The sequence below is a fragment of the Streptomyces sp. NPDC058459 genome, from assembly GCF_042721685.1.
In the GTDB taxonomy this organism is placed as follows: Bacteria; Actinomycetota; Actinomycetes; order Streptomycetales; family Streptomycetaceae; genus Streptomyces.
This window is the reverse complement of the sequence record NZ_JBHXLV010000014.1, coordinates 1-56,243: the sequence shown is the minus strand read 5'-3', so window position 1 is coordinate 56,243 and position 56,243 is coordinate 1. Positions and strand designations below refer to the sequence as shown.

Below are 56,243 nucleotides of genomic sequence, written 5' to 3'. Positions count from 1 at the left end.
CCCCCACCCCGTCGCCGTCTCCGCCGACTGTCACCGGATGTCACCGGCTGTCACCGGTTACGCGGCCTCGGTGCCCAGCTCGAACCACACCGACTTGCCGACCTCGTGCGCCCTGACCCCCCAGGCGTCCGCGAGCGACTGGACCAGTACCAGGCCGCGGCCGTTGGTGTCCTCGTCCGGGTCCGCGGCGCGCATCCGCGGGGCTCGGGCCACGAAGTCCCGTACCTCCACGCGGAGTCCGCTGGGGGAGACGACGGCGGTGAGGACCGCGTCGTCGTCGGTGTGCACCAGGGCGTTGGTGACGAGTTCGCTGGTGAGCAGTTCCGCCACGCCGGTCCGGTCGGGCCGGTCCCAGTGCCGCAGCAGGGCCCGTAGTTCGCGGCGCGCCGCGGGCACCGCCGCGAGGTCGGCGCGGGTCAGCTCTCGTGTGAGCCGGTGCGCCTCACGCGTCCCGCCCGTGTCGCCGGACCCCGTGTGTCCCGTGTCTCCCGTGTCCGCCGGGGAAGTTCCCACTGGCATGGGACCGCCCCTTCGCGCCTTCCTCGTCATGACCCCCGCCCACACGTCGCCGGCCCTCCGTCTCCTGGTCGACCGCGTCCACGACGGATGGTTGCCCAGCGGGCCGGGGGCCAGTCATGGGCGCCGTCCGACCCCCGGGTGTTCGGCCACGCCCGGTGGGCGTACGGGCCGCCGGCCGGGCGTCGGGGCACCCGTACCGAAAGCGCCGTGACGGCCGGAAGGCGCCGCAGGAGCCGTCTGAACGCTCCCGCGGACCCGATAGGCCACCCAATGCCCCCAATCGGTCACATGCGGTGAGACTGACCGGAAATCACCGTCGCCGGGGGCGGCTTCAGGGCCGGGGCACGTTGCGGATGTTGGAGCGGGCCATCTGGAGCATCCGGCCGACACCGCCGTCCAGCACGATCTTCGACGCGGAGAGCGCGAACCCGGTGACCATGTCGGCCTTGATCTTCGGCGGGATGGAGAGGGCGTTGGGGTCGGTGACGACGTCGACCAGGGCCGGACCCTTGTGCCTGAACGCGTCCTTGAGCGCCCCGGCCAGCTGCTTGGGCTTCTCCACCCGCACCCCGAAGGCACCGCAGGCACGGGCGACCTCGGCGAAGTCGGGGTTGACGTCGGTGGTGCCGTACGAGGGCAGGCCCGCCACCAGCATCTCCAACTCCACCATGCCGAGTGCCGAGTTGTTGAACAGCACGATCTTGACCGGCAGATCCTGCTGCACCAGGGTCAGGAAGTCACCCATCAGCATGGTGAAGCCACCGTCACCGCACATGGCCACGACCTGCCGGTCCCGGTCCACGAACTGGGCGCCGATGGCCATGGGCATCGCGTTCGCCATCGAGCCGTGCGAGAACGAACCGATGATCCGGCGGCGGCCGTTGGGCGAGATGTAGCGCGCGGCCCAGACGTTGTTCATGCCGGTGTCGACGGTGAACACCGCGTCGTCGTCGGCCAGTTCGTCCAGCACGGACGCCACGTACTCGGGGTGGATCGGGACGTGCTTGTCCACCTTGCGGGTGTACGCCTTGACCACGCCCTCCAGCGCGTCGGCGTGTTTCTTCAGCATCTTGTCCAGGAAGCGGCGGTCCGTCTTCTCCCGCACCCGGGGAATCAGACAGCGCAGCGTCTCGCGCACATCACCCCACACCGCGAGGTCCAGCCGGGAGCGCCGGCCGATGACCTCGGGCCGTACGTCGATCTGCGCGATCTTCACGTCGTCGGGCAGGAAGGCGTTGTACGGGAAGTCGGTGCCGAGCAGGATCAGCAGCTCGCACTCGTGGGTGGCCTCGTAGGCGGCGCCGTACCCGAGCAGCCCGCTCATGCCGACGTCGTACGGGTTGTCGTACTGGATCCACTCCTTGCCGCGCAGGGCGTGGCCCACCGGGGACTTGACGCGGCCGGCGAACTCCATCACCTCGGCGTGGGCGCCCGCCGTGCCGGCGCCGCAGAACAGGGTGACCTTGCCGGCCTCGTCGATCAGCCGCACCAGGCGGTCGATCTCGGCGTCGCCGGGGCGGATCGTGGGCCGGGAGGTGACCAGGGCGCTCTCGAAGGACCGGTCCGGCGCGGTCTGGTCCGCCACGTCGCCGGGCAGGGTGACGACGCTGACGCCGCGCTGCCCGATGGCGTGCTGGATGGCGGTCTGGAGCAGCCGGGGCATCTGTCGCGGGCTGGAGATCATCTCGCTGTAGTGGCTGCACTCCTCGAACAGCCGCTCCGGGTGCGTCGCCTGGAAGTAGGAGAGGCCGATCTCGCTGGACGGGATGTGGGAGGCGAGTGCCAGCACCGGCGCCATGGAACGGTGGGCGTCGTAGAGGCCGTTGATGAGGTGCAGGTTGCCGGGACGGCAGGAGCCCGCGCAGGCGGTCAGCTTGCCGGTGATCTGCGCCTCGGCACCGGCCGCGAAGGCGGCGACCTCCTCGTGGCGCACATGCACCCAGTCGATCGCGGCGTTGCGGCGCACGGCGTCCACGACCGGGTTGAGGCTGTCCCCGACGACGCCGTACATACGGCGTACCCCGGCGCGGGCGAGGATGTCGACGAACTGCTCGGCGACGTTCTGTTTGGCCATGACGGTCGTCCGCCCCTTCGCGGTCCCGGGAATACGCCCCTGCCGTCCCATCAAGTCACAGCAGGCCCGGTTACGCCTCCCAAACGGCGGCGGCCGTGCGGTCGTCGGCGTACCCCTTCACCCGCGTCCGGGTGTCCCCGAGGAACGCGGTGAGACCGGGCGCGGCGGCGCGCGACCAGCGGCGGCCGAGGAACGCGCGCAGGGCCGCCTCCCCGCGCAGCGGGTCCGCGAGCCCGGAGGTGCACATCATCAGCACATCACCCGGCCGGGCTACCACGGCCCGGAACCGGAACGGCACCTGCGGCGCCCGCCCGGGATCGGCGAGAGGCTCGTACGGGCTCGGCGGGACCGGGATGCCGAGGTCCAGGGTGAGGCGGTCGCCGTCCGGGGTCTCGGCGGGCAGGGCGCCGGACGGGGCGGTGCCGTCACCCGGTCCGCCTGGTCCGGCCGGTCCGCCCGGTTCGATGTCCAGCCACTCCCCGTCGCGCAGCCGGAACAGCCCGCCCTCCCCCGCGCCGAAGAACACCCGGGTGCGGCAGTCGGGGTCGGCGGGCAGCAGCAGACAGCGCAGGCTCGCGGTGGGCTGCCCGGAGTCCTCGCGGGCGGCGCGGAGCCGGCCGAGCGTGCGGTCGGTGAGGCGGTTGAGGCCGGACTTGAGATCGCCGCGTCTGCCGGCCCGCAGATCCTCGACCAGCCGTTCCTGGCTGCGGCCCACCGCCCGGCCGATGGACCGGCACGCCTCGGCGGCGGCCCGGTGCGCGCCGGGCGCGGCCCGCGCGCCGGTGGCCGCGGCCACGAGGACGAGGGCCTGTCCGCCCGCGCCGAACCGTGCGATGAGCAGGGCGTCCCGCCGGTCCTCGCCCCGGTAACGCGCGGAGTCCCCGCGCAGCGAGACGGCCCGCAGGGTGCACGCTCCGTACCGGGCGCCCTCCAGCACGGTGTCGGACACCAGCTCGTCGAGCCGATCGGGGTCGGCGGCGGGCAGCGCGGTCGGTTCGGGGGCGTAGGTGGGGGGCCGGGAGCCGACCCAGTGGGGGGTGGGCGGCAGGGCGGGGGTGAAGCGGGCGACGCCGGTGACGACGGGGCCGGGGGGGGGGCCGGGGGGGGGGCTCGGCGCCGGTCCGGGTCCGGGCGTGAGTCCGGGTTCGGGTTCGGGCGTGGGCCAGCCCGGCATGGGCGGGACGGCGGGCGGGCGCGGGGCCGGGGTGCCGGGGACGTTCGGTGTGCCGGGGACGTTCGGGGTGCCGGGGACGTTCGGGGTGCCGGGGACGTTCGGGGTGCCGGGGACGTTCGGTGTGCCGGTGGGCGGCCGCTGGCCGGACCGCTGGGCCGGGAGGGGCGTCGGACCCGTTTGGGCCGCCGGAGGCGGGGGTTCGGATGTCGCGTGCGGCCCGGCGGGACTTTCCTCCGCGTGACCCGCCTGCCCACTCCCGTGCCCACTCCCGTCCCCACTCCCCTGCTCACTGGAGTGCCCCGGCACCGTCGCCCGCTTCGCCGAGGCGTAGCGGTCGTCCAGGGAATCCGGGGCCGGTGCCGGGCCCGTGTCGTCGGCCGTCTCGTCGTAGAGCTGCCCCCACCAGTCGTCGTCCCGGCGAGTGGGCCCGCCCCCCTGCTGACTCATGCCGGTAATTGTCACCACGCGGACCGCGCGGAAACGGGGCATCGGGAAAATCGGGCGTCCACGCCTGCCTCGCACAGCGCGTCGGGCGACAGGACGAACGGTCGTACGAGAGCTGCGGTTCCGTCCGGGCTCGGGCACGCTGGGCAGATGGGAGCGTGGGAACTCCTGCTGGTCGGCCTGGTGATCGCGCTCGGCCTGTGCGGAGTGCTGGTGCCCGGGGTGCCGGGGTCGTGGCTGGTGTGGGCCGGGGTCCTGTGGTGGGCGCTCACCAACCCGGCCGGCCTCACCTGGGCGGTCCTGGTCGGCGCGACCGTGATTCTGCTGCTGGCGCAGGTCGTGCGCTGGACACTGCCCGCGCGCCGGCTGCGGGCGAGCGGTGCGACACCCCGGATGGCGGTGTACGCGGGTGCCGGCGCGGTCGTAGGGTTCGTGCTGTTGCCGGTGGTGGGCGCGCTGCCCGGTTTCATGGGCGGGATCTACCTGGGCGAGCGGCTGCGGCTCGGGCGGCACGGCGAGGCGATGGCGGCGCTGCGTACCGCGATGCACTCGGGCGGCTCCAGCGTGTTCACGGAGCTGTTCGCCTGTCTGCTGATCGCGGCCGGGTGGCTGGGCGCGGTGGTGTGGGGCTGACTCCGCGCGGGTTCACCGCAGGACGCGGCTCACACAGTCGGCGACCGCCCGCATCCCGTCGTCGTCGAAGTGCAGATGGTCGCCGGGGTCGTAGCGCGGCAGCAGCCGTACCGGGTCCTCCGGATCGCGCAGCGCCGCGTCCGCGTCGCAGACCGCGTCGAAGGCGCCGCCGGTGCGGATGAACTCGTTGACCCCCTGCCGTACCGTCTCGCGGGCCGCCGTGTGTGCCGGGTGGCCGGCGTACGGGGTGAGGGTGACGCCCACGACCCGCAGGTGCCGGGCGTGGGCGCGGGCGACGACGGTGCGGTAGGCGTCGGCGTAGGCGCTGACGTCGTCGGCGGTGGGCTTGCCGTTGATGTCGTTGACGCCCTCGAAGACCACGAGGAAACGGGCCCCCGCCCGGTCCAGCGCGTCCACGTCGAGCCGGGCGAGGGCGCTCGGGCCGGTGCCGTCGCGCAGGAGACGGTTGCCGCCGATGCCCGCGTTGAGGACGCCGAGGCGCCGGTGGTGTTCGGCGAGCAGGTCGGGCCAGCGGCGGTCGGCGTCGTGGGTGGAGCCGTGGCCGTCGGTGAGCGAGTCGCCGAGGGCGACGACACTGCCGGTGGCGGTGCCGCGTACGTCGACACCGGCGAGGTAGTACCAGTTGCTGATGGGAGTGCGGTAAGCGGAGCCGTCCTCGTCGGCCGCGTGCCCGGTGCCGACCGGGGCGACCCAGCTGGTCTGGAGGGCGGTGCCGTGCTGGGTGGCGGGGCCGGAGTCGTCCGGGGTGAGGACGGTGACCAGGAGGTCGGCGCCGGCCGGGACGGTGAGCCGGACCGGGTCGGTGAGCAGGTCCCGGCCGGGTGGGACGGTGGCGGTGGCCGCGCGGTGGAAGGTGGCGGTGCGCAGGGTGCCGGGGGCGGCGTCCGGGCCCTGTCCCTGCCGGCGGGCGACGGTGACCGCGCCCAGGTGGAGCGGGGTGGTGCCGAACCGGTTGGTGACGCGTACGCGCAGCTCATGGCCGCCGACACTGAGGTGGACGACATTGCGGATGGCGGCGCCGGGCAACGCGGGAGCGGTGCCGGAGGGGGCGGCCTCCCAGGTGCCGGTCCAGGGCTGGTTCCCGGCGGCGGCCCAGGCCGGTGCCGGGGTCAGCAGGAGCAGCAGGACCGCCAGGAACCGTACGGCACCGCCCATGTCCGCCCCATTTCGCACCGGGCCCGTCCGGTTGTCCGGGCCGCCGCAGGCGACGGTGTCACACGGGCCGGCCGGGGGCGGGGCACCCGCACCGCGGGCACACCCGCTCGGCCCAGCCGGTCGGAGCGGTCCGGTCCGCGCGACCCTCGCCCTGACCGGCTCGCGCTGTGCCCACTCAGGGGCACGGGACTCGCGCCGCCCCGCCCGGCGCGCCCTCCAGACGCAGCAGCCACACCTTGCGTTCGAGTCCGCCCGCGTACCCCGTCATCGTGCCGTCGGCCCCGATGACCCGGTGGCAGGCGCGGACGACCAGCAGGGGGTTGGCGCCGAGCGCGCCGCCGACCGCGCGGATCGCGGCGCGCGGGGCGCCGACCTCGGCGGCGATGGCGCCGTAGGTGGTGGTGGCCCCGTAGGGGACGGCGTCCAGCGCGGCCCAGACCCGCTCGCGGAATTCGGTGCCCCGCACACGGACCGGCAGGTCGAACTCCTTGAGGTCTCCGGCGAAGTAGGCGGTGAGCTGCTCGGTGGCTTCCCGGAAGGGTCCGGCGTCGTGCCGCCAGCCCTCCTCGACGGTCCGGCCGCCCTTCTGGCCGGGCACGGAGACCGAGGTCAGCGCGCCGTCGGCGTCGGCGGTGAGCAGCAGGGGGCCGACCGGGGAGGCCAGTTCGGTCCAGTAGGGGTTGTCCATGATCGCCATCACGCGGTCAGCTCCTCGGCGATGTACAGGTGTTGGACGGCGTAGGACCGCCAGGGCCGCCAGGCCTCGGGCAGGTCCGTACCGGGTGGGGTGACGTCCGGGTCGCCGAGCACGCGCGCCCGCAGGGCGGCGACGGCGGCCGGGGTGATACCGGGCAGCTCGCTCAGCACGCGCCTGGCCTCGTCCCGGTCGGCGCCGGGGTCGAGGTGCAGCCGGCCGTCGGCGAGGGCGGCGGCGAGCGTGCCGAGCGGGGTCCCGGCCGCCGCCTCGGCGAGGACGCCGGGCTCGGGGAAGAGATGGGTGAGGCTGCCGCTGGGCGCGTCGAGCGCCTTGCCGTACCGCTGTACGAGCCGCTCCACCTCGGGCGCGCCGGTCAGGACGCGGGCGGCGGTCTCCAGCGGGTCGACGGCGCCGGGTGAGCGCAGTCCGGGCCGGGCGGCGACCAGCGGGGCGAGCCGGGGGTCGGTGGCGAGGCGGGCGTCAACGGCGTAGGGGTCGGCGTCCAGGTCGTACAGCCGGCGCAGCCGGTGCACTGCGGTGGTGAGGTCGCGGGGGTCGGTGAGCAGCAGCCGGGCGTCGAGCCAGCCGCCGGGCCGGGTGCCGCCGCGCGGCTCGGGGGTGTGGGCGCGCTCGTGGACGACGGCGACGCCGGTGCCGTACGGCAGCCGCAGGGTGCGCCGGTGGACGCGGACGCCGGGGGTGCCGGTCACCTCCTCGACGCCGGGTACGGCCTCCCTGGCGAGCAGGTCGAAGACGGCGCCGGCCTGGTAGGGGCCCCGGTGGGCCAGGCGCAGCGGGATGCCGGTGCCGGGGGCGCTCCGGCGGGAGCGGGGGGCGGCGTCGCGCACCTCGGTGGGGGTGTGCGCGTACACCTCGCGGATGGTGTCGTTGAACTGCCGGACGCTGCGGAAGCCGGATGCGAACGCGATCTCGGTGACCGGGAGTCCGGTGGTCCGCAGCAGGGTCCGCGCGGTGTGGGCCCGCTGGGCGCGGGCGAGCGCGACGGGGCCGGCGCCGACCTCGCCGGCGAGCTGGCGCTGCACCTGCCGGGGGCTGTAGCCGAGCCGGGCGGCGAGGCCGGTGACGCCCTCACGGTCGACGACGCCGTCCGCGATCAGCCGCATGGCCCGGCCGACGACGTCCGCGCGGACGTTCCACTCGGCGGACCCCGGCACGGCGTCCGGCCGGCAGCGGCGGCAGGCCCGGAACCCGGCGCCCTGGGCGGCGGCGGCCGTGCGGAAGAACCGTACGTTGCACCGTTTCGGCGTCACCGCCGGGCAGCTGGGGCGGCAGTAGATGCCGGTGGTCCGGACGGCGAAGAAGAAGACGCCGTCGAACCGCCCGTCACGGCTGCGCACCGCCTCGTACCTGCTGTCGTCGTCCGTCATGCGTCCAGTGTCGGACGTGGGGAGGGGGCCGGGCCAGCGGAAAACGGACATGCAGCCCGGCCCCCCTCGCGGGTCAGGTTCCCTTTGCGGGTCAGGTTCCCTTTGCGAGTCAGGTCCAGGGACCCCGCTTGGCCCGCATCGCCGCGCGGCCCTCGGCTCCCTTGCGCTTCCAGTCCTTGCGGATCTCGGCGCGCAGGCGGGCGTCGGTCTTGGCGACGATCCACTGGTTCTCGCGGACCAGTTTGTGGTAGCTCTCCAGCCGTCGGACCGGCAGCTCGCCGGAGTCGACGGCGGCGGCGACCGCGCAGCCGGGTTCGGCGGCGTGGGAGCAGTCGGGGAACCGGCAGCGTGCCGCCAGCTCCTCGATCTCGGAGAACACCTGCCCGACCCCGGTCTCCGCGTCGTACAGGCCGACACCGCGCAGTCCGGGGGTGTCGATGAGCACACCCCCGCCGGACAGCGGCAGCAGGTTGCGGGTGGTCGTGGTGTGCCGGCCCTTGCCGTCCACGTCCCGCGCGGCCCGGACGTCCATCACGTCCGCGCCGACGAGCGCGTTGGCCAGCGTGGACTTGCCGGCGCCGGACTGCCCGAGCAGCACGGCGGTACCGGTGCCGATCAGCGCCCGGAGCACGTCCAGCCCGTCGCCGTGCAGCGCGCTGACGGTGAGCACGGGCACGCCGGGCGCGGTGGTCCCGACATCCTGCACGAGGTGCGCGAGTGTCGCCGGATCGGGGACCAGGTCTGCCTTGGACAGCACGACCACCGGCTGCGCCCCGGACTCCCAGGCCAGCGCGAGGAACCTTTCGACCCGCCCGAGATCCAGCTCCATGGCGAGCGACACGGCGACGACGGCGTGATCGACATTGGCGGCGAGAATCTGCCCGTCGGACCGCTTGGACGAGGTGGACCGCACGAACGCCGTCCGGCGCGGCAGGTAGGCGCGGACGTACCGGGGGTCGCCGCCCTCGGGGTCGACGGCTACCCAGTCCCCGGTGCACACGACCTTCATCGGGTCACGGGGGACGACGAACTCGGTGTCGGCGCGGACGGTGCCGACGGGGGTGACGATGTCGCACTGCCCCCGGTCGACCCGGAGGACCCGGCCGGGCAGCAGACCCCGCTCGGCGTACGGAGCGAACTCGGTTTCCCAGCCCTCGTCCCAGCCGTAGGGGACGAGCGGGTGCGACGGGGCCGAACTGGAAGGAGAAGAGGAGGACAAGGGGGACCCTTCACATGGGCGGCCCCGGCATCGCGTACTCGGACGCGGAGAGAACAGCTCAGGTCAGCCGGTGGCCACAGAGGTGGACTTGACAAGCTTCCGGATGCGGGCGACGCCCGCCGCGACGACAGTCATCGGTCGACACCTCCAAGGTCACGCACGGCTTACCGGCGGCAGCAGCGGCCGGTGGAACGGACCTGACCCTAACCGCCCGCGACCACGGCACACCAGCGAATTTCCGGTGCGGCGGCGGGCACGGTCGACGCCCTCCGGCTACCGGTCCAGCAGGTGGTGCGTGACGGTCTCCGGGGGTCGTCCGGCACCGCGAGCGTGGGCTGCGTGCTCGCCGCGATCACGGGCGCCAGGCAGCTCACGCGGGCAGCGCGCAGGAGACCGGGCCCGCCTTCTCCGGACCCGCGCGGCGGAGCAGTTCATGCGGTTCGCCATGGGCACCCGTCATGACGGCCGTCCTCCCCCGGGGCCGACGAGCGGCATCGGTCAGTTGTTCGCGCAGGGCTCCCCGTTGAGCCGGAACCCTGTCGGCGCCCCGTTCCCGCCGTCCAGGCTGCCCACGAAGCCGAACGCGGTCGTCCCGTGCTCGGCCACCTCGCCGTTGTAGCTCTGTGCCTCCGCGATGACCTGGGCGCCGTCCTGGTGCGAGACGGCGTCCCAGGTCGCGCCGATGTGCTGGCCGTCGGGGAAGGTCCAGGTGAGCTGCCAGCCGGAGAGGGGCTCGTCGGTGGTGAAGCGGACGTTGGCCTGGAAGCCGCTGCTCCACTCGCTCTCCAGTTGGTAGGAGACCTGGCAGGTGACGGGGGTGCTCCGTGCGGGGGCGGGGGCGGGCGCGGGGGCCCGGGAGGGGGTCGCGGAGGGCTTGCGGGAGGGGGGCTGGGACTTGCGCCGGGTGGGGGTCGGCGTCGGTGAGGGGCTGACCGGCTCGGTGCGGGCGGTGGCCGGGGCCGCCGAACGCGAGGGGGCCGAGGTCGGGGTGGGGGTGGGGGTGGGGTGGGGGGTGTCGGGGGCGGCGATCGGCTTCTGGTCGTCGCGGGCGGACATCTTGCGCTCGTCCGAGGGGCCGAAGGGCATCAGGGAGACGCCCAGGGCCACCACCGACAGCACGCCGGCCGCCGCCAGGAGGCTGCCGCGTAGTACGCGGCCGCGGCTCGCCTCGTCGGCCGCGGGCGTCCCGGGTGCCGGGGGCGCGCCCATGCCGAGCCGGACCTCGGCGGCGCGGCGGCGGCGTTCCAGGTAGGCGAGGGCGCCCCAGCCGATGACGCCTCCGGCGAGCGCGGCGGGGAGCGTGCCGCCGTGCAGCCGGAGGCAGGCCGCGGCCTCGGCGCAGGGGACGCAGGTGGCGAGGTGGCGGGAGAGGTCCTCGGGGGTCTCCGCGCCGGGTGAGCGGGTGACGGCGTCCAGCAGCCGGGCGTAGCTGCGGCACTCGGCGTCCAGCGGGGAATCACGGTGGGCGCGGTGGCAGCGGTCGTGGAACAGGACGCGGACCTGCTCGAGTTCGACGGCCGTGGTCAGCGGGTCCAGGCCCAGGCGGCGGGCGACGGTGGGCAGCGGGAGCGCCTCCACCTCGGCGAGCCAGAGCAGCGTGGCGTCCGCCTCCGGCATGTCCCGTAGACCGCGCAGCGCGACGGGACGGCCCAGCGGCGGCCCCGTGTAGCGGTCGGCGGCACCGGAGTTGAGCCAGAGGCGGAGGTCGGGGTCGAGCCTGTGGCCCTTGCCCGCGTTCTCCCAGCCGACCACGGTGTCCCGTACGGCGCCGAGGAGTTGGGGGATGACCGGCAGCCGGGGGGCGCGCCCGCGCACGGCGCTGCGCGCGGCCCTCAGCTCACGCATCCCCGACGTGAAGGCCTCGTCGGCGAGTTGGTGCGCCGTGCCCGCTCCCGCCGTGCAGAGGTCGGCATAGGAGAGGACCGCGTCCCAGCACTCGGCGAACAGCGCGGCCTCGGCGGCGTCCTGAGGGGGCGACAGATCGGGCATCGGTCTCCAGCGTTCACGAGCGAGGGGCCAACTCATCGAAAGGGTGATGGAGCTGACGGCCTCGCGGAGGCAGGAGCCTTTCACGCCGCCGCCGGGCTGACAAGCGGGAGATCAGATGGATCGGGAGAGTCGCTCGTCGCTCGGGGTGACCATGCCCCGGACCACCGCGCGCCCGCCACTCCGTGCGGAGATACGGAGGCGGGCGCGTGACGGTTCAATCCTGCGGGTTCAGACCTCCACCGGCTCCTCGGCGGAGAGGCTGTCCATGAAGGAGCTGACGGAGAAGACGGCGTTGCCCGGGCCGGGCGGGCCGTAGCCGGGCGGGTAGGAGAGGCCGAAGTCGTCCATGGTGTTGCGGTACGCATCCAGCAGCCGGATGTGGTACTCCAGCGGCGCGCCCTGCGGGTTGGCCTTGCCGAGCGGGGTGGTGGGCTCGGGGCACCAGGTGGTGAAGCGGGGCGTGATGCCGTGGGACATGAAGAAGCGCAGGCCCTCGGTGGTGGAGGCGATGGCCTCGTCGACGCTGGTGAAGCCGAAGGGCTCGGCCATCTCCACGCCCGCCACGAAGTTGGGGATCACATTGCGCGCGCCGAACACGTCGGCGGAGTCCAGGATGCGCTTGTGCCATTCGTCACGGCCGACGTACCGCTCCTTGCCGGGGCAGAACATCTTGAACAGGTACTCGTCCCACACCTCGAAGTTGGGGTGGTAGATCTGCACGCCGTAGTCCTTGAAGCGCTGGACGTCCGGCTTGGGCAGCGCCTGCGCGACGACCTTGCCGATCCAGCGGCCCGGGAAGTGCTCCTCGATGGCCTTGGCGTACCGCCCGTAGAAGTCGGCCTCGTCCAGCCCCTGGACCTTCGTCGTGATCGCGCCGCCCGTGAGGGTGTACGCGGTGGAGATCCTGGCGGTGTCGTACTTGTCGATGATCTCCAGGGCCTCAAGGACCTCGTCGACGTCCTTCACGCCCGTGTACGGCCGGCCCGCCGCCTTGTGCTGGCGCCAGTTGTGGTTGATGTCGCAGTACTGGCACTCCTCCTTGGCGCCGAAGTACTGGCAGACGCGGAACGCGGTCAGATAGATCAGGTAGCCCCACTGGATGGTGGGGGCCACCTCCATGACCGACTTCCCGTTGGAGAGCTTGTGGCGGTAGTACTCCGGCATCGGCGGTACGCCGACGTCGGAGATCCGCTTGCCGTCGAGGTAGAGGCCGAGCCGGCCGTGCTCGTCGGAGGCGACCCGGTAGGGGGAGGCGGGGTTCACTCGGACCGAGACGACCGTGCGGCGCAGGTCGTAGGGGCCGCCGGTGAGGATGATCTCCTCCGGGGGCCTGCGCAGCGCGGCCTCGCCCAGCTCGGGGAGGGTGCCGTGGTCGAAGGAGAAGATGAAGTACGACTTCGGTTTGACCTCGCCGCCCTCGTTGTCGCTGAGCGCCGAGGGGTCGAAGGCGACTCCGCCCCGGAGCAGATCCTCCTTGAAGACCGCTTCCCGCGGCACATGCGGGAACCGCTCCATCAGATCCTCGACCAGCGCGGTGCGGCTGCCCATCCCTGTCTCCTCCCGGCTCACACGTACATCTCACACCGTATGCCCCCACTTCCCGGCAAGCCCTCCCGGGGGGCTGTGAGGCACGCGACGCGTTGGCGCGCGGTCCGGGTCTTCGCAGGTGGCGGTGGTGATGAGAGGGTCTGGGCACAGGCACTCTCGGGGAGGGACGGCAGGGATGACCAGGTCGGCGCGGGCAATCACCAACTGGGCGCGGAACATCACGTACACGGCAGAGGAGTTCCATCGGCCCACTTCTCCGGACGCGCTGCGGGCCCTGGTGGCGGGGAGCACGCGGTTGCGGGTGCTGGGCAGCGGGCACTCCTTCAACCGGATCGCGGACCCCGGTGCCGGGGGCGTGCTGCTGTCGGTGGCGGGGCTGCCCCCGGTGATCGACGTGGACACGACGGCCCGGACGGTACGGGTCGGGGGCGGGGTGCGGTACGCGGAGCTGGCCCGCACGGTGCACGCGCACGGGCTGGCGCTCGCCAACATGGCGTCCCTGCCGCACATCTCGGTCGCCGGGTCGGTGGCGACGGGCACCCACGGTTCCGGCGTGGGCAACGGCCCGCTGGCTTCGGCGGTGCGGGAGGTGGAGCTGATCACGGCGGACGGCGGCACGCTGAAGATCGGCCGCGGGGACGCCCGTTTCGACGGCGCCGTGACCTCGCTGGGCGCGCTCGGCGTGGTCACCGCGCTCACCCTCGACCTGGAGCCTTCGTACGAGGTCGAGCAGCACGTGTTCGTCGAACTCCCCCTGGACGGGCTGGAGTACGAGACGGTCGCGGCCTCGGCGTACAGCGTGAGCCTGTTCACCGACTGGCGGGCACCGGGGTTCCGGCAGGTGTGGCTGAAGCGGCGTACCGATCAGGCTCCGGTCGGCTTCCCGTGGGCGGAGCCGGCGGCCGGGCCGATGCATCCGGTACCGGGGATGCCGGCCGTCAACTGCACCGGGCAGGGCGGTGTACCCGGCCCCTGGCACGAGCGACTGCCGCACTTCCGAGCCGAGTTCACGCCGAGCAGCGGCTCGGAACTCCAATCGGAGTACCTGCTGCCGAGGTCGGACGCCCTGCCCGCGCTGCACGCCCTGGACGCCATCCGGGCGACGCTCGCCGAGGTGGTGCTGACCTGCGAGGTACGGACGGTCGCGGCCGACACGCAGTGGCTCAGCCCGGCGTACGGGCGGGACTCGGTGGCGCTGCACTTCACCTGGACCGAGGACGCGGGACGGGTGCTGCCCGTCGTGCGCGCGGTGGAGGCGGCGCTCGGCACGCTGGACGCCCGGCCGCACTGGGGGAAGGTGTTCGCGATGCCGCCGGCGGCCATCAGGGGGCGGCTTCCCAGGCTGGCCGAGTTCCGGGCGCTGGCCGCCGAGCTGGACCCGCGGGGGAAGTTCACCAACGAATTCGTCCGGGAGATTCTTTCCTAGATCCTCTAGGATGCGGGCTAAGCATCCAAGGAGGTGGGTCCATGGCGCGTGCGGGGATCACGGCGGACCGGCTGGTGGCGGCTGCCGCCGAGCTGGCGGACGAGGCGGGCTTCGAGCAGGTCACCCTCTCCGCGCTGGCCCGGCGCTTCGGGGTGAAGGACGCGAGTCTGTACTCGCATGTCCGGAACCTGGGCGACCTGCGCACCCGGCTGGCGCTCTACGCGGGCGGCGAGCTGATCGACCGCGTCGCGGCTGCGGTCGCCGGACGCGCGGGCCGGGACGCGCTGACCGCCTTCGCGGACGCGTACCGCGCCTACGCCCTGGAGCACCCCGGCAGGTACGCGGCCACCCAGATCCGTATCGACCAGTCACTGATCGCGGACTCCCCCGCCCTGCGCCGCACCGCCGAGATCACCTACGGGATGCTGCGCGCCTACGGCCTGGCCGAGCCCGACCTCACGGACGCCGTACGCCTGCTGCGCAGCACCTTCCACGGCTACTGCGTCCTGGAGTCGGCGGGCGGCTTCGGCGCCGGCCGCGCGGTGGACGCCTCCTGGGAGAAGGGCGTCGAGGCGCTGCACCGAGCGCTCGAACACTGGCCGAGGGAGGCCCGGGGATGACGCCCGACGGCGCCCCGCTGGAACTTCCCGGCGGCCACCTCGGCACCCTGGAGCACCCGCAGGAGTCCGCGGACCGCCATGCCGAGGCCCTCATCTCGATTAGCGTCGAGGGATGAGCACCGACCTGGCCACCGCCCTCACCGAGGGCCCGCCGCTCGTCCTGGACGGCGGGCTGTCCAACCAGCTGGCGTCGGCCGGGCACGACCTGAGCGACGAGCTGTGGTCGGCACGGCTGCTCGCATCGGCCCCGGAGGCGATCACCGAGGCCCACCTCGCCTACTACACGGCGGGCGCGGACGTGGCCATCACCGCCAGCTACCAGGCCACCTTCGAGGGCTTCGCCAGGCGCGGCACCGACCGGGCGGAGACCGCGCGCCTGCTGGCGTCCAGCGTGGAACTCGCCCGCGAGGCCGCCCGGCGCGCCGGGGCCACCCGCCCCCTGTGGGTGGCCGCCTCGGCGGGCCCGTACGGCGCGATGCTCGCGGACGGCTCCGAGTACCGGGGCCGCTACGGCCTGACCCGCGCCGAGCTGGAACGCTTCCACCGCCCCCGCCTGGAGGTGCTGGCCGAGGCGGCCCCCGACGTCCTGGCCCTGGAGACGATCCCGGACGCCGACGAGGCACGGGCCCTGCTGGACGCGGTACGCGGCCTGGGCGTCCCCGCCTGGCTCTCCTACAGCGTCGACGGCGACCGCACCCGCGCGGGACAGCCCCTGGAGGAGGCGTTCGCCCTGGCCGCCGACGCCGACGAGATCATCGCGGTGGGCGTCAACTGCTGCGCCCCCGAGGACGTACCACGAGCCGTGGCGACAGCGGCCCGTGTGACGGGCAAGCCGGTGATCGCCTACCCGAACAGCGGCGAGACCTGGAACGCGGCCACCCGCACCTGGGACAGCACCTCGACCCTGACCCCGGCCGGTCCCCCCGCCTGGGCGGCGGCGGGCGCCCGCCTGGTGGGCGGCTGCTGCCGCGTGGGCCCGGAGACGATCACCGCGATAGCGCGGGCGCTGAGCCGTACCTGATCACTCGCCGCAGGCGGCTTCCTGAGCCGCCATGACCTCGTCACCGTGGCCGAAGGCCCAGGCACCCACGGCGCCGGTGGGGCCGAGGCGGGTCCCCTCGCGCGGGCCGCGCTGCTGGAGGCGACCGCCGCCCTGTCCATCGGGCTGTGGGGCGGCGAGGGAGCGGATGCCCAGGCGGTGGCCCCGCCGCCGGCCCCGGGCTTCCGGTCCGAGACGGTAGCGGCCCGGACCCCGCGGTTCAGCGCCGCCGCAGCACCGGCGACCTCCGCAGTCGCCGCACCGCCGCGAGCCGGTCCGGCGACGGGGTCTGGCGGGGTAGGAGGGGGCGGGTCCAGAGGGCGAACTCCGCGTCCCGGGGGCCATGGGTGAGGTGGGGGCCGGTGGCGTCGAAGACGCGGGTCGGATGGGACGCGTCCCAGGAGGGCCAGCCCGGGTCCCCGTTCGTGGCGAAGCCGACCCAGGAGGCGTGCATGGTGTCCGCCAGGGCCTGGGGGGCGCCCTCGCCGGCCAGCATCACCGCCTCCTCGGTCTCCCCCGTGTCGAAGACGAAGCCCAGTTCCAGGGAGTGGCAGGCGCCGAGGCCGGGGCGCAGGGACGGCCAGGCGAACTCGTACACGTGGGAACGCGACGGGCGGGCGTCGGCCAGGCGGTGCAGGGGGAGGCGGAGCATGTGGTCGGTGACCAGCTGGCCGACCAGTTCGGCGGCGCCCGCCGACGGATGCAGGGCGCGGTAGCCGCGGGGGACCTCGGAGCCGACCCGGCAGCGGGCCATCGCCCCGGCCAGCGCGACCGCGCCGAGCCGGTCGACGTGCTCGACCAGGCCGCCCGGCACCAGCCACAGCCGGTACTCGTCCCGGGTCCAGCCCATCAGCAGGTCGACGCCGGGCGCGGCGTCCCCGTCGGCGAGCGCGCGCAGCGGGTCGGTGGGTACGAGGTCGCCGTCGACGACGATGCCGAAGCCGGGCCCGCCCAGGACGGGGCTGCCGCGCCGGCTGACCTCGGCCTGGGTGCGCAGCAGCAGGTCGCGGTCGACGGCCGCGAAGGCGGCGGCGGTCGCCGGGACCTTGAGGCGGGTGGCCATCCGGCGGACCACGCGCCGTACCTTCGCGCGGTCCGAGACCTCCGGCGCCCCGCTTTGCAGCGCGGCCCGGCGGACCAGCCCGCGCGCCTGCGGGGCCGCGACCAGGACGCCGGTGCTGATCGCGCCGGCCGACTGCCCGGCCAGGGTGACGTTGCCGGGGTCGCCGCCGAAGGCCGCGATGGACTCGTGGACCCAGCGCAGCGCGGCGAGCTGGTCGTGCAGGCCCAGATTGGCGGGGGCGTCCGGGAACAGCCCGTAGCCCTCGACGCCGAGGCGGTAGTTGACCGAGACGAGGATGACGCCGTCGCGGGCGAAGGCGCGCCCGTCGTACACCGGAACCGCCGAGGAACCCCTGGTCAGCGCGCCGCCGTGCAGCCAGACCAGGACGGGCAGCCGGGCACCGTGGCCCGGCTCGGGGGTCCAGACGTTGAGGTTGAGGCAGTCGTCGCCGGGCACCGAGGGGTCGGCGAGGTACCGGGCGAACGCCTCGGAGTACGGCGGTTTCGGCGGGGTGGGCCCGAAGGCGCCGGCGTCCCGTACGCCGCCCCAGGGCTCGGGCGGTGCGGGCGGGCGGAAGCGTCGGGGGCCGAAGGGGGGTGCCGCGTACGGGATGCCCCGGAACACCGCGATCCCGTGCTCGTACCGGCCGCGCACCGCGCCGTACGGAGTGCGGGCCACCGGGCCCGTCCGGTCAGCCGTCATCGCTCACCAGCCCTTCGTCGCCGGTGTGCGTCACCTCGGCGGCGCACACCACATCTGTCCTCCGGAGCACCGGGCGCGGCCGATGTATTCCGGCGCACCGACCGTCCGTACGGTCAGCCGTCCTGGGGGCCCTTGGGCGGCTGGTGGCCGTTCCTGGTGTGGCCGCGCAGCCGGCCGGTGATGTCTTCAGGCGGCAGGAAGCGGGACCAGCGCTCGGGGAACTCGGACGGCATGTCCGGGTCGTCCGGGTCATCGGGATCTGCCTCGCGCAGCCCGGCCGCCCAGGCGACGTAGTCCGCGACCTGGGCCTCCCGCTGGCGTTCGTTGGCCTCGCGGGCGGCGGCCGTGGCGGCGGCGGGCCAGACCCGGTCGATGGCGGCGTTGACGGCGGCGCCGACCAGCACGGCGAACGCGGACACACCGATCCACAGCAGCACGGCGACGGCGGCGGCGAGGGAGCCGTAGATCGTGGCGCCCTCGATGGTCTGGGTGAGGTAGACGCGCAGCAGGAGGCTGCCGACGACCCACATGGCGAGGGCGACCAGGGCGCCGGGCACGTCCTCGATCCACGGGGAGCGCACGGGCACGGAGACGTGGTAGAGCGTCGTCAGGAAGACGATGGACAGCACGATGACGACCGGCCAGTACAGCACCTGGACGAGCGTCGCCGACCAGGGCAGCACGCCGACCACCGCGTCCGGTCCGGCCACCATCAGGGGCAGCGCCACCGAGCCGATCAGCAGGGCGACCACGAACAGCAGGAACGCCATGATCCGGGTCTTGACGATGCCCCGGACGCCGTCCAGGCCGTACATGACGGTGATGGTGTCGATGAAGACGTTCACCGCGCGCGAGCCCGACCAGAGGGCGAACAGGAAGCCGATGGAGATGACGTCGGGCCGGCCGCCCCTCATCACGTCGTTCAGGATCGGTTCGGCGATCTCCTTGACGCCCTTGTCGGACAGGACGGTGCGGGAGGCTTCGAGGAGGTTGGTCTCCAGGCTGTGGATGGTGTCGGCGCCGGTCCAGTCGTCGACGTAGCCGAGCAGGCCGATGAGGCTGAGCAGCAGCGGGGGCACGGACAGCAGCGTGAAGAACGCGGCCTCGGCGGCGAGGCCCAGGATGCGGTACTCCATGCAGGAATTGACGGTGTCCGTCAGCAGCAGCCAGGCCGTCCTCCGTTTGGAGACGTTCCGGTAGAGAGCCTTGGCCCGGTGGAGACGGCCGTGGGACCGCTGGGGGGATTCGCTTGCTGACTGCACGTCCTTACGGTATCCGCCGCACCGCGCGCCCCTCACCTCGCGGGGCGCGTATTTCCGAGGCGGACGGCTCGGCGGCGCGGGGCGGGCGGCTGGGTGCCGCGGGGCGTCCGGCGCGGTGCCGCGGGGGTGGCGCCGCGCCGACTCGGCACCGCCCCCGCGACACGGGCCCGCGACCGGGCGCGAACGCCGCCCGGAGGCGGCGCGGGGCTCAAGTCTCCCGCCGCGATTCCGGGTTCACCAGGGTTGCAGAGGGTTGCAACTTGTCGCCGGCGGTGCGCGGAGGGTGTTCCCGGACCCCGGACCGGCGGCAGTATGGGGGCGTCGGCCGACCGGAAACCACCGTCCGGACGGCTTGACAGAGCTGTGCGCGCTGTCCGGACAGGGAAGGACTCCCGTGGTGAACCCGCCGATGGACGTGGCGCGTCTGGCCGCCGTCGACGCGCCCCGCACGGCACGGATGCTCCGGCAGGTGCGCGAGGCGACGCTCGCGGGACGACGTGCGCCGATGGCGCCCCGGCCGGTGATCGGCCAGTCCTGGGAGCGGGTGCTGCGCGGCGGTGTCGACCCCGACCGCGAGGTCAGACCGCGGCTGTTGACCGCCGAGGAGGTCTGCCGGCGCCGGGAGGAGTCACCGCTCGGGCAGGTGCTGCCGGTGCTGCGCGAGGGGCTGCTTTCGGTCGCGGACGCCGCCCGGCACATCATGGTCGTCGCGGACGCCGAGAGCCGGGTGCTGTGGCGGGAGGGGTCGCCCTCGGTGCTGCGTCTCGCGGACCGGATCGGCTTCGAGGTCGGCGCGGACTGGCGCGAGGAGGTCGTGGGCACCAACGGGGTGGGCACCCCGGCGGTGGTGCGGCGGCCCGTGCAGGTGTTCGCCGCCGAGCACTTCGCCCGCGCGCACGCCTCCTGGACCTGCGCGGGCGCCCCGGTCACCGATCCCCGGGACGGGCGGCTCATCGGGGTGGTGGACATCAGCGGCCGGCTGGAGACCATGCATCCGGCGACCCTCGCCTGGGTGGAGTCGGTCGCCCGGCTCGCCGAGGCCCGGCTGCGCGAGGCGCATCTCGACTCCCTGGAGCGGCTGCGCTCGGTGGCCGCGCCGGTGCTGGCCCGGCTGGACGGGCGGGCGCTCGCGGTGGACCGGGACGGCTGGTCGGCGGCGGTGACGGGGATGCCGTACGTGCGCCGGATCGCGTTGCCCAAGCCTCTCTCCCCGGGCTTGCGTTGGCTGCCGGTCCTGGGGACGTGCGCCGTGGAGCCGCTGGCCGGGGGGTGGTTGCTGCGGGCGTCCGCCGAGCCGGCGGGCGGGGACGGCAGCGGGCGCCTGGTGCTCGACCTGTCCCGGCCGGAGCGCCGGCTGCTCACGGTGTCCGACGCGGGCGGCAGCTGGACACGTGAACTGAGCGGGCGGCACGCGGAGTTGCTGTACCTGCTGACGGCGCAGCGCGCGGGGCGCAGTGCGGCGGCGCTGGCCGAGGACATGTTCGGCGACCCGTCCCGCACGGTCACCGTACGGGCGGAGATGTCCCGGGTACGCCGATATCTCGGGGCGCTCCTCCTGCATCGGCCGTACCGGCTGCGGGAGGACGCCGAGGCCGAGGTGCTGCTTCCGCCGAACCCTCTTGACCTGCTGCCGCGTTCGACGGCACCGGGGGTGGCGCTGCGCCGTACGGCACACGGGACGCGCTGAGCGCCCCCTTTCACGCCGGGCGCCTCCTGCCGCACGGCGGGCACCTTCCGCGTATTTGCGGGCTCTTGGCCCCGGTGCGGGGTGTGCTGCCGTAGCATCCGAGGCGGGTCCGCACCGTGCCGGGTGATCAACGCGACGATCGCCGGGCGCAGTTGGCCCGCCTCGGGAGGAGACATGAAGCAACGCGGGAGGCACCGCAGGCGCCGACGGGGCATGGCCCTGCGCGCGGCCCTCACCGGGACCGGGCTGGCGCTCACCGCGGCGGCCACGCTGATCAGCACCTCGCAGGCCGAGGTCGCCGGGAATCCCGGCGCGCTCAGGCCGCTCACCTCCGCCGCCGACACCGCCCCGCTGCGCCTGCAGGAGCGCCTGGAACCCGCCTCTGTCCTGAACCGGCTCTCCGCGTCCATGGGCCGCCCGGTCGGCGTGGACGCCGTGCTCGGCGACGCCGATCGCCGGATGCGCGCGGGCGACGGGTGCGCGGACGACGACCGCTCCTCCCTCCCCCTGACCCCGGGGGCCACCCGTTCCTACTGCTGGGACCCGGCCGACACCGCCGACGCCGCCTGGCGTCCCGCCGCCGTGACCACCTCGGGCGGCGCCGGTGAGGACGGGGTCTGGGGCCGGCACCGGGTGGTGCTGAGCGGCTGGACGCACGCCACCGACACCGGGAGCGCGGCCGAGCGCGGTCTGACGCGGGTCGCGTTCACCAGCCTCGACGACCCCGCCCGGCCGGTCTACCGCTGGGTCCTGCTGGTGGTGCCCACCGACGGCGGCCGGGACTACCGCGCCCTGACCTCGGGCATCTCGGGCATGGTCTGGAACCACGGCAAGCTGCTGGTCACCGCCTCCGACGGCGGCGCCGAGGCGCTCTACGTCTACGACCTCGACCGTATCCAGCGCACCACCACCAGCGAGCCCGCCGTCGGCCGGGTGCCGCACGGCTGGTCGGCCGCCGGCTACCGGTACGTGCTGCCCGCCGTGGGCTCCTACCGCTATGCGCAGGGCCGCTGCGCGGGCGGCCGGGCGCCCTGTCCCGGCCCGCTCGCGCTGGACCGGAGCACCGCCCCGGACAGCCTGGTCGCGGCCGAGCGCACCGCCCCGGACGGCGCGCGCAGGGCCCGGCTGTGGCGGTACGCGTTCAGCGCCGACCCGGCGCGCGGCGGGCTGCTGGCCACCGACACCGCGGGGCACACCGACGCCGTCGAGGTGTTCCGGACCAAGGCACGGGGTGTGCGGGGTGTGCTGTCGTACCGGCGGGCCGGGGAGGGGGGCGCCTCCTGGTACACCGGTCAGCTGCCCGGCGCCGAGGACGGCCGGGGCGGGCTGTGGCGGCAGGACGCGGACGGCGCGAAGGGCGCCAGCTGCGGCGCGGACGGCTCGCACCACTGCTGGACGGAGTCGGCGGTGTCGCTGTCGTACTGGCAGGAGACCGGGGAGGTGTGGTCGCTGTCGGACCGGATGCTGTTCTCGGTCCCGCTGGCCTCGATCGAACGCTCGCTGGACTGAGTCCGCGAGGTGATCGCGGGCGATCGACAGTCCGGTGGGCCGGATGATTCCCTGTGCCCATGAGCAGCGTCCCCGTCACCACCTGGTCCCTGGAACAGACCTCACCGTCCGACCTCCTGCCCGCCGAGGCCCCCGAGGGCGACGCGGTGCGGATCGTACGGGCCGAGGTGCCCTCCCCCGAGTTCAGCCGCTTCCTGTACGCCTCGGTCGGCGGTGACATCCGGTGGACCGACCGGCTCGGCTGGACCCACGCGCGGTGGCGGGAGTACCTGGGGCGGCCCGGCGTGGAGACCTGGGTGGCGTACGAGGGGGGCACGCCCGCCGGGTACGCCGAGCTGGCGGCCACCGGCGAGGGCGTGGTGGAGATCGCCTACTTCGGGCTGCTGCCCGCGTTCCGGGGGCGCCGGATCGGCGGTCATCTGCTGTCGGTGGGCACGGCCCGCGCGTGGGACCTGGCGACCCGGTGGCCGGATCTCGCCCCGGTGAAGCGGGTGTGGCTGCACACGTGCAGCAAGGACGGCCCGTACGCGCGGGACAACTATCTGCGGCGCGGCTTCACGCTGTTCGACACGAAGGTGGAGCCGGAGCCGGAGCTGCCGACGCCCGGTCCGTGGCCGGGCGCGTTCCTGGGTGACTGAGCAGCACACCCGCGCCTCGCCGCACCCCGCCCTCTGTCTCGCCATTCGGAATAGATCCGTCCAGATGACGGACAATGGTGGACTGGCCCGAGAGGCGCGTGACACGCTGCCGTCATGTCTGGAACTGGAATCGCCTTGGTGAGCCGACGGCACGTCGACCTCGGCCGCATGTCCAGCGCCAGGTGTCGGGTGAGCTGAGCACTCCAGCACCGTCGGCCTCTCCTCTGTCTCCCGTTCAGCGCGGCACCGCGCACGCCTGCCCGGGTGCGCCCGTGCGTGCGGGCCAGAGCCGATCTGCCGCCTGTTTCTGATCTGCCGCCTGTTCCTAAGGACGTAGAACCATGGCCCCCAGCCCCCAGGACCCCGCCGCCGCCGCGCCCCGCCGCAAGGTGAGTCGTCACCGTGGTGAGGGCCAGTGGGCGGCGGGACACCACACCCCGCTCAACGGCAACGAGCAGTTCAAGAAGGACGACGACGGTCTCAACGTGCGGACACGCATCGAGACGATCTACTCCAAGCGGGGCTTCGACTCCATCGACCCCAACGACCTGCGCGGCCGTATGCGCTGGTGGGGTCTGTACACCCAGCGCAAGCCCGGTATCGACGGCGGCAAGACCGCGATCCTCGAACCGGAGGAGCTGGACGACAAGTACTTCATGCTGCGGGTCCGGATCGACGGCGGCCGGCTGACCACCGCCCAGCTCCGGGTCATCGGTGAGATCTCGCAGGAGTTCGCGCGCGGCACGGCCGACATCACCGACCGGCAGAACATCCAGCTGCACTGGATCAGGATCGAGGACGTGCCGGAGATCTGGCGGCGGCTCGAAGAGGTGGACCTGTCCACCACCGAGGCGTGCGGCGACGTCCCGCGGGTGATTCTCGGCTCGCCGGTCGCGGGCATCGCCGAGGACGAGATCCTCGACGGCACCTGGGCCATCGAGGAGATCCAGCGCCGGATCATCGGCAACAAGGACTTCTCCAACCTGCCGCGCAAGTTCAAGTCCGCGGTCTCCGGCTCGCCCCTGCTGGACGTGGCCCACGAGATCAACGACATCGCGTTCGTCGGCGTCGAACACCCCGAGCACGGGCCGGGGTTCGACGTGTGGGTGGGCGGCGGCCTGTCCACCAACCCCAAACTCGGCGTGCGCCTCGATGCCTGGGTCCCGCTGGAGGAGGTGCCGGACGTCTACGAGGGCGTCATCTCCATCTTCCGCGACTACGGCTACCGCAGGCTCCGCAACCGCGCCCGGCTGAAGTTCCTGGTCGCGGACTGGGGCCCGGAGAAGTTCCGGCAGGTGCTGGAGGACGACTACCTCGGCCGCAAGCTGCTCGACGGCCCGGCGCCCGAGCAGCCGGTGGAGCGCTGGCGCGACCACGTCGGCGTGCACCGTCAGCGCGACGGCCGCTTCTACGTGGGGTTCGCCCCGCGCGTCGGCCGGGTCGACGGCGCCACCCTGGCGAAGATCGCCGGCGTGGCGGAGGAGCACGGCTCCGGCCGGGTCCGCACCACGACCGAGCAGAAGATGATCGTGCTGGACGTCGAGGCGGACCAGATCGATTCGCTCGTCGCCGGTCTGGAGGCGCTGGACCTGCGAGTCAGCCCCTCGCCGTTCCGGCGGGGCACCATGGCCTGCACCGGCATCGAGTTCTGCAAGCTCGCCATCGTCGAGACCAAGGCGCGCGGCAGCGCCCTCATCGACGAACTGGAGCGCCGCCTGCCGGAGTTCGACGAGCCGATCACCATCAACCTCAACGGCTGCCCGAACGCCTGCGCCCGTATCCAGGTGGCGGACATCGGTCTCAAGGGCCAGTTGATGATGGACGAGGACGGCCGGCAGGTCGAGGGCTACCAGGTGCACCTGGGCGGCGCGCTCGGCCTGGAGGCGGGCTTCGGCCGCAAGGTGCGCGGTCTGAAGGTGACTTCGCGGGAGCTGCCCGACTACGTCGAGCGTGTGCTGCGCCGCTTCGAGGCCGAGCGCACCGACGGCGAGCGGTTCGCCGTGTGGGCCGCGCGGGCCAGCGAGGAGGCGCTGTCGTGAGCGAGCGTGCCGCCCCGTTCCACTGCCCCTACTGCGGCGACGAGGACCTGCGTCCGAGCGAGGAGGGCCACGGCGCCTGGGAATGCGGAGCCTGCAATCGCGCCTTTCAGCTGAAGTTCCTCGGGCTGCTCGCCCGGGGGCTGAAGCGGGGCGACGACGGAGGGGACGACCGGATATGACGACCGCTCAGCAGGAGCGCACCGAGGACGAGTTGAGGGACATGGCCGAGCGTGCGGGCCGGGAGCTGGAGGACGCGCCCGCGCTGGAGGTGCTGCGCTGGGCGGTGGACACCTTCGGCGAGCGGTTCTGCGTGACCTCCTCCATGGAGGACGCCGTGGTGGCCCACCTGGCCTCGCGGGTGCGGCCCGGCGTGGACGTGGTGTTCCTCGACACCGGCTACCACTTCCCCGAGACCATCGGCACCCGGGACGCCGTCGACGCCGTGATGGACGTCCATGTCGTCACGCTCACCCCGGAGCGGACCGTCGCCGAGCAGGACGCCGAACACGGGCCCCGGCTGCACGACCGCGACCCCGACCTGTGCTGCGCCCTGCGCAAGGTCCAGCCGCTGGAAACGGGGCTGACGGAGTATCAGGCGTGGGCCACCGGGCTGCGCCGGGACGAGTCGCCGACGCGCGCGAGCACCCCGGTCGTCGGCTGGGACGCCCGGCGCCGCAAGGTCAAGGTCTCCCCCATCGCCCGCTGGACCCAGGACGACGTGGACGCCTACGTCGCCGAACACGGCGTGCTCACCAACCCGTTGCTGATGGACGGCTACGCCTCCGTGGGCTGCGCCCCCTGCACCAGGCGGGTGCTGGAGGGCGAGGACGCGCGGGCCGGACGCTGGGCCGGGCGCGGCAAGACGGAATGCGGGCTGCACGGATGACGAACGATCAGGCGAACGATCAGGCGACCGATCAGGCGACCGATCAGACACAGGGACGAGGACACGTGAGAACCGGAGCCACCGTCTGGCTCACCGGCCTGCCGAGCGCCGGCAAGACCACCATCGCCACCGAACTGGCCGGCCGGCTGCGCGCCGAGGGGCGGCGGGTGGAGGTGCTCGACGGCGACGAGATCCGCGAGTTCCTCTCGGCGGGGCTCGGCTTCGCCCGCGAGGACCGGCACACCAACGTCCAGCGCATCGGCTTCGTGGCCGAACTCCTCGCCCGCAACGGTGTGCTGGCGCTGGTCCCGGTGATCGCGCCCTACGCGGACAGCCGTGACGCGGTGCGCAAGCGCCACGCGGCGAACGGCACCCCGTACCTGGAGGTCCATGTGGCGACCCCGGTCGAGGTGTGCGGCGAGCGGGACGTGAAGGGGCTCTACGCCCGGCAGGCCGCGGGTGAGCTGACCGGGCTCACCGGGGTGGACGACCCGTACGAGGAGCCCGAGGCGCCGGACCTCAGGATCGAGACGCAGGGGCAGAGCGTCGCCCGGTCGGCGGCCGCGGTGCGCGCCCTGCTCGGCGAGAGGGGACTGGCATGACGACGGCCGCCACCGAGGTCACGGGGGGCGGCGAGGGCACGGACAGCCCGTACGCCCTCTCCCACCTGGACGCGCTGGAGTCCGAGGCGGTGCACATCTTCCGCGAGGTGGCGGGCGAGTTCGAGAACCCGGTGATCCTGTTCTCCGGGGGCAAGGACTCGATCGTCATGCTGCGGCTGGCGCTGAAGGCGTTCGCGCCGGCCGCGGTGCCCTTCGCGCTGCTCCATGTGGACACCGGACACAACTTCCCCGAGGTGCTGGCGTACCGGGACCGGGTGGTGGCCGCACACGGGCTGCGCCTCCATGTGGCCTCCGTACAGGACTACATCGACCGGGGTGTGCTCAAGGAACGTCCCGACGGCACCCGGAACCCGCTGCAGACGCTGCCGCTGACGGAGAAGATCCAGAGCGAGCGCTTCGACGCGGTGTTCGGCGGCGGCCGGCGCGACGAGGAGAAGGCCCGCGCCAAGGAGCGGGTGTTCTCGCTGCGGGACGAGTTCTCCCAGTGGGACCCGCGCCGCCAGCGCCCGGAGCTGTGGAACCTGTACAACGGCCGGCACGCGCCCGGCGAGCACGTCCGGGTGTTCCCGCTGTCCAACTGGACCGAGCTGGACGTGTGGCAGTACATCGCCCGCGAGGGGATCGAGCTGCCGGAGATCTACTTCGCGCACGAGCGCCCGGTGTTCAGCCGGGCGGGCATGTGGCTGACGGCCGGCGAGTGGGGCGGCCCGAAGGAGACCGAGCCGGTCCAGACCCGGCTGGTGCGGTACCGCACGGTCGGCGACATGTCCTGCACGGGCGCCGTCGACTCCGACGCGACCACGCTGGAGGCGGTCATCACCGAGATCGCCGCGTCCCGGCTGACCGAGCGGGGCGCGACCCGCGCCGACGACAAGCTCTCCGAGGCCGCGATGGAAGACCGCAAGCGCGAGGGGTACTTCTGACCATGAGCACGATCACCACCGAAGCGCTCTCGGCCACCACCCTGCTCCGGTTCGCCACCGCGGGCTCCGTCGACGACGGCAAGTCCACCCTGGTCGGACGGCTGCTGCACGACTCCAAGTCGGTCCTGGTGGACCAGTTGGAGGCCGTGGAGCGGGCGTCCGCGAGCCGGGGCCAGGAGACGCCCGACCTCGCGCTGCTCACCGACGGCCTGCGGGCCGAGCGGGAGCAGGGCATCACCATCGACGTGGCCTACCGCTACTTCGCCACCCCGCGCCGCCGGTTCATCCTGGCCGACACCCCAGGCCATGTGCAGTACACCCGGAACATGGTCACCGGCGCCTCCACCGCCGAACTGACGGTGGTCCTGGTCGACGCCCGCAACGGCGTGGTCGAGCAGACCCGCCGGCACGCGGCCATCGCCGCCCTGCTGCGGGTGCCGCACGTGGTGCTGGCGGTGAACAAGATGGACCTGGTGGGCTACGAGGAGCGGGTCTTCGCGGCCATCGCGGAGGAGTTCACGGCGTACGCGACCGAGCTGGGTGTCCCGGAGGTCACCGCGATCCCGATCTCGGCGCTCGCCGGGGACAACGTGGTCGACGCCTCCGCCCGGATGGACTGGTACGGCGGCCCGACCGTGCTGGAGCACCTGGAGACGGTGCCGGTCACCCACGACCTGGCGCACTGCCACGCCCGGCTGCCGGTGCAGTACGTGATCCGCCCGCAGACCGCCGAACTCCCCGACTACCGGGGCTACGCCGGGCAGATCGCCTCCGGGAGCTTCCGGGTGGGCGAGGAGGTCACGGTGCTGCCGTCCGGCCGCACCAGCCGGATCGCCGGGATCGACCTGCTGGGCGAGCCGGTGGACGTGGCATGGACCAGCCAGTCGGTGACCGTGCTGCTGGCGGACGACGTGGACGTCTCGCGCGGCGACCTGATCGTGCCGAGCGAGGACGCGCCCGCGACCACCCAGGACGTGGAGGCGACCGTCTGCCATGTCGCCGACCAGCCGCTGACCGTCGGCCACCGGGTGCTGCTCAAGCACGGCACCCGCACGGTGAAGGCGATCGTCAAGGACATCCCGTCCCGGCTCACCCTGGCCGACCTGTCCCTGCATCCGCATCCGGGGACACTGGCCGCCAACGACATCGGCCGGGTGAAGATCCGTACCGCCGAGCCGCTGCCGGTCGACTCCTACGCGGACTCGCGCCGCACCGGCTCCTTCATCCTGATCGACCCGAACGACGGCACCACCCTGACCGCGGGCATGGTCGGCGAGTCCTTCGCCGCGCCCGAACCGGTTGCGGACACGGACGACGACGGGTGGGACTTCTGATCATGCAGTACACCGAGGTCTTCTCGACGTTCGCCAAGGAGGGCGGCCGCATCGGCAGCGGCGCGCTCGGCTCCGGGCAGGGCGGCGTCGCGCGATGTGCGCGCTGACGTACGCGCACCGCTCGCGCGCCCTGCTCCCCCACGCAACTCCGTCCCCCCACCCGACGACGTCCCGGTTGCGACGACGAAGACCCATCGACCTCCCGGCCACGGCCTGACCGCCGTGACCGCCGGGCCACCGAGAGGAAACGCCTCCCGTGCCTGCCACCCGTTCGCCGCTGCCGCGCCGCGGTCTGACCGTTCTCGCCGTACTCCCCCTGCTGGCCCTCGCGGCCTGCGGCTACGGGTCCGAGTCCAAGGACGACGCCACCGACCAGAAGGTCGCCTCCGGGGCCAAGAAGATCGACGGCCTGGACTCCGTCAAGATCGGCTACTTCGGCAACCTCACCCACGCCACCGCCCTGGTCGGCCGCCAGCAGGGGCTCTTCCAGAAGGAACTGGGCGCCACCAAGGCCGACTACGCCACCTTCAACGCCGGCCCCTCCGAGATCGAGGCGCTCAACTCCGGCTCCATCGACATCGGCTGGATCGGCCCCTCCCCCTCGATCAACGGCTACACCAAGTCCGGCGGTCGCAGCCTGAAGATCATCGGCGGTTCGGCGTCGGGCGGGGTGAAGCTGGTCGTGAACCCCAAGAAGGTCAAGTCCGTCAAGGACGTCAAGGGCAAGCGGATCGCCACGCCCCAGCTCGGCAACACCCAGGACGTCGCCTTCCTCAACTGGGCAGCGGAGCAGGGCTACAAGGTCGACGCGCAGAGCGGCAAGGGTGATGTCACCGTGGTCCGCAGCGACAACAAGGTGACCCCGGACGCCTTCAAGGCCGGTTCCGTGGACGGCGCCTGGGTGCCGGAGCCGACCGCGTCCAAGCTGATCGCCCTGGGCGGCAAGGTGCTGCTGGACGAGTCCGACCTGTGGCCGGACAAGAAGTTCGTGATCACCAACATCATCGTGTCGCAGAAGTTCCTCAAGGCCCACCCGAAGGCCGTCGAGGCGGTCCTGCGGGCCTCGGTGCGCACCAACAAGTGGATCAAGGCCAACCCGGACGCGGCGAAGGACGCGGCGAACAAGCAGCTGGAGGCGGACTCCGGCAAGTCGCTGCCCCCGGCGGTGCTGGACCCGGCGTGGAAGTCGATCCAGACCACCGACGACCCGCTGGCCGCGACCCTGAGCACCGAGGCCGAGCACGCGGTCAAGGCGGGTCTGCTGAAGAAGCCCGACCTGAAGGGCATCTACGACCTGACCCTGCTCAACAAGGTCCTCGGCGCCGAGGGCGCCCCCAAGGTCGACGCCGCCGGGCTCGGCACCGACTGACCGGCGCGAACCGATGAGTCCCCAGGAGGTGACGACCATGGCCACCAACGTCGCCGAGGCCGGCCCGGCGGTCGAGTACGCCGCCCGCCTCGACCACGTCTCGAAGTCCTTTCCGGGACCGGGCGGGCAGCAGCTCGTGCTGGACGACATCAGCCTCGATGTCGCGCCCGGCGAGTTCGTCACCCTCCTGGGGGCCTCGGGCTGCGGAAAGTCGACCCTGCTCAACCTGGTGGCGGGCCTGGACCGGCCCAGCACCGGGTCCATCGGCACCGACGGCCGCCCGGCGCTGATGTTCCAGGAGCACGCCCTCTTCCCGTGGCTGACCGCGGGCAAGAACATCGAACTCGCCCTGCGGCTGCGGGGCGTACCCAAGGCCGACCGCCGTGACAGGACCGAGTCGCTGCTCGAACTGGTCCGGCTGAAGGGCGCGTACGGCAAGCGGGTGCACGAACTCTCCGGCGGTATGCGGCAGCGGGTGGCGCTGGCCCGCGCGCTGGCGCAGGAGAGCGGACTGCTCCTGATGGACGAGCCGTTCGCCGCGCTCGACGCCATCACCCGGGACGTGCTGCACGACGAGCTGACCCGGATCTGGACGGAGACCGGGCTGTCCGTGCTGTTCGTGACGCACAACGTGCGGGAGGCGGTGCGGCTGGCCCAGCGGGTCGTGCTGCTGTCCTCCCGGCCGGGCAAGGTGGCGCGCGAGTGGACGGTGGACATCCCGCAGCCGCGCCGCATCGAGGACGCCCCCGTGGCGGAACTGTCCCTGGAGATCACCGAGGCGCTGCGAGGGGAGATCCGCCGCCATGGCCAGCACTGACACGAGCCCGGCCGCCGACACGGGGAGCGTGGAGGCGGGCCTCGACGCCCTGGAGACCCAGCGCGGCACGCGGACACCGTTGAGGCAGACCCTGGTCACCAAGGTCGTGCCGCCGGTCATCGCCGTGCTGGTGGTGGTGCTGGTGTGGCAGGGTCTGGTGTCCTTCGGGGTCGTCTCCGACCCCACCAAGCTGCCCGCGCCGCGGGCGGTGTGGGACGTGGTCCAGCAGGACTGGCTGGAGGGCAAGCTCCTCGGCTACATCTGGACCAGCGTCTCGCGCGGTCTGCTCGGCTTCGGCCTGGCACTGCTGATCGGCACCCCGCTGGGGCTGCTGGTGGCGCGGGTCAGGTTCGTCCGCGCGGCCATCGGCCCGATCCTGTCGGGGCTCCAGTCGCTGCCGTCGGTGGCGTGGGTGCCGCCGGCGGTGATCTGGCTGGGCCTGAACAACTCGATGATGTACGCGGTGATCCTGCTCGGCGCGGTGCCGTCCATCGCCAACGGCCTGGTGTCCGGCATCGACCAGGTGCCGCCGCTGTTCCTGCGGGCGGGCCGCACCATGGGCGCCGGCGGGCTGCGCGGGGTCTGGCACATCACGCTGCCCGCCGCGCTGCCCGGCTATGTGGCCGGGATGAAGCAGGGCTGGGCGTTCGCCTGGCGCTCGCTGATGGCGGCGGAGATCATCGCGTCCTTCCCGGATCTGGGCGTCGGCCTCGGCCAGTTGCTGGAGAACGGCCGCAACGCCCTCGACATGGCCATGGTGTTCGAGGCCATCCTGCTGATCCTGTTCGTCGGCATCGCGGTCGATCTGCTGGTCTTCAGTCCGCTGGAGCGGTGGGTGCTGCGTAGCCGGGGCCTGCTGGTGAAGAGCTGAACTCCTGTGACGCACAAGCCCGTTCTCGTCGTCGTCGCCCACGGCAGCCGTGATCCCCGGCATGCCGCGACCGTGCACGCCCTGGTCGCGCGGGTCCGGTCCCTGCGGCCGGACCTGCGGGTGGTGACCGGCTTCCTGGACTTCGTGGTGCCCTCGGTGAGCGGGGTGCTCGCGTCCCTGGCGGCCGAAGGGGTGCGTGAGGTGGTGGCGCAGCCGCTGCTGCTGACCCGCGCCTTCCACGCCAAGGCCGACATCCCGGCGGTGCTGCGGGAGGCGCCACGCGGGATGCGTATCCGGCAGGCGGAGGTGCTCGGCCCGTCGCCCCTGCTGGTCTCGGCACTGGAACGGCGCCTGTACGAGGCGGGGCTGAGCCCCGCCGACAAGTCCTCGACCGGGGTCGTGCTGGCCTCGGCGGGGTCCTCCGACGCGGAGGCGGTCGCGGTGATCGCCGGCATCGCGCGGGAGTGGTCGCACACCGGTTGGCGCGCGGTGCGGCCCGCGTTCGCCTCCGCCCTGCCCCCGCGCACCGAGGACGTCGTACGCGAGCTGCGCGCCGAGGGGTGCGGGCGGGTGGCCGTCGCACCCTACGTCCTGGCGCCGGGCTTCCTGCCGGACCGGATCGCGCGGGGTGCGGCGGACGCGGATGTGCTGGCCGCCGTGCTGGGCCCGGCGCCGGAGGTGGCCCGGGTGCTGCTCGACCGGTACGCCGAGGCGCTGCGGACCCGCCCGGTGGCCGCGGGGGCCTGAGCGCGTTCTACAGGTTGAGCGCGGTCGTCAGCCGCCGGGTGTACTCGAGGGTGCCGGTACCGGCGGCGGCGCCGATGCAGAGGTCGTCCAGCTGATGCCGGATGCGGCCTCGGTTGGGCGGGAAGCCGTCGTCGGCAGCGAGGGCCAGCTCGGCCGCGATGACCTCCCCGTGGGCGAGGAGCACCGGGTACTCGGCGTGCAGCGCGGCGACGAGCCCGTCGGCGAGCCGGATCAGGGTCTCCAGGTCGGTGCCGTCACCGCCGGGTACCGGGCGGCCGGAGGTGCTGCCGGGGTGGTTGTACGCGTTCATGTCTGTGTCCTCACTCCTGATCCGGGGGCCTTGCGGGGGCCGGGCTGCGGCGAGGGGTGCGTGCCGGGTCGGCTCGGACGGCGACGTTACCCACCTGGCGGCCGACGTCACCAGCAATCAACCACTTTGGGATGAATAGGGGTTGAGTCTGGTATAGGCGCCCTCAGCCGGTCAGCTCGACCAGTTTGCGCACGGTGTTCCAGTTGCGGGTGGTGGCGATCAGGCCCTTGGTGAGGCGCGGGCGCGCCAGCTCCTCACCGAGCTTGGAGCTGCCGAGTCCGTCGGGTGCGTACAGGTACAGACAGCGGTCGCCGAGGCGGAACTCCTCGGGGAGGCGGGCGGCGGTGTCGATGCCGGCGAAGCGCTCGGGGTCCACCGGTGCGGAGAAGTAGGTGACGTGCAGTTGCTTCGGCTCCAGCGCGTCGGCGGGGAACGGGCAGGCGTCCGCGACCGCCGTCAGATAGGCATGGTCCCGCACGATCACCCCGACCGGGAAGCCGAACCGCTGCTCGATGGCCGCGCTCAACTCTCCAGCGAGCCCGTCCGCTTCCCCCTGGGAGGCGGTGAACACGGCCTGGCCGCTCTGGAGATGGGTGCGTACGTCGTCATGGCCCAGCCCGGTCAGGAGGGTTCGCAGGTCGGCCATCGGGAGCTTCTTGTTGCCGCCGACGTTGATCCCGCGCAGCAGCGCCACGTACGTAGTCGTCATCAGCCCACGATAGCCACGACCGAACGCACGGTAGCCCCTGGAAGCATTCCCTTTCCCTGGTTCGGTCGGCGTGTTCAGGGTCGTGAAGGCAGCGCGCCCCCTCCAGGGACCGCGCACACCGCCCGACCTGTGCGAATGCGAGACTGGCCGCGAGCGGGGCCGCCCGGCACGGCAGGCGGCACGGAAACGGGCACGGAGGCGGACGATGGACGAGGCACGGGCGCGGGCGGTACTGGCCCGGGGGGAGGTGCTGCCCCCGGCGGCGGACGCCCGCCTCCTCGCCCTCGGCGAGAACGCGGTGTTCGCCGCCGGGGACCTGGTGGTCAAGGTCGGCCGGGACGCCGAGCTGCTCGACCGGGCCCGCCGCGAGCTGGCCGTGGCCGGCTGGCTTGCCGAGTCCGGGGTACCCGCGGTGCGCGCCGCCGAGCCCGAAGCGCTGCTGGTCGACGGCCATCCGGTGACCGTCTGGCACCGGCTGCCCGACGCGGTGCGCCCCGCCGAACCCCGTGACCTGGCCGGGCTGCTGCGGCTGGTGCACGCGCTGCCCGCGCCTCCCGTGCCGCTGCCGCGCCGCGAGCTGCTGGGCGGGGTGGAGCGCTGGCTTCGGCTCGCGGGCGACGCGATCGACCCCGGGGACGCCGCCTGTCTACGCGCCCGCCGCGACGGTTTCGCCTCGGCCGTCGCCGCGCTGACCCCCCGTCTGACGCCGGGCCCGATCCACGGGGACGCGCTGCCCCGCAATGTGCACATCGGCCCGGACGGCCCGGTCCTGGTGGACCTGGAGACCTTCTCCGCCGACCTGCGCGAGCACGACCTCGTGGTGATGGCCCTCTCCCGCGACCGCTACGGCCTGCCCGCAGACGCCTACGACGCCTTCACCTCGGCCTACGGCTGGGACGTGCGCGAGTGGGACGGCTGCTCCGTGCTGCGCGGCGCCCGCGAGACGGCGAGCTGCGCCTGGGTCGCCCAGCACGCCCCGGCGAACCCGAAGGCGCGCGCGGAGTTCGAGCGGCGGGTGGCGTCCCTCAGGGACGGGGACGAGTCGGTGCGCTGGTACCCGTTCTGAGCCGGCCCGGCACGGCCTACGGCACAGCGGCGTCCGTCAGCTCGCGCAGCGGCCAGACGCGGTCTATCACCGCGTCCGCCTCGCCCTTGCCCCGCAGGAACGCCTCGAAGTCGGCGGCCCATTCGGCGTACCACTCGATCTGGCTGCGGTGCAGCTCCGCCGCGCCGAGCCCGGCTATCTTCGGGTGCCGCTCGGCTATCGCCGTGGCGAGCCGGGCGGCGGCCAGGGCATCGGCCGAGGCGTCGTGGGCCCCGTCGAGCACGACCCCGTACTCCGCGCAGACCGCTTCCAGGTTCCGCTTGCCCCGGCGGTAGCGGTCGACCCGGCGGTCGATGGTGTACGGGTCGATGACCGGGGCCGGGGCCCGGCCGCCCAGCCGCTCGGCGAGCGAGGGCAGGCGGTGTCTGCGCAGCTCGGCGGAGAGCAGGGTGAGGTCGAAGGCGGCGTTGTACGCGACGACCGGCAGGCCCGAGTCCCAGGCGGAGACCAGGGCGCCGGCGATGGCGTCGGCCACCTGGTCGGCCGGGCGGCCCTCGGCCGTGGCGCGCTCGTTGCTGATGCCGTGCACGGCGACCGCTTCGGCCGGGATCTCCACGCCCGGATCGGCCAGCCATTCGCGGCGGCCCAGGGGCTCGCCGGCCCTGACCTCCAGCACGGCGCCCGTGACGATGCGCGACTGACGCGGATCGGTCCCGGTCGTCTCCAGGTCGAAGCCGATCAGCGGCTCCCGGTGCCAGCCCATGGGCGGCCCCCCTTCTTGGTGGTGCGTTCCCCCAGTGGCCTCCACCATGACACGGGGCACTGACAACGCTCCGGGCCGCCCGCCGCCGGCCGCCCCTCAGGACACCGGCCGCGAGTCCGCCCAGGCCGCCTCGAACTCCTCCCGGTAGGTGGGGAATATTCCGGTTTCGCCCGCCTGGTCCGACTTCACCACCCGGCTGCCGCCCCGCAGCACCAGCACCGGCGACTCCATGCCGCGCGCGCCGCGCAGATAGGACTGCACCACGCCGATGCCGTCGGCACCGTCACCGTCCACCAGGTAGGCGGTGAAGCGCGGTGTCTCGTCGTACACCCGGATCTCGAAGGCGCCGGGGTCGCGCAGCCGGGAGCGCACCCGGCGCATGTGCAGGATGTTCATCTCGACCGACCGAGCCAACTCCCCGCGTCGCATACCGAGTTCACGCTCCCGGCGTTTGACCGCGCTGGAGGCCGGGTTGAGGAAGAGCAGCCGGACCCGGCAGCCGGACTCCGCGAGGCGGACCAGACGGCGGCCGGAGAAGTTCTGCACCAGCAGGTTGAGTCCGATACCGATGGCGTCCAGCCGGCGGGCCCCGCCGAACAGGTCCTCGGCCGGGAACTGGCCCATCAGCCGCACCCGGTCGGAGTGCACGGCGACCACGTCCGCGTACCGGTCGCCGACCAGGTCCTCGACCGCGTCCACCGGGAGCCGGGCCGCCGAGGGCACGTCACCGGCCGAGCCGAGCAACTCCAGCAGCCGTGCGGAGGCGCGCTCGGCCTGGTTCAGCACCGCCTCGGACAGCGCCCGGTTGCGGGAGACGACATTGCGGGTCACCTCCAGCTCGTCCAGGGCGAGTTCGAGGTCCCGGCGCTGGTCGAAGTACGGCTCGAAGCACGGCCAGTGCTGCACCATGAGTTCGCGCAGCTGGGGCAACGTCAGGAAACTGAGCACGTTGTCGTCGGCCGGGTCGAGCAAGTACCCCTTGCGGCGGCTGACTTCGCGTACCGCGACGGCCCGCTGCACCCACTCCTGTCCGGCCGGGCCGGCGGCGGCCACCACCCAGTCGTCGCCGTGCACGGGTTCGTAGACGGGGCGCAGCACGGCGGCCACGACGGCGCGGAGCCGCTGCTCGACGAGGTTGAGCCAGATGTAGGCGCGGCCCGCCCGCTGGGCCCGGGTGCGCACCTCCAGCCAGGCGCCCGCGTCCCACTCCAGTTCCGGTCCGATCGACCCCGCGCCCATCGGACGCGCCAGGGACACCGCGCCGGGCGGGACGTCCGTGGAACCGCTCCCCTCGTGACCCTCGCCACCAGGGGGCAGCTCCAGCCCTCCCGAGCCCACCCCGCACCGCCTTCCGTCCCCCGGACCTTCCCCGTCCCAACGATCAAGGAAGGGTACTCCGCGAGCGGTCGGCGGTGCAGCCGGATGGACAGGTCGGTTTCCCGGCCTGCCCGGTGTCCGTGGCCGTTCCGGGCGTTCCGGAGCGGAGGGAGTGAGCGGAGTCATAGCGGCGCGGACCGCCCTCCGGGCGGCGCGGCGCTGGTGAGCGCCCCGGGCACCGGCGGCTCCCGTCCGGGGCTCCCGGCGGGGCCGGGATCAGGTCCGGCTCACCGGGCCGGCGGCGGCTTCCCTCCTTCGGGTGGGGGTAGAGGTGATCCATGACCATGGGTCGGCCGGCAGCGGAGGGCGGCAGTTATCAGGCGCCCTCACTTTCGGGGAGACTCGCCGCCAACGCGCCCCCAGCGGGGCCCCGCACCTGGAAGAGTCGAGCGCATGCAGGTCTGGCCTGGAGAGGCGTATCCCCTCGGTGCCACCTATGACGGTGCCGGTACCAATTTCGCGGTCTTCACCGAGGCCGCGGACCGAGTGGAGCTGTGTCTGCTGCACGACGACGGCTCCGAGACGGCGGTGGAACTGCGCGAGAGCGACGCGTTCGTCCGGCACGCGTACCTGCCCGGCGTGATGCCGGGACAGCGGTACGGGTTCCGGGTGCACGGCCCCTTCGCACCCGAGCGGGGGCTGCGCTGCAACTCGGCGAAGCTGCTGCTCGACCCGTACGCGAAGGCGGTCAGCGGCGCGGTGCGGTGGGGCGAGGAGGTGTACGGCTACCACTTCGGCGCCCCCGACCGGCGCAACGACCTGGACTCCGCGCCGCACACCATGAGCTCGGTGGTGATCAACCCGTACTTCGACTGGGGCGACGACCGCCCGCCGCGCACCGACTACCACCGCACCGTGATCTACGAGGCCCATGTGAAGGGCCTGACCATGCGCCATCCCGGGCTGCCGGAGGAGTTGCGCGGCACCTACGCGGGGCTCGCCCACCCGGCGGTGATCGAGCATCTGACCCGGCTCGGGGTGACGGCGCTGGAGCTGATGCCGGTCCACCAGTTCGTCAACGACCACCGCCTGGTCGACGCGGGCCTGAACAACTACTGGGGCTACAACACCATCGGCTTCTTCGCCCCGCACAACGCGTACGCCTCCTGGGGCGACCGGGGCCAGCAGGTGCTGGAGTTCAAGTCGGCGGTGCGGGCGCTGCACGAGGCCGGGATCGAGGTCATCCTCGACGTGGTCTACAACCACACCGCCGAGGGCAACCACCTGGGCCCGACCCTGTCGTTCAAGGGCATCGACAACCCCTCGTACTACCGGCTCACCGATGATCCGCGCTACTACATGGACACCACGGGCACCGGCAACAGCCTGCTGATGCGCTCGCCGCACGTCCTTCAGATGATCATGGACTCGCTGCGGTACTGGGTGACCGAGATGCATGTCGACGGCTTCCGCTTCGACCTCGCGGCCACGCTGGCCCGGCAGTTCCACGAGGTGGACCGGCTCTCGTCCTTCTTCGACCTGGTCCAGCAGGACCCGGTGGTCTCGCAGGTGAAGCTGATCGCGGAGCCGTGGGACGTCGGCGAGGGCGGCTACCAGGTGGGCAACTTCCCGCCGCTGTGGACCGAGTGGAACGGCAAGTACCGGGACACCGTGCGGGACCTGTGGCGCGGGGAGCCGCGCGCGATCGCGGAGTTCGCGTCCCGGCTCACCGGCTCCTCCGACCTCTACCAGGACGACGGCCGGCGCCCGCTGGCCTCGATCAACTTCGTCACCTGCCACGACGGCTTCACCCTGCACGACCTCGTCTCGTACAACGACAAGCACAACCAGGCCAACGGCGAGGAGAACCGGGACGGCGAGAGCCACAACCGGTCCTGGAACTGCGGGGTGGAGGGCGACACCGACGACCCGGCGGTACGCGAGCTGCGCGCGCGGCAGACGCGTAACTTCATCGCCACGCTGATGCTGTCCCAGGGCGTGCCGATGATCAGCCACGGCGACGAGTTCGCCCGCACCCAGCGCGGCAACAACAATGCCTACTGCCAGGACAACGAGATCTCCTGGGTGGACTGGCCCGAGCCGGCGGAGACGGAGGGCGACGAGCGGGCCGCGCTGCTGGAGTTCACCCGGGCGATGGTGGAGCTGCGCAGCGAGCACCCGGTGTTCCGGCGCCGCCGCTTCCTGCACGGGCGCCCGGTGGAGGGCACCCAGGACGAGCTGTCGGACGTCGCCTGGTTCACTCCTGAGGGTGAGCGGATGGCCCAGGCGGACTGGGACTCGGCACCCGCCTCCGCACTGGCCGTGTTCCTGAACGGCAACGCGATCTCCGAGCCGGGCCCGCGCGGGGAGCGGATCGCGGACGACTCGTTCCTGCTGATGTTCAACGCCTCGCACAAGCAGTTGGACTTCATGGTGCCGGTGGACCACGGCAAGCTGTGGCAGGTGGTGGTGGACACCGCCCGGCCCGAGGGGTTGCCGCCGGGCACCGGTCCGAAGGTGGTGGCCGGCGAGCACCTCACCCTGCCGGACCGCAGCCTGACCGTGCTCCAGCGCCCCGCGTAGCCCGCGCCGGCCGGGGACACACCACCGTGTCCCCGGCCGGCGGCAGGTCCCCCCGGGCCCGGATGCCCCGCCGGATGACACGAAGAGCCGCAGGCGGGGTACGTAGCTCTGCATGACTTCAGTGCGACCCGGACCAGGGGTGCCCACGGCCACCTACCGCCTACAGCTCCAGCCCTCGTTCCCCTTCGCCGCCGCGGAGGCGGCCGTGCCCTATCTGGCGTCGCTGGGCGTCTCGCACCTGCATCTGTCCCCCGTCCTGGAGGCCGTCCCCGGCTCCACCCACGGCTACGACGTGGTGGACCACGCGCGGGTGCGCGCGGAGCTGGGCGGCGAGGACGGGCTGAGGGCGCTGTCCCGCACCGCGCGGGAGCACGGGCTCGGTCTGGTGGTGGACATCGTGCCGAACCACATGGCGATGGCACCCCGGTACAACCGTGCCCTGTGGGAGGTGCTCCGCGAGGGCCCCGAGTCGCCGTACGCGCGCTGGTTCGACATCGACTGGACCTCGCGGGGCGGCCAGGTGCTGCTGCCGCTGCTCGGCGGGCCCATCGGCGCCGAGCGGGAGCACCTGGTGGCCGACGACGGCATGCTGCGCTACCACGACCACCTCTTCCCGCTGCGCTCCGGCACCGAGGGCCTGCCGCTGCCCGAGCTGCTGGACGCCCAGTGGTACCGCCCGGTGTGGTGGCGGCTGGCCCGCACCGAGCTGAACTACCGGCGCTTCTTCAGCATCTCCGAGCTGATCGGGGTGCGGGTGGAGGACCCCGAGGTCTTCGACGCCACCCACGGCAAGATCCTCCAGTTGCTGGCGGAGGACGTGCTCGACGGCCTGCGCGTCGACCACCCGGACGGTCTCGCCGACCCCGACGCCTACCTGGCCCGGCTGGACGAGGCGACCGGGGGCCGCTGGACGGTGGTGGAGAAGATCCTCGCCGACGAGGAGCACCTGCCCGACTCCTGGCCCGTCGCCGGAACCACCGGGTACGACGCCCTGCGCCGCATCGACGGCGTCTTCACCGGCCCGGCCGGCGCCGCCGAACTCGACGCCCACTACCGTGCGTTCGCCGCCCCGCAGCTCGACCGGGGCGGCGACTGGGACGCCACCGCGCGCCGGGCCGCGTACAAGGTGCTCACCCATGAGCTGGCCGCCGAGGCCGACCGGCTCACCCGCTCGGCGGTCCGGCTGTGCGCCGCTTCCTCGGACCTGTCCCTGCGCGACCGGGCCCCCTGGGCGCTGCGCACGGCGCTGGAGGAACTGCTGGTCCGGATGCGGGTGTACCGGCCGTACACGTCCGAGGACGCGGCCGGGGTCGTCACCGAGGAGGCCGCGGCCGACGCCCGGCGAGCGTTCGCGGTGGCGGACGAGGCCGACGCGGTCGACCTGGTGCGCGGGCTGCTGATCGGTCCGGATGACGGCAGGCTGCCCGAACTCACCGAGTTCCGCGCCCGGTTCGCACAGACCGCGTCCGCGCTGCGGGCCAAGTCGGTGGAGGACACGGCGTTCTACCGCTACGTCCCGCTGCTCTCCGCGACCGAGGTCGGCGGCGATCCCGGCCGGGTGGGGGTCTCCCCGGCGGAGTTCCACGCCTACTGCGCGCACCTGGCGAGCCACTGGCCGGACACCGGCACGGTGGTCACCACGCACGACACCAAGCGCAGCGCGGACGTGCGGGCGGCGCTGAACGTGCTCACCGAGTGCCCCGGCCGCTGGGCCAAGCTGCTCGCCGAGGTGAGCCGGGAACCGGAGGTGGTCCCCGACCGCCAACTGGCCTGGGCCGCCTGGCAGACGGTGTTCGGACTCGGCCCGGCCGAGGAGGAGCGGGTCCGCGAGGCGCTGCTGAAGCACGTCCGCGAGGCGGGCATGTACACGAGCTGGACCGAGCAGGAGCCGCCGTACGAGGACGCGGTGGCCGCGTTCGTCGCCGCCGGGCCCTGCGGTCCGCCGGGTGAACGGGTGGCCGCCTTCCGCAAGACGCTGGAGCCGCACATCCGGGCCAACGTGCTGGGCACCGCGCTGGTCCACCTGACCATGCCGGGCGTGCCGGACGTGTACCAGGGCACGGAGAGCGAGTACCGGGCGCTGGTGGACCCCGACAACCGGCGTCCCGTGCCCTTCCCGCCGGGCGCGCCGGGTGAGAAGGAGGCGCTGACCAGGGCCGCGCTCCGGCTCCGGGCGCGGCGTCCGGAGGTCTTCGGCCGGGAGGGGGCCTACGCCCCGCTGCTCGCCGAGGGGCCGTCGGCCGAGCACGTGCTGGCGTTCTCCCGCTCCGGGGAGGTGATCACGGCGGTGACCCGGCTCTCCGTGCATCTGGAGGAGGCGGGTGGCTGGCGTGACACCCGTCTCCCGCTGCCGCCCGGCCGCTGGCGGGACGCCCTCGCCCCGGAGCGCGAGTTCACCGGCGAGGCGCGCGCAGAGGACCTGTTCTCCGCGCTGCCGGTGGGACTGCTGGAGCGGGTGGACGAGGCGGGCGACGCGGACTGAGCGCGCGGGACGGGCCGGGTGGCGGGAAGCCACCCGTGCCTTGTCGTCAGCCGAGGCCACCCGGCCTTGTCGTCAGCCGGCCAGGGTGAAGACGTCACCCGTCGCCGCGCGCAGCTCGCACGCGTTGCCGTACGTCCGGTCGTACTCGACCTGCCTGCCGTGCCGGCGGCCGTGGGCCTGGGCGCGTACCGGTGCGTAGATCAGCGGGCACCTGGTGCCGCTGTCGCCGAGGCGGCTGAAGTCACCGTCGGCCGCCGCGAGTTGCGCGCATGCCTCGGCGGCCTTCGGGTGACCCTGTGGCGGGTCGCAGAGCAGCAGGGCGGCGCGGGTGCCGCCGCCGGTGGTACCGGGCCGCGTGACGGTGAGGGAGAGCCAGTCACCGGGTGCCGCGTGGGCCGTGGCGCCGGGGGTGAGCAGACAGGTGGCCATGAGGGCGGCGGCGAGCGCCGCCGTGCGTGTCGGACGGTTCATGTCCGGTGCATCGGCACGACGGCCGGGCCGCGCCAGTCCGCCTCACCCGAACGGCAGCCAGGACACCGGCCGCGCGGCACACCAGTTCGAGTCGGGTCCGTCAGTCGGCGGCGAGCCGGTAGGAGACCGTGCCGAAGCCGACGAGGTCCCCCTCGCGCACCGCGACCGCGCCCAGCACCCGGCGCCCGTTGACGGTGGTGCCGTTGGTGGAGCCGAGGTCCCGCAGCACCCATATCCCGCCCTGGTGGCGCAGCTCGGCGTGCACGCGGGATACGGTGTCGTGGTTGAGCCGGAGCCCGTTGGCGGGGTCGCGGCCGATGCGCAGCGGATGGCCGTGCGCGGGATGGGGCAGCAGCAGCTTGGGCAGCCGCTCGGCGTGCCAGGCCCGGCGCAGTCGGACGGAGAAGCCGGACACGGCCTCCACGGTGCCGAACAGGGCGCGGCTCAGCCGGTTGCCGTCCCGCAGATCGGCGGTGAGCACGGCGAGTTCACGAGAGCTGCGCGCGGCGAGGACCAGCTCCACGCGGTGCGCGAACGTGTCGTGCGACAGCCGGCCCAGGGCGACGCCGTCCCGCAGTACCCGCAGCGCCTTGTCACGTTCCGCGTCGGAGACCCGTACGGGATACACGGGGAATTCGAAGGACGACGTCACGTTCGTGATTGTCGGGCAGCGCACCCCGAGGTGTCCAGAAGCGGCAACCGGCGTCCCGGCGCGCCCACTTCCACGACACTCGGCCGGAAAGCCCGGATCAGAAGGCGGATTGATCGAATTCGCGGCACGATGGACGGACTGCATCACGGTGAGCAGACGAAGGGGAACCGTCCGTGAAGTTCGAGGTGTGGGCACCACAGGCAGGCCGGGTCGCGCTCCAGTGCGAGGGCGTCACACGGGCGATGGAACCCGATCCCCAGCGGGCCGGCTGGTGGACGGCCGAGGCGGACGCGGCGGACGGCACGCGCTACGGCTTCGCGCTGGACGACGGCCCTGTCCTGCCCGACCCGTGCTCGCGGCGCCTCCCGGACGGCCCGGAGGGGCTGAGCGCGGTCGTGGACCAGGACCGGTACGAGTGGCGGGCCGACTGGCCTGGGCGCGGGCTGCCGGGCGCGGTGCTGTACGAGCTGCACGTGGGCACGTACACCCCCGAGGGCACGCTGGACTCGGCCGCCGGACGGCTCGACCACCTTCGGGAACTGGGCGTCACCCACGTCGAGTTGATGCCTCTCTGCTCCTTCCCCGGGCGGCACGGCTGGGGGTACGACGGGGTGGCGCCGTGGGCGGTGCACGAGCCGTACGGCGGCCCCGGGGCACTGAAGCGGTTCGTGGACCGGGCGCATGAACTGGGCCTCGGTGTCGTCCTGGACGTGGTCCACAACCACCTGGGCCCCTCCGGCAACCGACTCCCCTCCTTCGGGCCGTACTTCACCGAGACGCACCAGACCCCGTGGGGCGCCGCCGTGAACTTGGACGCGCCGGGCTCCGACGAGGTGCGCGGCTACTTCCGGGACAGCGCGCTGGCCTGGCTGCGGGACTACCGGCTGGACGGGCTGCGGCTGGACGCGGTCCACGCGCTGCACGACGATCGCGCCCTGCACTTCCTGGAGGAGCTGTCGGCCGCCGTGGACGCCCTGGGCGAGGAGGTGGACCGCCCGCTGTTCCTGATCGCGGAGTCCGACCTCAACGACCCCCGGCTGATCACCCCGCGCGCGGAGCACGGCCTCGGCCTGCACGCCCAGTGGAACGACGACTTCCACCACGCCCTGCACACCGCCCTGACGGACGAGTCCCAGGGCTACTACGCCGACTTCGCCCGCGCCCCGCTCGCCGCGCTGGCCAAGACCCTGACCGGCGGCTACTTCCACGACGGCACCTGGTCCAGCTTCCGGGGCCGGGCCCACGGCCGCCCGCTGGACCGGGCCCGGCTGAGCGGACACCGGCTGCTGGGCTACAGCCAGACCCACGACCAGATCGGCAACCGCGCCCAGGGCGACCGCCTCGCCGCCACCCTCTCCCCCGGCCTGCTGGCCTGCGCCGCCACGCTGACCCTGACCTCGCCGCTCACCCCGATGCTGTTCATGGGTGAGGAGTGGGCGGCCGGCACCCCTTGGCAGTACTTCACCGACCACACCGACCCCGAGCTGGCCGAGGCCGTACGGCGGGGCAGAAGGCGGGAGTTCGCGTCCCACGGCTGGGCCGAGGAGGAGGTCCCCGACCCCCAGGACCCGGCCACCCGCGACCGCTCCTGCCTGGACTGGTCCGAGCCCGCCCGCGACCCGCACGCCCGCGTCCTCGCCTGGTACCGCCGCCTCATCGCGCTGCGCCACGAGCGCCCCGACCTGACGGTCCCCGACCTCGCGGACACCAGGGTCGCCTACGACGAAGCCGCCCGCTGGCTGGCCTTCCGCCGGGGGGACATCCGCGTCGCGGTCAACCTGGGCAAGGAGCCCGCCGCCATCCCCCTTGGCACGGGCCGGCTGGAGATCCTTGCCGCGTGGGACGAGTCCGTGGAGCCGCCCGGTCCGGACGGGCTGCTCCAGGTGCCGGGCGAGTCCTGCGTGGTGCTGTCGCAGCCGTAGGGCCACCGGGCCCCTGCCGGGCCGGGGACTACTCCTCCTCCTTCAGCTCGGTGACCCGCTCCAGCATGATCGGCTCCCATGCCTTGAGCAGCGCGGCCCGCAGCGGGGCCGCGGCCGGCGTGTCGAGGTGCTCGGTCAGAGCGATCACCGTGTCGCAGCGGGCGAGCCAGAGACCGCGCAGGCAGGGGCGTGGGCCGTAGCCGGCGAGGGTGGCGGCGCGGACGGCGGCGGGGGCGCCGGCCGAGGTGGCGAGGGCGGCGATGTCCTCGGCCGGGTCGCCCAGGGACGCGCCGGTCCAGTCGAGGACGGCGCGGACCCGGCCGTCCGCGCTGATCAGCACATGTTCGTCGGTGAGGTGGTGGTGGGTGAGGACGGCCGGGCCCGCCTGCGCGGTGAGCTGCGCGGCCCCGGACGGCGTGAGCTGACGCAGCCGTCCCGTGTCGAACTCGTCGGCCGCGGCCAGCCGCTCGGCCGCGTGCGCGGCGATACGGCGCAGCGCCCCCAGCGACCGGGCGGCCACGCGCGGCACACCAAGCGTCTCGGCCTGCCGCACCGGCACCGCGCGGAGCCCATTGAGCAGCCCGGCGAGGTCGGCCTCGCCGAGCGCGGACACCTCGTGCCCGCCGCCGAAGTCACCGGGCAGCCGGGCGTCGAGCGTGCAGGCGAGACCCGGCGTCCAGTCGCCGTACGCGGCACCCGCCGGGACGGCTAAGGGCAGGTGCGGCCGCACCAGATCGCGCAGCCGCGCCTCCCGGCGCAGCCGTACGGACGCCTCGCGGTCGGGGGCGAGCCGCAGCACATGCCGGGAGCCGACCCACCAGGTGTACGGCCTCCCCTCCACGACGGGCCGCACCTGGAGCCCCTCCGCCGTGCCGCTCCTGAGCAGTGAGCGGACCAGTGCGCGCACGGAGTCCGCGGTGGGGGTCGGTGGCCGGGTCATGGGTCGTGTCTCGCCGTTCCGCAGGTCGTCGGAAGAGTTCGCTGCTCAGTCCACCACGACCATCTCACGGGTGGTGTCGTTCAGGCGGCGCCCGCCGTCCTCCGTCACCGTCACGATGTCCTCGATCCGCACCCCGAAACGGCCGGGCAGGTAGATGCCGGGCTCGACGGAGAAGCACATGCCGGGCACGAGCGGCTGTTCCTCGCCCTCGATCATGTACGGCGGCTCGTGGGTGGTGACGCCGATGCCGTGTCCGGTGCGGTGGATGAAGTACGGCCCGTAGCCCGCGTCCTCGATCACCCTGCGGGCGGCGCGGTCGACGTCCTGGCAGGTGGCGCCCGGCCGGACGGCGCGGAACCCGGCCTCCTGGGCGGCCCGCACGATGTCGTGCACCCGGCGCTCCTCCTCGGTCGGCTCGCCCACGTGCACGGTGCGTGTGGTGTCGGAGCCGTAGCCGTCCTTGAGGCCGCCGAAGTCGAGGACGACCATGTCGCCGCGCCGGATGACCCGCTCCCCGACCTCGTGGTGCGGGTTGGCACCGTTGGGGCCGGAGCCGACGATGGTGAAGTCGACCTGGGAGTGCCCGAACCGGCGCAGCAGCCCGGCGAGGTCGCGCCCCACCTCGTCCTCGCGGCGCCCGGCGAAGGGCAGCTTGCGGATCTCCTCGAAGGCGGCGTCGGCAGCGGCTCCGGCGGCGGCCAGCAGTTCCAGCTCGGCGGGGTCCTTGACGGCCCGCAGCATGGGCAGCGCGTCGGTGAGCGCGGCGCACCTGAGGTCCGGCAGCACCCGCTGGAGGGCCAGCAGATGCAGCGCCCAGGTGTTGTCGCTGACGCCGACGCCGCCCCCGGGGCCGAGCAGCTCGGCGGTGAGGGAGTGCGGGTCCTCGCCGTCGGTCCATTTCAGCAGGGTGAGCGCGGGGGCGCCCGCGGCCCGCTCGGCGTCGGGCGCCTCCAGCGCGGGGACCACGAGCACGGGCTCACGGCCGGGCACGAGGACCAGCAGGGTGAGGCGCTCGGTGACGGGAGGCGCGTACCCCGTGAGCCAGACCAGGTCCGGCCCCAGCGCCACGAGCAGCCCCCCGAGCCCCGCCTCGGCGGCGGCGCGGGTAGCGCGCGTCAGCCGGGCGCGGTAGTCCTCGGCGGTGAAGATCGCGGGCGTGCTGCCGGTCATCCGGGCCTCCGGGTGTGGTCGTGGCGGCGGGGCGTACAGCCGACCGGACGCGGGGCCCGCGGGCCGCCCGGGGTGGCCGGGGCGGACGGTCGGCACAGGGCCATCATGACGCGCGGGACATACGGCGACCACCGGGTTCGCGAGGGCCGCCGGGCGCGCGGGGACGCCGTCAGCCGGTGAGCTGGAGCCGCCCCGGTGCCTGGCCGGGGACGAAGCCGTGCGCCCGGCCGCCCAGCCACTCGGCCTTGTAACGGTCGACCTCGCGATGCCAGTTGAGGATGCCCGCGAGCCAGTTCTGAAGGTCGAGGACATAGTCGCCCATCGCCGCCCGCGCCTCCTCGGACAGCTGGAAGTCGTCGTACAGCACGGGCAGTTCATGTGCCGCTACATGCTCGAACTGCCGCATGCGCTGGGTCATCAGGTCGTGGACGACGGCGAGCGCGGCCGGGTAGCCGATGCGGAAGAAGTTCTGGACGACGAGGATCGCGTTGTGGATCTCACCCTCGTACTCGATCTCCTTCTGGTACGAGAAGACGTCGTTGAGCAGGCAGGCGTAGTCGATGGCCGCGTTCTCCAGGGAGCGCACCGGACCGCTGCGGTACACCTCGGGCGGGATGGCGGGGCCCTGGCCCATCCGGCACATGCTAAGGGTGAGGTCGGAGCCGAAGGTGGCGCGGCGCATCTCCAGGTAGTCGACCGGGTCGGGGACGCGGTGCTGGAGCTGGTTGGACAGCTCCCACACCCAGCTCTCGGTCATCACGTCGACGGCGGCCTTCAGGGTGTGCCGCTGCTCGGCGCTCATCGGCGCGGTGGTCCGGGTCCACAGGTCGACCAGCCCGCGTTCCATGGCGTTGGCCGGGTCGATCCCCGGTTCGCCGTCCACCGGCATGCACCGGGACAGCCGGGCCGTGGTCACGCGGGCGGCGGCCAGGTCGCGGCGGTGGCCGTACACCAGAGGGTAGTAGTCGTCGCCGTACGTCCCCCAGGCGAGCCAGCGCGCGCTCAGGTCGAGGGCGTCGGGCGTGGCGTCGGGATCGAGTCCGGCTGAGCACAGCGCGAGGTCGTACGCGGCGAGTTTGTCCTCGTCCCAGACGCCCTCGCTCAGGATGCCCATGTCCTGGCACCACGTGACGAGGTTCTCCCGAGCGGCGCCGGCGTGCGGGCTCAGCCGCAGCGGGAACGGCATGTGGAAGTCGGGCAGCAGCGAGGGGCCGACCTTCTGGTACGGCACATGCGTGTGCGCGCGCAGGCGTTCGGCGCCGGCTGAGGCCAGCAGGGCGCGGATGTCGGTGGCCGAGGTGCCGGGGCCGCCCGGCACCTGCCAGGGGGTCTTCGAGCGCGCGCCCTGGTTCATGTACCGGCTGGAGCGCAGGTGCCACTCGTGGCCGCCGGACTGCCAGTCCTGAAGCCCCTTGGTGTAGGCGGCCACCGCCGCGACCTCGTCCGGCCGCAGACCGTTCTCCAGGGCGACGGCGGGCACTTCGGTGAGCGCGGTGTGCTCGAACTGGTGCAGCCGGGAGGTGAGGACGTCGTTGACGGTGTCGGCGGCCTCCTGGGTGGTGCAGCCGAAGAACTTCTCCAGCACCAGTACGCCGTTGCTGTTCTCGCCCTCCTCCTCCACCTCCCGCTGGTAGGAGAAGAGGTCGTTGCGCAGATGGACGCCGTCGGAGAAGGTCTCCATCAGCACCCGGAGCGGACGTGAGCGCGCGACCGCGGCGGGCACCTCGGCGGTCGCGTACTCCACCAGCCCCGCCGACCAGGGCGCGCCGCCCACCTTGCGGCGCATCTCGATGTACTCGACCGGGTTGGCGATCCGCCCCTCGTTGATGTTGGACAGTTCCCACAGCGACTCGTTCAGCAGGTGCTCGGTGGCCACCGCGAACCGGCGCCGCCAGTGCGGGGACATCGCGGGGACCGTGCGCGCCCACAGATCGGCGAGGCCCGCCTCGACCGGGTTCTCCGGCTCCGGTACGGGGGTCGCGGGGTCGAGCGGCATGAACAGCGGCAGCCGGTCCAGGTGCGCCTTGCCGGCGGCGCGGTCCTGGGTGCGCTTGAACATGTCCAGGAAGTGGTCGTCGAAGAAGAACACCCACACGTACCAGTCGGTGATCAGCGAGAGCGCCGGCCCGTCGCAGTCGGGGTGGGTGTAGGCGCACAGCAGGCCGTAGTCGTGTGCCTCCAGGTCGGCCTGGTCCCAGACCCCCGAGCCTTCCAGCATGCCCATCTCACGCGCCCACGCGGTGGAGTGGGTGCGGGCTTCGTCGAGATGCGGGTTGAGCCGCGCGGGATACGGCAGGTAGAAGTGCGGGAGTTCGAACGGCTGCGTCATGACGGGGCCCTACCCGCCGGGCAAATGGGTCATCCGCCGCGACCGGGATGATCACACCATCGCGTGAACCGGCCCCGGAACCGGGAACTCGTGCTGCACTGTGTGGCGTTGACCGTCACGGCCACACCCCTGCCCGCGGCCCGTTCTTCCGGCCCCGCCGTCGACATCCGGACGCCAACCACGACGAGCGGGTCTTCGGCGCCCCCGGCCGGCTGGACCTGGCCCGTACCCCCGACCCGCATCTGTGCCTGGGCGCCGACTTCGCCCGGCGGCGACTGCGCGTCCTCTACGAGGAGGTACCGCGCGCCCTGCCGGCCTGCGGCTCGGCGGGCCGGTGCCTCCGGGCGCCTCCGGGGTCAGCAACGGGGTGGCGTCACTGCCCGTCCGGGCCGGCTGACGGGTTGACCTGGATCAGGGCGTGAGTGCCGCCGGTGAGCCACTTGCGCCCCTCCGCCTTGTCGAGCGCGGCCTCGGTGGACGGGGAGAGCCCGGTGATCACCTCGGACTTCAGGGTGCGCAGCGCGGCCACCGGGCCGGGGAAGTAGGCGGTCACCTCGTCGAAGGGCGTGGTGGGCGGCCAGTACCGGTCGCCCACCAGGCGGCGGTAGTTGAGGTCGCCCTTGAACAGGGTGAGCCCGGCCGCCGCGAAGTCGGCGCGGAGGTCTTCCGGCATGTCGGCGTAGGGGAGCGGCGAGCAGGAGAAGGGGTGGGCCCGGACGGTGAGGCGGCCGTCGCCCATGGCCGACCAGAGCGTGTCGCCGTACTCCCCCGCCAGCCCCTCGGCCGAGCGCAGCCGGTGCAGCGCGTCGATCACATCGGCGGTGGTGGCGTCGGAGACGTAGTACGGGTCCGGCTTGACGTGCAGGACGGCCCGGCCGATGCGGGGCTCGGTGAGGAGCTGGGCGATGAGGAGCAGATCCGGGACGAGTTCGCGGCCGGCGTTGTCCGCGACCAGGCAGAGGGTGCCGGTGCCGTGCGGCGGGAGCAGTGACCAGAGGAGGTCGCTGTCGTCGGCGACCAGTCCGGGGGCCGGTTCGCGGTCCTGGCCGCCCTCCGAGGCGAGCCGGAAGCTGAGGTCGGCGCGGTTGCCCCAGAGGGAGCCGCTCAGCAGGGCCCGGTCGCGGTCACCGGCCGGGCGGCCGCGCAGTTCGTCGAGCGCGGCCAGTTCGTCGTCGGTCGCGGCGGAACGGAGTTCGCCGGTCTTGGACGGGCGGAACGGGTCGATGCCGCGCCAGGCTCCGGGGCCGAAGTAGCCGACGGCGTCGAGCAGCCGGCGGTAGAACAGGCTCTCGGACCACAGCCACGGCACGTCGAACCAGGACCGGCCCGCGTAGGTGTCCAGTCCCCAGCTCATCCAGCGTTCGCGGTCGGGCGCGTCGGCGGGGAGGGGTTCGATGACGCCCTCGGTGCAGTTCTTCAGCAGTGCGTCCAGCGCGCGCCGCCGCGCCGGCTCGTAGGGAAGGGCGTCGCGGACCTGGCGGATGATCGCGGGGTGCCGTTCGGCCAGCGTGCGGTGCGGGAACGAGCCGGGTTCGGCGGCGCGGATGACGGGCGCGGTGGGGGCGGCGTCGGACATGCCGTCACCGTATCGCGCGGGTCAGCCGGTCCTGGCCTCCCGCTCCAGCTGTGCCGCGAGGGCGAGATAGCGGGGGCGGCGGTGCACCGGGACCAGGCTGCGGAGCATGAGGTGCCACATCTCGGCGACCCTGCGGGGCAGCCGCGCGGGCGGTTCCAGGGTGCGCCCGGCGACCCGGGTGCCGACGAAGAAGCAGACCAGGGAGTGGGCGACGATCCCGGCGTCCAGGTCGGCGTGCACATCGCAGTCCCGGACCGCGCCGCCCAGCTTGCGGGAGGCGAACTCCAGCCATTCGGTGAAGGGATGCCGCAGCGGTGGCCGCATGGGCAGGTTGGTGGTGACCAGCCGGAGTCCGGCGCGGGGCACCGGGTCGTGCACGGCGAGGCGGGCGAGGGCGAACGTGGCGCGCATCAGCGCCTCCAGCGAGGAGCAGCCCCGGCTCTCGACCTCGGCCACCACCTGCCGGGCGGCCGCCGACTGGAGTTCCAGGATGGCGTGGGCCAGGTCCTCCTTGGCGGCGAAGTGGAAGTACAGGGCGCCCTTGGTGACGTTCGCGTGTCCGACGATGTCACTCAGACTGGTGGATTCGTACCCCTGCCGGTCGAACAGGTCGGCTGCGGCCGTGATGATCGTCGTCCGGGTCTGTTCAGCGCGCAACTGCCTCGCCATGGCCCGACCCCTCTCCTGCACGAACGGGACACGCGGTTTGTTTTAGCCCCTCGCATACGATAACTCACCGCGCGGCAACGGGAGTCCTGTGGGGCACACCAAGATTCACGACCGCTCCACACCCCCTCCTCCGCTCTTCCGGGATGAAGTGCGCCTTCCGCGTTTATCCGCTTCCGGGGGCTTACGGGGGTGCGGCGTCGCTTACGCGAAGATTCATGAGGGGCGCGGGGGACGCCAGAAACAGCCGATGCGGTCGGTGAATGGTTCATTTCATCTCGCCGAGGGCGTGAACACCCGCGCGCCGTAGCCCGTATTGGGGACCGCGACCCCCTTCACCACCCCGCCGAGGAGACGTCCCGGATGACTCGGATGACCGCCCGCCTGAGCACTCTGGCGGCCACCGCCGCGACCCCGCTCCTGTTGCTGCCGTGGACGGCCGCGCCCGCCCAGGCCCACGGCGCCCCCGTCGATCCGGTCAGCCGGGTCTACGCCTGCTCGCCCCAGGGTGGCAGCGCCAAGGGAACGCCCGCCTGCCAGGCCGCGATCGGGGCGAACGGCGCCCCGTTCACCGCGTGGGACAACCTGCGGGTGTCCGGCGTCGGCGGCCGTGACCGGCAGGTGATCCCGGACGGCAGACTGTGCAGCGGGAACCTGCCCGCCTATCGCGGTCTCGACCTCGCGCGCACCGACTGGCCCGCCACCCGGCTGACCGCGGGCAGCCGGATGACGCTGACGTACGCCTCCACGATCGCCCACGAGGGCACGTTCCGGCTGTACTTGACCAAGTCCGGCTACGACCCGGCGAAGCCGCTGAAGTGGTACGACCTGCCGGAGCGCCCGTTCGCCGAGATCAAGAACCCACCGCTGAGCAACGGCGCCTACCACCTCGGGGCGACGCTGCCCACCGGCCGGACGGGTCGTCAACTGCTGTACACGATCTGGCAGAACACCAGCACGCCGGACACCTACTACTCGTGTTCCGACGTGGTGCTCTCGGGCAGAAACGCCGCGTCCGGGGGTGGCGCGCGACCCGCGCCCAGCCGGAAACCGGCCGCGAAGGCGCCCGCCGCCTCCCCTTCCGCGCATGCCTCGCACCCGGCGTCCGCGCATCCTTCGGCAGCGGCCCCCGCTTCCGAGCCGCGCAGGGACTCCTCGTACGCCGCCGTGCCGGACGACGGCAAGCCGGTGGCCGAGGCGACCCGTGCGAAGTCGGGTCCGTCGGCTCCGCTGCTGGCGGGCGGTGCGGCCGTGGTGCTGCTGGTCACCGCGGCCGCCGCCCTCGTCCCACGCCTGCGCCGGCGCTGAGACGAGATCTTGAGGACGGGCCAGTCGACGAAGACCGGCCCGCGCGTCGGCCACCGGGGCGTACTCGGCGGTGGAGTAGCCGCCGGCGAAGCACAGCGACGACACCGAGATCGGCAACGAACGCGAGCACCCTGGACAAGGCCGACGCAGGGGGCCCGGCCGACGTCTCTCCCGGCAGGCCGTGGCCGTGCACATCGCCAACCTGCGCCAGAACAACTGGGCCAGCACGCCGGGCGTGTTCAGGCTGCCCGGCCTGAAGCCGGGCTTCAGCGACTCGGGCTGCTGAGCCGGTGACCGAGCCCGGCCGCCGGGGAGCGCGGGCGGCCTTCCGTGACCGGCGGGGGCGACGGCCGTTCTGGGGCGGGCCGCTGCTCATCCTGGGCGGCGCCGAGATCCCGCTCACCGAGAAGGCGCCGCTGAAGGTCGTCACGCACATCGGCACGCAGGGTCTGACGGGCCATCTGCCGCCCACTCTGATGGTGCTGCTCGGACTGCTCGTCCTCCTCGACCCGGCCAAGCGGCTGTTCCACTCGCTCACCGGCGTACTGGCCTCCCTGGGCACCTGGCTCGCGTCCGACCTGGGCGGCCTCTTCATCGGCCCTGCTCCTCGGCGTCACCGGCGGCTGCCTCGCCTTCGGCTGGCTGCCGGACCGGGAGGCCCCGGGTGTCGCGGCGGCGGCGCCGCCGGGAGCGGGTCGGCGGCTGAGCCGACCGCCACGCGCGCGAACCCGGCGGCACCCTGCCGCCGGGTTCTCCCTCTTTCAGGTGATGCGGGAACTTCTCCACCGGCGTGCCGAGTTCACCGGGCAGCGGGCACCGCCGGGCGTCCGCGATCCGTGCCGGAGGAAGCAGCCGCGAGTGGAAGGGGGCGTGCGGTCAAGGGGAGACGCGTGTGTCGACCGGGGTGTGAGCGGCGGGAGTGGCGCCCTCGTCCTTCATCGCCTTCGCCTCGCTCTTGAGGATGCGCAGGGACCTGCCCAGCGAGCGGGCGGTGTCCGGCAGCCTCTTGGAGCCGAAGAGCACGATGAAGACGATCGCCACGACCAGCAGATGCCAGGGTTCCAGTCCGTTGCGGAGCATGGCCGCCCTCCCTTTTCACACGTGATTCCTGACGTCCGGGGGCCCGCGCCCCCGATCCGCTCAGGGATGATTGCTACATTGCGCAACTGTACAACCCAGGGAGAGGCACAAGAGGGCGGCCGATGAGCATCACGAGCAGCCGGGGAACGGCACCGTCACAGCGACGCGGCGGCGCCCGGGGCACCCCGGAGGGCGAGGGCGGTCCCGGCGGCGGGGGCCGCGGCGCCCGGTCCGGCGCGCGGGACCAGCGGCGCCGCCGTGCGGGCAGAGCCCGGGTGGCACTCCTCGTCTGCCTGTCGCTGGTGGTCCTCGGCGGGGCCGGCGCGGGCTGGGTGTACCTGAAGCTCAACGGCAACATCCAGACCTTCGACGCGGGCGGCCTCTCCGACAACCGCCCGGCGGGCTCGTCCAAGGGTGAGAACGTCCTGGTGATCGGCTCCGACGCGCGTACCGACGGCAACGCGGCGCTGGGCGGCGGCGACAAGGACGCCGTCGGCCGCTCCGACACCACACTGCTGCTGCACATATACGCCGACCACCGGCACGCGCTCGCCGTGTCCATACCCCGCGACACCCTGGTGACGATCCCGCCCTGCAAGCTCCCCGCCGGCGGCTGGACCCAGGCCCAGCCGAACACCATGTTCAACGCCGCCTTCTCGGTGGGCGAGACCGACAAGGGCAACCCGGCCTGCACGCAGAACACCGTGGAGCAGCTCACCGGGCTGCGGGTCGACCACACCGTGGTCGTGGACTTCAAGGGCTTCGCCGCGCTCACCCAGGTGGTCGGCGGGGTGAAGGTGTGCCTGCCCGGCGACGTCTTCCAGAAGGACCTGAACCCCAACCGGAGCACCCGGGGCACGCTGCTGTTCCGGCGGGGCGAGCAGACCGTCTCGGGGCAGCGGGCGCTGGACTACGTCCGCCTCAGGCACGGCATCGGCGACGGCTCCGACATAGGACGGATCAAGCGGCAGCAGGCGTTCGTGGGCAGCCTGCTGAAGGAGGTCAAGGACAAGGGCTTCACCCCGACGAAGCTGCTGCCGCTGGCCGACGCCGCGACCAGGTCGATGACCGTCGACCCGGGGCTGGGCAGCGCCGACAAGCTGCTGTCGTTCGCCATGTCGCTGAAGAACGTCGACCTGCACAACACCAAGTTCGTCACCGTGCCCTGGCGGTACGCGGGTGAGCGGGTGGCGGTCGTGGAGCCGGACGCCGGTGAGCTGTGGGCGGCGCTGAGGGCGGACCGCACGATCGACGGCGCGGACGCCAGCGGCGGCAAGGGCCACGCGACGAGGAAGCCCGGCCCGGCAGCACCTTCGCCCGCCCCGGTCTCCGGCCAGGGCATCGGCGTGGCCGTCTACAACGGCACCACGGTGACGGGGCTCGCCGCGAAGGGCTCGGCCGCGCTCACCGCGTCCGGCTTCACGGTCACCGGCACGGCCACCGCGCTCTCCCAGAACCATCTGGCGACGGTCGTCCAGTACGGTCCGGGCATGGCTGACCGTGCGCGGACCGTGGCCAAGGTGTTCCCCGGCGCACAGATGGAGCAGATCGGCGCGCCCCGCATCAACGTGGTCCTCGGCCAGGCGTACGCGACGAACCCGGTCCCCGCCTCGACCTCGGCCTCGGTGCCCAGCGAGGTGGCAAACGGGGCGCGTTCGGCCGACGACAACCCCTGCGCGAACCTCACCTACGGCTGACGCCGGACGTGGCGCACCCATGCCAACGGTCAGCGCGAGCGCGCGGGGTCGAGCGCGCGGGGTCGAAGGGGAGCGCGGCGATCCCGCCGTACTCCTTGCCGACCGGTCCGGCGGCGGCCACCAGGACCGCGGCCGGGGAGCGGTCGGCGCGGCGTGCCCCGGCGGCACGCAGCACGCAGCTTACGGCGGCCGGGGTGTTCTTCCCGTGCTCGGCCGGCCGGGCGGCGGCCTCGGTGTCGTTCAGTCGGCGCGGGCCGGTGTCCAGGCGTCGTAGCGGTCGCAGCGAGTTGTCCGGCAGCGAGGTCACAGACCGCGCAGGCGGGGGGCCGGGGTGGCGGGGGCGGTCTGCTCGGTGAGCCGGCCGACGAGGAGGTGGACGACATCCACGAGGGCGGCCTGCTCGTCGGCGTCGACGAAGTAGACCTGACGGCGGCCCTCACGGCGGGAGCGGACGAGCCCGGCGAGCTTGAGCTTGGTGAGGTGCTGGCTGACGGCGGGCAGCGCGCCGCCGACCCGTTCGGCGAGCCCGGTGACATCGCTCTCGCCCTGGGCGAGCGCCCAGACGAGGTGCAGTCGCGCCGGGGAGGCGAGCAGTCCGAAGGCGGCGGCCGCCTCGGTGAGGATCTGCGGGGAGGGATCGTGGTGGCCGGTGCCGTGCCCTGTCGCCACTGCTCTCCTCCTCCGTTCTCCTCCTGGCCGGGTCCCGGCGTGTCCCGTCGCTGTCCGGTCAGCAAGTCTAGGGGCCCGCACGGGTCGTCCGGTCCGCCGCCGCCCGCATGCCCACCGTGCGGAGCGTGCCGGTGACGG

48 protein-coding genes and 2 pseudogenes are annotated in these 56,243 nt (G+C 73.3%); 25 read left to right on the top strand and 25 right to left on the bottom strand.

The window, feature by feature from the left end; all coding sequences use genetic code 11:
* Positions 1 to 57: 57 nt before the first annotated feature.
* From ACFWN1_RS05245 to ACFWN1_RS05235, 3 genes are all read right to left on the bottom strand, one after another.
* A complete protein-coding gene (locus tag ACFWN1_RS05245; protein WP_384358371.1) occupies positions 58 to 519 on the bottom strand; it encodes an ATP-binding protein in 462 nt (153 codons plus the stop codon).
* 331 nt (positions 520 to 850) lie between these two features.
* On the bottom strand, positions 851 to 2,593 hold the full coding sequence (locus tag ACFWN1_RS05240) for a pyruvate dehydrogenase (RefSeq protein ID WP_384358369.1): 1,743 nt from the start codon (positions 2,591 to 2,593) through the stop codon (positions 851 to 853).
* Positions 2,594 to 2,663: 70 nt separating this feature from the next.
* Positions 2,664 to 4,214, bottom strand: a complete 1,551-nt coding sequence (locus tag ACFWN1_RS05235; protein WP_384358367.1) for a protein phosphatase 2C domain-containing protein — start codon at positions 4,212 to 4,214, stop codon at positions 2,664 to 2,666.
* Between the two features lie 147 nt (positions 4,215 to 4,361).
* Between ACFWN1_RS05235 and ACFWN1_RS05230 the strand changes: the two genes are divergently transcribed.
* Positions 4,362 to 4,844, top strand: coding sequence for a DUF456 domain-containing protein (locus tag ACFWN1_RS05230; protein ID WP_384358365.1), 483 nt, complete (start codon positions 4,362 to 4,364; stop codon positions 4,842 to 4,844).
* 12 nt (positions 4,845 to 4,856) lie between these two features.
* Here the strand turns inward: ACFWN1_RS05230 and ACFWN1_RS05225 are convergent, their stop codons facing one another.
* From ACFWN1_RS05225 to ACFWN1_RS05200, 6 genes are all read right to left on the bottom strand, one after another.
* Positions 4,857 to 6,020: an SGNH/GDSL hydrolase family protein gene (locus ACFWN1_RS05225; protein WP_384358363.1), complete on the bottom strand. Its 1,164-nt coding sequence runs from the start codon at positions 6,018 to 6,020 to the stop codon at positions 4,857 to 4,859.
* A gap of 175 nt (positions 6,021 to 6,195) precedes the next feature.
* The gene (locus ACFWN1_RS05220; protein WP_384358373.1) at positions 6,196 to 6,708 is read right to left on the bottom strand and encodes a methylated-DNA--[protein]-cysteine S-methyltransferase; all 513 of its coding nucleotides are present in this window, start codon (positions 6,706 to 6,708) and stop codon (positions 6,196 to 6,198) included.
* A gap of 8 nt (positions 6,709 to 6,716) precedes the next feature.
* Entirely contained in the window at positions 6,717 to 8,105 is a 1,389-nt protein-coding gene (locus ACFWN1_RS05215; RefSeq protein ID WP_384358362.1) for a DNA-3-methyladenine glycosylase 2 family protein, read from the bottom strand.
* A gap of 109 nt (positions 8,106 to 8,214) precedes the next feature.
* Entirely contained in the window at positions 8,215 to 9,324 is a 1,110-nt protein-coding gene (gene rsgA, locus ACFWN1_RS05210) for a ribosome small subunit-dependent GTPase A (protein ID WP_384358361.1), read from the bottom strand.
* Positions 9,325 to 9,822: 498 nt separating this feature from the next.
* The gene (locus ACFWN1_RS05205; protein ID WP_384358359.1) at positions 9,823 to 11,313 is read right to left on the bottom strand and encodes a cellulose-binding domain-containing protein; all 1,491 of its coding nucleotides are present in this window, start codon (positions 11,311 to 11,313) and stop codon (positions 9,823 to 9,825) included.
* 228 nt (positions 11,314 to 11,541) lie between these two features.
* Positions 11,542 to 12,861 carry a radical SAM protein gene (locus tag ACFWN1_RS05200; protein WP_384358357.1) on the bottom strand — a complete coding sequence of 440 codons (1,320 nt, stop codon included), beginning with the start codon at positions 12,859 to 12,861 and terminating at the stop codon, positions 11,542 to 11,544.
* A 175-nt stretch (positions 12,862 to 13,036) separates the two neighbouring features.
* Here ACFWN1_RS05200 and ACFWN1_RS05195 point away from each other — a divergent pair, with 175 nt between their 5' ends.
* From ACFWN1_RS05195 to ACFWN1_RS05180, 4 genes and pseudogenes are all read left to right on the top strand, one after another.
* Complete coding sequence (locus ACFWN1_RS05195) at positions 13,037 to 14,287, top strand: D-arabinono-1,4-lactone oxidase (protein WP_384358355.1); 1,251 nt, start codon at positions 13,037 to 13,039, stop codon at positions 14,285 to 14,287.
* A gap of 41 nt (positions 14,288 to 14,328) precedes the next feature.
* Positions 14,329 to 14,907, top strand: a complete 579-nt coding sequence (locus ACFWN1_RS05190) for a TetR/AcrR family transcriptional regulator (protein ID WP_384358353.1) — start codon at positions 14,329 to 14,331, stop codon at positions 14,905 to 14,907.
* Between the two features lie 112 nt (positions 14,908 to 15,019).
* A complete protein-coding gene (gene mmuM, locus ACFWN1_RS05185; protein WP_384358351.1) occupies positions 15,020 to 15,928 on the top strand; it encodes a homocysteine S-methyltransferase in 909 nt (302 codons plus the stop codon).
* 90 nt (positions 15,929 to 16,018) lie between these two features.
* Positions 16,019 to 16,123, top strand: a pseudogene (locus ACFWN1_RS05180) (NADP oxidoreductase); the annotation flags it as partial.
* A gap of 43 nt (positions 16,124 to 16,166) precedes the next feature.
* On the opposite strand, the gene ACFWN1_RS05175 reads toward ACFWN1_RS05180, so the two are convergent.
* Positions 16,167 to 17,711, bottom strand: a complete 1,545-nt coding sequence (locus ACFWN1_RS05175) for a carboxylesterase/lipase family protein (protein WP_384358349.1) — start codon at positions 17,709 to 17,711, stop codon at positions 16,167 to 16,169.
* Positions 17,712 to 17,824: 113 nt separating this feature from the next.
* Positions 17,825 to 18,973: a YihY/virulence factor BrkB family protein gene (locus ACFWN1_RS05170; protein ID WP_384358347.1), complete on the bottom strand. Its 1,149-nt coding sequence runs from the start codon at positions 18,971 to 18,973 to the stop codon at positions 17,825 to 17,827.
* 394 nt (positions 18,974 to 19,367) lie between these two features.
* Here ACFWN1_RS05170 and ACFWN1_RS05165 point away from each other — a divergent pair, with 394 nt between their 5' ends.
* The 13 genes from ACFWN1_RS05165 (at position 19,368) to ACFWN1_RS05105 (ending at position 32,416) form a co-directional block, all read left to right on the top strand.
* Positions 19,368 to 20,660 carry a GAF domain-containing protein gene (locus ACFWN1_RS05165; protein WP_384358345.1) on the top strand — a complete coding sequence of 431 codons (1,293 nt, stop codon included), beginning with the start codon at positions 19,368 to 19,370 and terminating at the stop codon, positions 20,658 to 20,660.
* 174 nt (positions 20,661 to 20,834) lie between these two features.
* A complete protein-coding gene (locus ACFWN1_RS05160) occupies positions 20,835 to 22,169 on the top strand; it encodes a hypothetical protein (RefSeq protein WP_384358343.1) in 1,335 nt (444 codons plus the stop codon).
* 59 nt (positions 22,170 to 22,228) lie between these two features.
* Positions 22,229 to 22,807, top strand: a complete 579-nt coding sequence (locus ACFWN1_RS05155; protein WP_384358341.1) for a GNAT family N-acetyltransferase — start codon at positions 22,229 to 22,231, stop codon at positions 22,805 to 22,807.
* Positions 22,808 to 23,148: 341 nt separating this feature from the next.
* Complete coding sequence (locus ACFWN1_RS05150) at positions 23,149 to 24,846, top strand: nitrite/sulfite reductase (protein ID WP_384358339.1); 1,698 nt, start codon at positions 23,149 to 23,151, stop codon at positions 24,844 to 24,846.
* Positions 24,843 to 25,025, top strand: a complete 183-nt coding sequence (locus tag ACFWN1_RS05145) for a hypothetical protein (RefSeq protein WP_030802517.1) — start codon at positions 24,843 to 24,845, stop codon at positions 25,023 to 25,025. Before ACFWN1_RS05150 ends, ACFWN1_RS05145 begins: the two co-directional genes overlap by 4 nt.
* Positions 25,022 to 25,732 (top strand): phosphoadenylyl-sulfate reductase, encoded by a 711-nt coding sequence (locus ACFWN1_RS05140; RefSeq protein WP_384358337.1) that lies wholly within the window; start codon positions 25,022 to 25,024, stop codon positions 25,730 to 25,732. Before ACFWN1_RS05145 ends, ACFWN1_RS05140 begins: the two co-directional genes overlap by 4 nt.
* Complete coding sequence (gene cysC / locus ACFWN1_RS05135; RefSeq protein ID WP_384358335.1) at positions 25,714 to 26,334, top strand: adenylyl-sulfate kinase; 621 nt, start codon at positions 25,714 to 25,716, stop codon at positions 26,332 to 26,334. Before ACFWN1_RS05140 ends, cysC begins: the two co-directional genes overlap by 19 nt.
* Positions 26,331 to 27,278, top strand: coding sequence for a sulfate adenylyltransferase subunit CysD (gene cysD / locus ACFWN1_RS05130; RefSeq protein ID WP_384358333.1), 948 nt, complete (start codon positions 26,331 to 26,333; stop codon positions 27,276 to 27,278). The genes cysC and cysD overlap by 4 nt, the downstream gene beginning before the upstream one ends.
* A gap of 2 nt (positions 27,279 to 27,280) precedes the next feature.
* A complete protein-coding gene (locus ACFWN1_RS05125) occupies positions 27,281 to 28,612 on the top strand; it encodes a sulfate adenylyltransferase subunit 1 (protein ID WP_384358331.1) in 1,332 nt (443 codons plus the stop codon).
* Positions 28,613 to 28,868: 256 nt separating this feature from the next.
* Complete coding sequence (locus tag ACFWN1_RS05120) at positions 28,869 to 29,981, top strand: aliphatic sulfonate ABC transporter substrate-binding protein (RefSeq protein ID WP_384358329.1); 1,113 nt, start codon at positions 28,869 to 28,871, stop codon at positions 29,979 to 29,981.
* Positions 29,982 to 29,994: 13 nt separating this feature from the next.
* Positions 29,995 to 30,798 (top strand): ABC transporter ATP-binding protein, encoded by an 804-nt coding sequence (locus ACFWN1_RS05115; RefSeq protein ID WP_384358327.1) that lies wholly within the window; start codon positions 29,995 to 29,997, stop codon positions 30,796 to 30,798.
* Positions 30,785 to 31,669, top strand: a complete 885-nt coding sequence (locus tag ACFWN1_RS05110; protein ID WP_384358325.1) for an ABC transporter permease — start codon at positions 30,785 to 30,787, stop codon at positions 31,667 to 31,669. Before ACFWN1_RS05115 ends, ACFWN1_RS05110 begins: the two co-directional genes overlap by 14 nt.
* 6 nt (positions 31,670 to 31,675) lie before the next feature.
* Positions 31,676 to 32,416: a sirohydrochlorin chelatase gene (locus tag ACFWN1_RS05105; RefSeq protein ID WP_384358323.1), complete on the top strand. Its 741-nt coding sequence runs from the start codon at positions 31,676 to 31,678 to the stop codon at positions 32,414 to 32,416.
* A 7-nt stretch (positions 32,417 to 32,423) separates the two neighbouring features.
* On the opposite strand, the gene ACFWN1_RS05100 is transcribed toward ACFWN1_RS05105, so the two are convergent.
* Positions 32,424 to 32,726, bottom strand: a complete 303-nt coding sequence (locus tag ACFWN1_RS05100; protein ID WP_384358321.1) for a hypothetical protein — start codon at positions 32,724 to 32,726, stop codon at positions 32,424 to 32,426.
* 163 nt (positions 32,727 to 32,889) lie between these two features.
* Positions 32,890 to 33,435: a DUF1697 domain-containing protein gene (locus ACFWN1_RS05095; protein WP_384358319.1), complete on the bottom strand. Its 546-nt coding sequence runs from the start codon at positions 33,433 to 33,435 to the stop codon at positions 32,890 to 32,892.
* A gap of 205 nt (positions 33,436 to 33,640) precedes the next feature.
* Here ACFWN1_RS05095 and ACFWN1_RS05090 point away from each other — a divergent pair, with 205 nt between their 5' ends.
* Positions 33,641 to 34,501: a phosphotransferase enzyme family protein gene (locus ACFWN1_RS05090; RefSeq protein WP_384358317.1), complete on the top strand. Its 861-nt coding sequence runs from the start codon at positions 33,641 to 33,643 to the stop codon at positions 34,499 to 34,501.
* A gap of 16 nt (positions 34,502 to 34,517) precedes the next feature.
* Here ACFWN1_RS05090 and ACFWN1_RS05085 read toward each other — a convergent pair whose 3' ends face one another.
* Positions 34,518 to 35,243, bottom strand: coding sequence for a 3'-5' exonuclease (locus ACFWN1_RS05085; RefSeq protein ID WP_384358315.1), 726 nt, complete (start codon positions 35,241 to 35,243; stop codon positions 34,518 to 34,520).
* Between the two features lie 96 nt (positions 35,244 to 35,339).
* Complete coding sequence (locus ACFWN1_RS05080; RefSeq protein WP_384358313.1) at positions 35,340 to 36,581, bottom strand: SAV2148 family HEPN domain-containing protein; 1,242 nt, start codon at positions 36,579 to 36,581, stop codon at positions 35,340 to 35,342.
* Positions 36,582 to 37,013: 432 nt separating this feature from the next.
* Between ACFWN1_RS05080 and glgX the strand changes: the two genes are divergently transcribed.
* Positions 37,014 to 39,143 (top strand): glycogen debranching protein GlgX, encoded by a 2,130-nt coding sequence (gene glgX / locus ACFWN1_RS05075; protein ID WP_384358311.1) that lies wholly within the window; start codon positions 37,014 to 37,016, stop codon positions 39,141 to 39,143.
* Positions 39,144 to 39,255: 112 nt separating this feature from the next.
* On the top strand, positions 39,256 to 41,625 hold the full coding sequence (treY, locus tag ACFWN1_RS05070; RefSeq protein WP_384358309.1) for a malto-oligosyltrehalose synthase: 2,370 nt from the start codon (positions 39,256 to 39,258) through the stop codon (positions 41,623 to 41,625).
* Between the two features lie 72 nt (positions 41,626 to 41,697).
* Here the strand turns inward: treY and ACFWN1_RS05065 are convergent, their stop codons facing one another.
* Positions 41,698 to 42,096, bottom strand: coding sequence for an SSI family serine proteinase inhibitor (locus tag ACFWN1_RS05065; RefSeq protein WP_384358307.1), 399 nt, complete (start codon positions 42,094 to 42,096; stop codon positions 41,698 to 41,700).
* 100 nt (positions 42,097 to 42,196) lie between these two features.
* Positions 42,197 to 42,748, bottom strand: a complete 552-nt coding sequence (locus ACFWN1_RS05060) for an FHA domain-containing protein (RefSeq protein WP_384358305.1) — start codon at positions 42,746 to 42,748, stop codon at positions 42,197 to 42,199.
* 173 nt (positions 42,749 to 42,921) lie between these two features.
* On the opposite strand from ACFWN1_RS05060, the gene treZ reads away from it, so the two are divergent.
* The gene (gene treZ, locus ACFWN1_RS05055) at positions 42,922 to 44,670 is read left to right on the top strand and encodes a malto-oligosyltrehalose trehalohydrolase (protein ID WP_384358303.1); all 1,749 of its coding nucleotides are present in this window, start codon (positions 42,922 to 42,924) and stop codon (positions 44,668 to 44,670) included.
* A 28-nt stretch (positions 44,671 to 44,698) separates the two neighbouring features.
* On the opposite strand, the gene ACFWN1_RS05050 is transcribed toward treZ, so the two are convergent.
* The 5 genes from ACFWN1_RS05050 to ACFWN1_RS05030 all read right to left on the bottom strand — a co-directional run bounded on the left by ACFWN1_RS05050 (position 44,699) and on the right by ACFWN1_RS05030 (position 51,354).
* Entirely contained in the window at positions 44,699 to 45,610 is a 912-nt protein-coding gene (locus ACFWN1_RS05050) for a phosphotransferase family protein (protein WP_384358301.1), read from the bottom strand.
* A gap of 45 nt (positions 45,611 to 45,655) precedes the next feature.
* On the bottom strand, positions 45,656 to 46,780 hold the full coding sequence (locus ACFWN1_RS05045; RefSeq protein ID WP_384358299.1) for a M24 family metallopeptidase: 1,125 nt from the start codon (positions 46,778 to 46,780) through the stop codon (positions 45,656 to 45,658).
* A gap of 169 nt (positions 46,781 to 46,949) precedes the next feature.
* Entirely contained in the window at positions 46,950 to 49,109 is a 2,160-nt protein-coding gene (cyc2, locus tag ACFWN1_RS05040; RefSeq protein ID WP_384358297.1) for a germacradienol/geosmin synthase Cyc2, read from the bottom strand.
* Positions 49,110 to 49,482: 373 nt separating this feature from the next.
* Positions 49,483 to 50,685: a damage-control phosphatase ARMT1 family protein gene (locus ACFWN1_RS05035; RefSeq protein WP_384358295.1), complete on the bottom strand. Its 1,203-nt coding sequence runs from the start codon at positions 50,683 to 50,685 to the stop codon at positions 49,483 to 49,485.
* Between the two features lie 21 nt (positions 50,686 to 50,706).
* Positions 50,707 to 51,354, bottom strand: a complete 648-nt coding sequence (locus ACFWN1_RS05030; RefSeq protein WP_384358293.1) for a ScbR family autoregulator-binding transcription factor — start codon at positions 51,352 to 51,354, stop codon at positions 50,707 to 50,709.
* A 360-nt stretch (positions 51,355 to 51,714) separates the two neighbouring features.
* Here ACFWN1_RS05030 and ACFWN1_RS05025 point away from each other — a divergent pair, with 360 nt between their 5' ends.
* Positions 51,715 to 52,659, top strand: a complete 945-nt coding sequence (locus tag ACFWN1_RS05025; protein ID WP_384358291.1) for a lytic polysaccharide monooxygenase — start codon at positions 51,715 to 51,717, stop codon at positions 52,657 to 52,659.
* Between the two features lie 290 nt (positions 52,660 to 52,949).
* Positions 52,950 to 53,365, top strand: a pseudogene (locus ACFWN1_RS05020) (DUF6114 domain-containing protein).
* 170 nt (positions 53,366 to 53,535) lie between these two features.
* Here the strand turns inward: ACFWN1_RS05020 and tatA are convergent.
* Positions 53,536 to 53,739: a Sec-independent protein translocase subunit TatA gene (gene tatA, locus ACFWN1_RS05015; RefSeq protein ID WP_384358289.1), complete on the bottom strand. Its 204-nt coding sequence runs from the start codon at positions 53,737 to 53,739 to the stop codon at positions 53,536 to 53,538.
* A gap of 122 nt (positions 53,740 to 53,861) precedes the next feature.
* On the opposite strand from tatA, the gene ACFWN1_RS05010 reads away from it, so the two are divergent.
* Complete coding sequence (locus ACFWN1_RS05010) at positions 53,862 to 55,436, top strand: LCP family protein (RefSeq protein WP_384358287.1); 1,575 nt, start codon at positions 53,862 to 53,864, stop codon at positions 55,434 to 55,436.
* Here the strand turns inward: ACFWN1_RS05010 and ACFWN1_RS05005 are convergent.
* Together ACFWN1_RS05005 and ACFWN1_RS05000 are read right to left on the bottom strand one after the other, a co-directional pair.
* Positions 55,423 to 55,743: a hypothetical protein gene (locus tag ACFWN1_RS05005; protein ID WP_384358285.1), complete on the bottom strand. Its 321-nt coding sequence runs from the start codon at positions 55,741 to 55,743 to the stop codon at positions 55,423 to 55,425. The genes ACFWN1_RS05010 and ACFWN1_RS05005 overlap by 14 nt on opposite strands.
* Positions 55,740 to 56,105: an ArsR/SmtB family transcription factor gene (locus tag ACFWN1_RS05000; RefSeq protein ID WP_384358283.1), complete on the bottom strand. Its 366-nt coding sequence runs from the start codon at positions 56,103 to 56,105 to the stop codon at positions 55,740 to 55,742. The genes ACFWN1_RS05005 and ACFWN1_RS05000 overlap by 4 nt, the downstream gene beginning before the upstream one ends.
* Between the last annotated feature and the right edge of the window lie 138 nt (positions 56,106 to 56,243).

Bases quoted from the DNA above. Each gene is read 5' to 3' on its own strand.
- ACFWN1_RS05140 (WP_384358337.1), top strand. From the start codon at position 25,022: ATGACGACCGCTCAGCAGGAGCGCACCGAGGACGAGTTGAGGGACATG.
- ACFWN1_RS05200 (WP_384358357.1), bottom strand. From the start codon at position 12,861: ATGGGCAGCCGCACCGCGCTGGTCGAGGATCTGATGGAGCGGTTCCCG.
- ACFWN1_RS05175 (WP_384358349.1), bottom strand. From the start codon at position 17,711: ATGACGGCTGACCGGACGGGCCCGGTGGCCCGCACTCCGTACGGCGCG.
- ACFWN1_RS05125 (WP_384358331.1), top strand. From the start codon at position 27,281: ATGAGCACGATCACCACCGAAGCGCTCTCGGCCACCACCCTGCTCCGG.
- ACFWN1_RS05100 (WP_384358321.1), bottom strand. From the start codon at position 32,726: ATGAACGCGTACAACCACCCCGGCAGCACCTCCGGCCGCCCGGTACCC.
- ACFWN1_RS05035 (WP_384358295.1), bottom strand. From the start codon at position 50,685: ATGTCCGACGCCGCCCCCACCGCGCCCGTCATCCGCGCCGCCGAACCC.
- tatA (WP_384358289.1), bottom strand. From the start codon at position 53,739: ATGCTCCGCAACGGACTGGAACCCTGGCATCTGCTGGTCGTGGCGATC.
- glgX (WP_384358311.1), top strand. From the start codon at position 37,014: ATGCAGGTCTGGCCTGGAGAGGCGTATCCCCTCGGTGCCACCTATGAC.
- ACFWN1_RS05240 (WP_384358369.1), bottom strand. From the start codon at position 2,593: ATGGCCAAACAGAACGTCGCCGAGCAGTTCGTCGACATCCTCGCCCGC.
- ACFWN1_RS05215 (WP_384358362.1), bottom strand. From the start codon at position 8,105: ATGACGGACGACGACAGCAGGTACGAGGCGGTGCGCAGCCGTGACGGG.
- ACFWN1_RS05045 (WP_384358299.1), bottom strand. From the start codon at position 46,780: ATGACCGGCAGCACGCCCGCGATCTTCACCGCCGAGGACTACCGCGCC.
- ACFWN1_RS05245 (WP_384358371.1), bottom strand. From the start codon at position 519: ATGCCAGTGGGAACTTCCCCGGCGGACACGGGAGACACGGGACACACG.
- cysC (WP_384358335.1), top strand. From the start codon at position 25,714: ATGCGGGCTGCACGGATGACGAACGATCAGGCGAACGATCAGGCGACC.
- treY (WP_384358309.1), top strand. From the start codon at position 39,256: ATGACTTCAGTGCGACCCGGACCAGGGGTGCCCACGGCCACCTACCGC.
- ACFWN1_RS05160 (WP_384358343.1), top strand. From the start codon at position 20,835: ATGAAGCAACGCGGGAGGCACCGCAGGCGCCGACGGGGCATGGCCCTG.
- ACFWN1_RS05085 (WP_384358315.1), bottom strand. From the start codon at position 35,243: ATGGGCTGGCACCGGGAGCCGCTGATCGGCTTCGACCTGGAGACGACC.
- ACFWN1_RS05065 (WP_384358307.1), bottom strand. From the start codon at position 42,096: ATGAACCGTCCGACACGCACGGCGGCGCTCGCCGCCGCCCTCATGGCC.
- ACFWN1_RS05090 (WP_384358317.1), top strand. From the start codon at position 33,641: ATGGACGAGGCACGGGCGCGGGCGGTACTGGCCCGGGGGGAGGTGCTG.
- ACFWN1_RS05115 (WP_384358327.1), top strand. From the start codon at position 29,995: ATGAGTCCCCAGGAGGTGACGACCATGGCCACCAACGTCGCCGAGGCC.
- ACFWN1_RS05235 (WP_384358367.1), bottom strand. From the start codon at position 4,214: ATGAGTCAGCAGGGGGGCGGGCCCACTCGCCGGGACGACGACTGGTGG.
- ACFWN1_RS05030 (WP_384358293.1), bottom strand. From the start codon at position 51,354: ATGGCGAGGCAGTTGCGCGCTGAACAGACCCGGACGACGATCATCACG.
- ACFWN1_RS05010 (WP_384358287.1), top strand. From the start codon at position 53,862: ATGAGCATCACGAGCAGCCGGGGAACGGCACCGTCACAGCGACGCGGC.
- mmuM (WP_384358351.1), top strand. From the start codon at position 15,020: ATGAGCACCGACCTGGCCACCGCCCTCACCGAGGGCCCGCCGCTCGTC.
- ACFWN1_RS05150 (WP_384358339.1), top strand. From the start codon at position 23,149: ATGGCCCCCAGCCCCCAGGACCCCGCCGCCGCCGCGCCCCGCCGCAAG.
- ACFWN1_RS05110 (WP_384358325.1), top strand. From the start codon at position 30,785: ATGGCCAGCACTGACACGAGCCCGGCCGCCGACACGGGGAGCGTGGAG.
- ACFWN1_RS05230 (WP_384358365.1), top strand. From the start codon at position 4,362: ATGGGAGCGTGGGAACTCCTGCTGGTCGGCCTGGTGATCGCGCTCGGC.
- ACFWN1_RS05225 (WP_384358363.1), bottom strand. From the start codon at position 6,020: ATGGGCGGTGCCGTACGGTTCCTGGCGGTCCTGCTGCTCCTGCTGACC.
- cysD (WP_384358333.1), top strand. From the start codon at position 26,331: ATGACGACGGCCGCCACCGAGGTCACGGGGGGCGGCGAGGGCACGGAC.
- ACFWN1_RS05050 (WP_384358301.1), bottom strand. From the start codon at position 45,610: ATGACCCGGCCACCGACCCCCACCGCGGACTCCGTGCGCGCACTGGTC.
- ACFWN1_RS05220 (WP_384358373.1), bottom strand. From the start codon at position 6,708: ATGGACAACCCCTACTGGACCGAACTGGCCTCCCCGGTCGGCCCCCTG.
- ACFWN1_RS05155 (WP_384358341.1), top strand. From the start codon at position 22,229: ATGAGCAGCGTCCCCGTCACCACCTGGTCCCTGGAACAGACCTCACCG.
- ACFWN1_RS05205 (WP_384358359.1), bottom strand. From the start codon at position 11,313: ATGCCCGATCTGTCGCCCCCTCAGGACGCCGCCGAGGCCGCGCTGTTC.
- ACFWN1_RS05025 (WP_384358291.1), top strand. From the start codon at position 51,715: ATGACTCGGATGACCGCCCGCCTGAGCACTCTGGCGGCCACCGCCGCG.
- ACFWN1_RS05190 (WP_384358353.1), top strand. From the start codon at position 14,329: ATGGCGCGTGCGGGGATCACGGCGGACCGGCTGGTGGCGGCTGCCGCC.
- ACFWN1_RS05095 (WP_384358319.1), bottom strand. From the start codon at position 33,435: ATGACGACTACGTACGTGGCGCTGCTGCGCGGGATCAACGTCGGCGGC.
- ACFWN1_RS05195 (WP_384358355.1), top strand. From the start codon at position 13,037: ATGACCAGGTCGGCGCGGGCAATCACCAACTGGGCGCGGAACATCACG.
- cyc2 (WP_384358297.1), bottom strand. From the start codon at position 49,109: ATGACGCAGCCGTTCGAACTCCCGCACTTCTACCTGCCGTATCCCGCG.